Annotated in this window: 62 protein-coding genes, 1 pseudogene and 3 other annotated features (1 of these 66 only partly in view); of the genes and pseudogenes, 9 read left to right on the forward strand and 54 right to left on the reverse strand. The window is 37.0% G+C overall.

Annotation, left to right across the window (positions count from 1 at the left end):
• The 8 genes from DW114_RS10300 to aroD all read right to left on the reverse strand — a co-directional run.
• On the reverse strand, positions 1 to 185 hold the beginning of the coding sequence (locus DW114_RS10300; protein WP_117453668.1) for an ROK family transcriptional regulator. Its footprint begins 784 nt before the window's first position; 185 of the gene's 969 nt are visible here — the first part of the coding sequence; the start codon lies at positions 183 to 185; the stop codon falls past the left edge of the window.
• A gap of 62 nt (positions 186 to 247) precedes the next feature.
• On the reverse strand, positions 248 to 985 hold the full coding sequence (locus DW114_RS10305; RefSeq protein ID WP_117453669.1) for a YebC/PmpR family DNA-binding transcriptional regulator: 738 nt from the start codon (positions 983 to 985) through the stop codon (positions 248 to 250).
• A 116-nt stretch (positions 986 to 1,101) separates the two neighbouring features.
• The gene (locus tag DW114_RS10310) at positions 1,102 to 1,356 is read right to left on the reverse strand and encodes a helix-turn-helix domain-containing protein (protein WP_117453670.1); all 255 of its coding nucleotides are present in this window, start codon (positions 1,354 to 1,356) and stop codon (positions 1,102 to 1,104) included.
• Between the two features lie 52 nt (positions 1,357 to 1,408).
• Positions 1,409 to 3,808, reverse strand: coding sequence for a leucine--tRNA ligase (gene leuS, locus DW114_RS10315; protein ID WP_117453671.1), 2,400 nt, complete (start codon positions 3,806 to 3,808; stop codon positions 1,409 to 1,411).
• Between the two features lie 42 nt (positions 3,809 to 3,850).
• Positions 3,851 to 4,052: a binding site (T-box leader), on the reverse strand.
• Positions 4,053 to 4,094: 42 nt separating this feature from the next.
• Positions 4,095 to 4,337, reverse strand: coding sequence for a hypothetical protein (locus tag DW114_RS10320; protein WP_117453672.1), 243 nt, complete (start codon positions 4,335 to 4,337; stop codon positions 4,095 to 4,097).
• Between the two features lie 437 nt (positions 4,338 to 4,774).
• Entirely contained in the window at positions 4,775 to 6,160 is a 1,386-nt protein-coding gene (gene gltA, locus DW114_RS10325; protein ID WP_117453673.1) for an NADPH-dependent glutamate synthase, read from the reverse strand.
• Entirely contained in the window at positions 6,160 to 7,005 is an 846-nt protein-coding gene (locus tag DW114_RS10330) for a sulfide/dihydroorotate dehydrogenase-like FAD/NAD-binding protein (protein ID WP_117453674.1), read from the reverse strand. The genes gltA and DW114_RS10330 overlap by 1 nt, the downstream gene beginning before the upstream one ends.
• 126 nt (positions 7,006 to 7,131) lie before the next feature.
• The gene (gene aroD / locus DW114_RS10335) at positions 7,132 to 7,905 is read right to left on the reverse strand and encodes a type I 3-dehydroquinate dehydratase (RefSeq protein ID WP_158552226.1); all 774 of its coding nucleotides are present in this window, start codon (positions 7,903 to 7,905) and stop codon (positions 7,132 to 7,134) included.
• Positions 7,906 to 8,241: 336 nt separating this feature from the next.
• Here aroD and DW114_RS10340 point away from each other — a divergent pair, with 336 nt between their 5' ends.
• Genes DW114_RS10340 through DW114_RS21975 form a run of 3 tightly spaced genes read left to right on the forward strand, consistent with a single transcriptional unit; the run spans position 8,242 to position 10,924 of the window.
• Positions 8,242 to 9,495 (forward strand): shikimate kinase, encoded by a 1,254-nt coding sequence (locus DW114_RS10340; protein WP_117453676.1) that lies wholly within the window; start codon positions 8,242 to 8,244, stop codon positions 9,493 to 9,495.
• Between the two features lie 21 nt (positions 9,496 to 9,516).
• Positions 9,517 to 10,533, forward strand: coding sequence for a 3-deoxy-7-phosphoheptulonate synthase (aroF, locus tag DW114_RS10345; protein WP_117453677.1), 1,017 nt, complete (start codon positions 9,517 to 9,519; stop codon positions 10,531 to 10,533).
• The gene (locus DW114_RS21975; protein ID WP_117453678.1) at positions 10,511 to 10,924 is read left to right on the forward strand and encodes a DUF2809 domain-containing protein; all 414 of its coding nucleotides are present in this window, start codon (positions 10,511 to 10,513) and stop codon (positions 10,922 to 10,924) included. Before aroF ends, DW114_RS21975 begins: the two co-directional genes overlap by 23 nt.
• 15 nt (positions 10,925 to 10,939) lie before the next feature.
• Here DW114_RS21975 and DW114_RS10355 read toward each other — a convergent pair whose 3' ends face one another.
• Together DW114_RS10355 and DW114_RS10360 are read right to left on the reverse strand one after the other, a co-directional pair.
• A complete protein-coding gene (locus tag DW114_RS10355) occupies positions 10,940 to 11,773 on the reverse strand; it encodes a DegV family protein (RefSeq protein WP_117453679.1) in 834 nt (277 codons plus the stop codon).
• Between the two features lie 13 nt (positions 11,774 to 11,786).
• Complete coding sequence (locus DW114_RS10360; RefSeq protein WP_117453680.1) at positions 11,787 to 12,470, reverse strand: M48 family metallopeptidase; 684 nt, start codon at positions 12,468 to 12,470, stop codon at positions 11,787 to 11,789.
• A gap of 159 nt (positions 12,471 to 12,629) precedes the next feature.
• Between DW114_RS10360 and DW114_RS10365 the strand changes: the two genes are divergently transcribed.
• The gene (locus tag DW114_RS10365) at positions 12,630 to 13,583 is read left to right on the forward strand and encodes a TIGR01212 family radical SAM protein (protein ID WP_117453681.1); all 954 of its coding nucleotides are present in this window, start codon (positions 12,630 to 12,632) and stop codon (positions 13,581 to 13,583) included.
• Positions 13,584 to 13,632: 49 nt separating this feature from the next.
• Entirely contained in the window at positions 13,633 to 14,286 is a 654-nt protein-coding gene (locus DW114_RS10370; RefSeq protein ID WP_233509562.1) for a gamma-glutamyl-gamma-aminobutyrate hydrolase family protein, read from the forward strand.
• Here DW114_RS10370 and DW114_RS10375 read toward each other — a convergent pair.
• The 5 genes and pseudogenes from DW114_RS10375 to DW114_RS10395 form a co-directional block, all read right to left on the reverse strand.
• A complete protein-coding gene (locus DW114_RS10375) occupies positions 14,259 to 14,825 on the reverse strand; it encodes a YqaA family protein (protein WP_117453683.1) in 567 nt (188 codons plus the stop codon). The two genes, DW114_RS10370 and DW114_RS10375, sit on opposite strands and share 28 nt — an antisense overlap.
• A gap of 36 nt (positions 14,826 to 14,861) precedes the next feature.
• Positions 14,862 to 15,629: an HAD-IIA family hydrolase gene (locus DW114_RS10380; protein WP_117453684.1), complete on the reverse strand. Its 768-nt coding sequence runs from the start codon at positions 15,627 to 15,629 to the stop codon at positions 14,862 to 14,864.
• A 1-nt stretch (position 15,630) separates the two neighbouring features.
• Positions 15,631 to 16,149 (reverse strand): hypothetical protein, encoded by a 519-nt coding sequence (locus DW114_RS10385; RefSeq protein WP_117453685.1) that lies wholly within the window; start codon positions 16,147 to 16,149, stop codon positions 15,631 to 15,633.
• Between the two features lie 122 nt (positions 16,150 to 16,271).
• Positions 16,272 to 18,358 (reverse strand): annotated as a pseudogene (locus tag DW114_RS22180) (sodium-translocating pyrophosphatase).
• A gap of 86 nt (positions 18,359 to 18,444) precedes the next feature.
• A complete protein-coding gene (locus DW114_RS10395) occupies positions 18,445 to 19,596 on the reverse strand; it encodes an MFS transporter (RefSeq protein ID WP_233511362.1) in 1,152 nt (383 codons plus the stop codon).
• Between the two features lie 104 nt (positions 19,597 to 19,700).
• On the opposite strand from DW114_RS10395, the gene DW114_RS10400 reads away from it, so the two are divergent.
• Together DW114_RS10400 and DW114_RS10405 are read left to right on the forward strand one after the other, a co-directional pair.
• A complete protein-coding gene (locus DW114_RS10400) occupies positions 19,701 to 20,285 on the forward strand; it encodes a TetR/AcrR family transcriptional regulator C-terminal domain-containing protein (protein ID WP_117453686.1) in 585 nt (194 codons plus the stop codon).
• Positions 20,286 to 20,633 carry a cupin domain-containing protein gene (locus tag DW114_RS10405; protein WP_117453687.1) on the forward strand — a complete coding sequence of 116 codons (348 nt, stop codon included), beginning with the start codon at positions 20,286 to 20,288 and terminating at the stop codon, positions 20,631 to 20,633.
• Here DW114_RS10405 and DW114_RS10410 read toward each other — a convergent pair.
• The 29 genes from DW114_RS10410 to DW114_RS10550 form a co-directional block, all read right to left on the reverse strand.
• Positions 20,630 to 20,989, reverse strand: coding sequence for a hypothetical protein (locus DW114_RS10410; protein WP_117453688.1), 360 nt, complete (start codon positions 20,987 to 20,989; stop codon positions 20,630 to 20,632). The genes DW114_RS10405 and DW114_RS10410 overlap by 4 nt on opposite strands.
• On the reverse strand, positions 20,986 to 22,290 hold the full coding sequence (locus tag DW114_RS10415; protein WP_117453689.1) for a pyrimidine-nucleoside phosphorylase: 1,305 nt from the start codon (positions 22,288 to 22,290) through the stop codon (positions 20,986 to 20,988). The genes DW114_RS10410 and DW114_RS10415 overlap by 4 nt, the downstream gene beginning before the upstream one ends.
• The gene (locus DW114_RS10420; protein ID WP_117453690.1) at positions 22,278 to 22,766 is read right to left on the reverse strand and encodes a dihydrofolate reductase; all 489 of its coding nucleotides are present in this window, start codon (positions 22,764 to 22,766) and stop codon (positions 22,278 to 22,280) included. Before DW114_RS10420 ends, DW114_RS10415 begins: the two co-directional genes overlap by 13 nt.
• Positions 22,763 to 23,458 carry a pseudouridine synthase gene (locus tag DW114_RS10425; RefSeq protein ID WP_117453691.1) on the reverse strand — a complete coding sequence of 232 codons (696 nt, stop codon included), beginning with the start codon at positions 23,456 to 23,458 and terminating at the stop codon, positions 22,763 to 22,765. Before DW114_RS10425 ends, DW114_RS10420 begins: the two co-directional genes overlap by 4 nt.
• 1 nt (position 23,459) lies before the next feature.
• On the reverse strand, positions 23,460 to 25,166 hold the full coding sequence (locus tag DW114_RS10430; protein WP_117453692.1) for an oligosaccharide flippase family protein: 1,707 nt from the start codon (positions 25,164 to 25,166) through the stop codon (positions 23,460 to 23,462).
• Between the two features lie 19 nt (positions 25,167 to 25,185).
• Positions 25,186 to 25,707 (reverse strand): hypothetical protein, encoded by a 522-nt coding sequence (locus tag DW114_RS10435; RefSeq protein WP_117453693.1) that lies wholly within the window; start codon positions 25,705 to 25,707, stop codon positions 25,186 to 25,188.
• 92 nt (positions 25,708 to 25,799) lie between these two features.
• Complete coding sequence (locus tag DW114_RS10440) at positions 25,800 to 25,964, reverse strand: DUF1540 domain-containing protein (protein WP_117453694.1); 165 nt, start codon at positions 25,962 to 25,964, stop codon at positions 25,800 to 25,802.
• Positions 25,965 to 26,009: 45 nt separating this feature from the next.
• The gene (locus tag DW114_RS10445; protein WP_117453695.1) at positions 26,010 to 26,189 is read right to left on the reverse strand and encodes a sporulation protein Cse60; all 180 of its coding nucleotides are present in this window, start codon (positions 26,187 to 26,189) and stop codon (positions 26,010 to 26,012) included.
• A 28-nt stretch (positions 26,190 to 26,217) separates the two neighbouring features.
• A complete protein-coding gene (dapA, locus tag DW114_RS10450) occupies positions 26,218 to 27,072 on the reverse strand; it encodes a 4-hydroxy-tetrahydrodipicolinate synthase (RefSeq protein ID WP_117453696.1) in 855 nt (284 codons plus the stop codon).
• On the reverse strand, positions 27,073 to 27,651 hold the full coding sequence (locus DW114_RS10455; RefSeq protein WP_117453697.1) for a dipicolinate synthase subunit B: 579 nt from the start codon (positions 27,649 to 27,651) through the stop codon (positions 27,073 to 27,075).
• Complete coding sequence (locus tag DW114_RS10460) at positions 27,648 to 28,412, reverse strand: hypothetical protein (RefSeq protein ID WP_117453698.1); 765 nt, start codon at positions 28,410 to 28,412, stop codon at positions 27,648 to 27,650. Before DW114_RS10460 ends, DW114_RS10455 begins: the two co-directional genes overlap by 4 nt.
• A gap of 76 nt (positions 28,413 to 28,488) precedes the next feature.
• Positions 28,489 to 29,718 (reverse strand): tyrosine--tRNA ligase, encoded by a 1,230-nt coding sequence (gene tyrS / locus DW114_RS10465; protein ID WP_117453742.1) that lies wholly within the window; start codon positions 29,716 to 29,718, stop codon positions 28,489 to 28,491.
• Between the two features lie 45 nt (positions 29,719 to 29,763).
• Positions 29,764 to 29,959, reverse strand: a binding site (T-box leader).
• A 35-nt stretch (positions 29,960 to 29,994) separates the two neighbouring features.
• Positions 29,995 to 30,990, reverse strand: a complete 996-nt coding sequence (locus DW114_RS10470) for a LacI family DNA-binding transcriptional regulator (protein WP_117453699.1) — start codon at positions 30,988 to 30,990, stop codon at positions 29,995 to 29,997.
• Between the two features lie 20 nt (positions 30,991 to 31,010).
• Positions 31,011 to 31,541: a hypothetical protein gene (locus tag DW114_RS10475; RefSeq protein WP_117453700.1), complete on the reverse strand. Its 531-nt coding sequence runs from the start codon at positions 31,539 to 31,541 to the stop codon at positions 31,011 to 31,013.
• Positions 31,541 to 31,927, reverse strand: a complete 387-nt coding sequence (locus tag DW114_RS10480) for a histidine kinase (protein ID WP_117453701.1) — start codon at positions 31,925 to 31,927, stop codon at positions 31,541 to 31,543. The genes DW114_RS10475 and DW114_RS10480 overlap by 1 nt, the downstream gene beginning before the upstream one ends.
• A gap of 49 nt (positions 31,928 to 31,976) precedes the next feature.
• Entirely contained in the window at positions 31,977 to 33,290 is a 1,314-nt protein-coding gene (murC, locus tag DW114_RS10485) for a UDP-N-acetylmuramate--L-alanine ligase (RefSeq protein ID WP_117453702.1), read from the reverse strand.
• Between the two features lie 12 nt (positions 33,291 to 33,302).
• Positions 33,303 to 34,064, reverse strand: coding sequence for an internalin (locus DW114_RS10490; protein WP_117453703.1), 762 nt, complete (start codon positions 34,062 to 34,064; stop codon positions 33,303 to 33,305).
• 14 nt (positions 34,065 to 34,078) lie between these two features.
• A complete protein-coding gene (locus DW114_RS10495; RefSeq protein WP_117453704.1) occupies positions 34,079 to 34,411 on the reverse strand; it encodes a thioredoxin family protein in 333 nt (110 codons plus the stop codon).
• A gap of 94 nt (positions 34,412 to 34,505) precedes the next feature.
• Entirely contained in the window at positions 34,506 to 35,162 is a 657-nt protein-coding gene (trmB, locus tag DW114_RS10500; protein WP_117453705.1) for a tRNA (guanosine(46)-N7)-methyltransferase TrmB, read from the reverse strand.
• 10 nt (positions 35,163 to 35,172) lie between these two features.
• Positions 35,173 to 36,555 carry a dipeptidase PepV gene (pepV, locus tag DW114_RS10505; RefSeq protein WP_117453706.1) on the reverse strand — a complete coding sequence of 461 codons (1,383 nt, stop codon included), beginning with the start codon at positions 36,553 to 36,555 and terminating at the stop codon, positions 35,173 to 35,175.
• Between the two features lie 372 nt (positions 36,556 to 36,927).
• Positions 36,928 to 37,413 (reverse strand): hypothetical protein, encoded by a 486-nt coding sequence (locus DW114_RS10510; protein WP_117453707.1) that lies wholly within the window; start codon positions 37,411 to 37,413, stop codon positions 36,928 to 36,930.
• Between the two features lie 279 nt (positions 37,414 to 37,692).
• The gene (gene pnp, locus DW114_RS10515; protein ID WP_117453708.1) at positions 37,693 to 39,864 is read right to left on the reverse strand and encodes a polyribonucleotide nucleotidyltransferase; all 2,172 of its coding nucleotides are present in this window, start codon (positions 39,862 to 39,864) and stop codon (positions 37,693 to 37,695) included.
• Positions 39,865 to 39,967: 103 nt separating this feature from the next.
• Positions 39,968 to 40,234: a 30S ribosomal protein S15 gene (gene rpsO / locus DW114_RS10520; RefSeq protein ID WP_117453709.1), complete on the reverse strand. Its 267-nt coding sequence runs from the start codon at positions 40,232 to 40,234 to the stop codon at positions 39,968 to 39,970.
• A gap of 130 nt (positions 40,235 to 40,364) precedes the next feature.
• Positions 40,365 to 41,741, reverse strand: a complete 1,377-nt coding sequence (locus DW114_RS10525) for a sodium-dependent transporter (RefSeq protein WP_117453710.1) — start codon at positions 41,739 to 41,741, stop codon at positions 40,365 to 40,367.
• Positions 41,742 to 41,803: 62 nt separating this feature from the next.
• Positions 41,804 to 42,499, reverse strand: coding sequence for a transglycosylase domain-containing protein (locus DW114_RS10530; RefSeq protein ID WP_117453711.1), 696 nt, complete (start codon positions 42,497 to 42,499; stop codon positions 41,804 to 41,806).
• 131 nt (positions 42,500 to 42,630) lie between these two features.
• Complete coding sequence (locus DW114_RS10535) at positions 42,631 to 42,846, reverse strand: YneF family protein (protein ID WP_117453712.1); 216 nt, start codon at positions 42,844 to 42,846, stop codon at positions 42,631 to 42,633.
• 69 nt (positions 42,847 to 42,915) lie between these two features.
• On the reverse strand, positions 42,916 to 43,245 hold the full coding sequence (locus DW114_RS10540; protein ID WP_117453713.1) for a hypothetical protein: 330 nt from the start codon (positions 43,243 to 43,245) through the stop codon (positions 42,916 to 42,918).
• A gap of 154 nt (positions 43,246 to 43,399) precedes the next feature.
• Positions 43,400 to 44,851 carry a 4Fe-4S dicluster domain-containing protein gene (locus DW114_RS10545; protein WP_117453714.1) on the reverse strand — a complete coding sequence of 484 codons (1,452 nt, stop codon included), beginning with the start codon at positions 44,849 to 44,851 and terminating at the stop codon, positions 43,400 to 43,402.
• A gap of 92 nt (positions 44,852 to 44,943) precedes the next feature.
• On the reverse strand, positions 44,944 to 45,819 hold the full coding sequence (locus tag DW114_RS10550) for a DMT family transporter (protein WP_117453715.1): 876 nt from the start codon (positions 45,817 to 45,819) through the stop codon (positions 44,944 to 44,946).
• 202 nt (positions 45,820 to 46,021) lie between these two features.
• Here DW114_RS10550 and DW114_RS10555 point away from each other — a divergent pair, with 202 nt between their 5' ends.
• Complete coding sequence (locus tag DW114_RS10555; RefSeq protein ID WP_117453716.1) at positions 46,022 to 46,594, forward strand: xanthine phosphoribosyltransferase; 573 nt, start codon at positions 46,022 to 46,024, stop codon at positions 46,592 to 46,594.
• A 27-nt stretch (positions 46,595 to 46,621) separates the two neighbouring features.
• Here DW114_RS10555 and DW114_RS10560 read toward each other — a convergent pair whose 3' ends face one another.
• From DW114_RS10560 to DW114_RS10600, 9 genes are read right to left on the reverse strand one after another with little or no spacing between them, the layout of a single operon-like run.
• Positions 46,622 to 47,224 (reverse strand): TlpA family protein disulfide reductase, encoded by a 603-nt coding sequence (locus tag DW114_RS10560; protein ID WP_117453717.1) that lies wholly within the window; start codon positions 47,222 to 47,224, stop codon positions 46,622 to 46,624.
• Positions 47,225 to 47,264: 40 nt separating this feature from the next.
• Complete coding sequence (argF, locus tag DW114_RS10565) at positions 47,265 to 48,173, reverse strand: ornithine carbamoyltransferase (RefSeq protein WP_117453718.1); 909 nt, start codon at positions 48,171 to 48,173, stop codon at positions 47,265 to 47,267.
• Positions 48,174 to 48,205: 32 nt separating this feature from the next.
• On the reverse strand, positions 48,206 to 49,375 hold the full coding sequence (locus tag DW114_RS10570) for an aspartate aminotransferase family protein (protein ID WP_117453719.1): 1,170 nt from the start codon (positions 49,373 to 49,375) through the stop codon (positions 48,206 to 48,208).
• A gap of 2 nt (positions 49,376 to 49,377) precedes the next feature.
• Complete coding sequence (argB, locus tag DW114_RS10575; protein WP_117453720.1) at positions 49,378 to 50,244, reverse strand: acetylglutamate kinase; 867 nt, start codon at positions 50,242 to 50,244, stop codon at positions 49,378 to 49,380.
• 19 nt (positions 50,245 to 50,263) lie between these two features.
• Positions 50,264 to 51,481, reverse strand: coding sequence for a bifunctional glutamate N-acetyltransferase/amino-acid acetyltransferase ArgJ (gene argJ / locus DW114_RS10580; RefSeq protein ID WP_117453721.1), 1,218 nt, complete (start codon positions 51,479 to 51,481; stop codon positions 50,264 to 50,266).
• A 17-nt stretch (positions 51,482 to 51,498) separates the two neighbouring features.
• A complete protein-coding gene (argC, locus tag DW114_RS10585) occupies positions 51,499 to 52,539 on the reverse strand; it encodes an N-acetyl-gamma-glutamyl-phosphate reductase (protein ID WP_117453722.1) in 1,041 nt (346 codons plus the stop codon).
• Between the two features lies 1 nt (position 52,540).
• Positions 52,541 to 53,917, reverse strand: a complete 1,377-nt coding sequence (gene argH / locus DW114_RS10590; protein WP_117453723.1) for an argininosuccinate lyase — start codon at positions 53,915 to 53,917, stop codon at positions 52,541 to 52,543.
• 31 nt (positions 53,918 to 53,948) lie between these two features.
• Positions 53,949 to 54,389: a GNAT family N-acetyltransferase gene (locus DW114_RS10595; RefSeq protein ID WP_117453724.1), complete on the reverse strand. Its 441-nt coding sequence runs from the start codon at positions 54,387 to 54,389 to the stop codon at positions 53,949 to 53,951.
• A gap of 9 nt (positions 54,390 to 54,398) precedes the next feature.
• Positions 54,399 to 55,622 carry an argininosuccinate synthase gene (locus DW114_RS10600; protein WP_117453725.1) on the reverse strand — a complete coding sequence of 408 codons (1,224 nt, stop codon included), beginning with the start codon at positions 55,620 to 55,622 and terminating at the stop codon, positions 54,399 to 54,401.
• Positions 55,623 to 55,714: 92 nt separating this feature from the next.
• Positions 55,715 to 55,931: a binding site (T-box leader), on the reverse strand.
• A 160-nt stretch (positions 55,932 to 56,091) separates the two neighbouring features.
• On the opposite strand from DW114_RS10600, the gene DW114_RS10605 reads away from it, so the two are divergent.
• Positions 56,092 to 57,291, forward strand: a complete 1,200-nt coding sequence (locus DW114_RS10605) for an ATP-grasp domain-containing protein (RefSeq protein WP_117453726.1) — start codon at positions 56,092 to 56,094, stop codon at positions 57,289 to 57,291.
• A 78-nt stretch (positions 57,292 to 57,369) separates the two neighbouring features.
• Here the strand turns inward: DW114_RS10605 and DW114_RS10610 are convergent, their stop codons facing one another.
• Positions 57,370 to 57,627, reverse strand: a complete 258-nt coding sequence (locus DW114_RS10610; RefSeq protein WP_117453727.1) for a glutaredoxin family protein — start codon at positions 57,625 to 57,627, stop codon at positions 57,370 to 57,372.
• Positions 57,628 to 57,671 lie beyond the last annotated feature (44 nt).

Consider the following 57,671-nt stretch of genomic DNA (forward strand, 5'->3'; position numbering starts at 1 on the left):
TTGGCATTTCTACCTTTGGAAGATGTATTCAACATCTGTTTTTCAACATATCCCCGTGATTCCATTTCTTCTAAGATCTGTTTTACAACAGGAGATGAAAGATTGCTTTCCCTTACCAGCTCAACCATCGTCGCATGATGATACTTTGTGATTGCCTGAAAAACCAGCATTTGATTATTTCCCATTATGCTCACATCCTTTTTCCTTGTGATATAGGAAAACGAGCATTTCTGCCCGTTTCATTTCATTATTCTGCAGGATCGTTAATATTTCCACAGTTGTGATATACCTGCTGTACATCATCTACTTCATTCAACAGGTTGATCAAACGCTGGAACAATTTTAAATCTTCTCCTTCTAATGTAACATATTCATTAGGAAGCATAGTATCTTCCAATACGTCAAATGTTACATCAGGAATCAATGCTTCAATTGCGTCCTTTGCTTTATTCAAATCTGTTGGTTCCACAGTGATATTCATCTGTCCATCTTCAACTTCGATATCCTTTAATTCAACTTCTGCCATAATCAAAGCATCCATCATCGCTTCTTCATCTTCGTATGCGATAGATAACAAACCAACGTGTTCATAGTTGAAAGATACACATCCTGCAACACCTAATTTTGCGTGTGATTTATTGAAACAAGCACGTAAATCAGCGATTGTTCTGTTTGCATTATCTGTCAAACAGTCAATGATTACAGTTGCGGCTCCACCAGAACCGAACCCTTCATATGTAGCTGGTGAATAGTTTTCTGTTGTTCCACCTTTTGCTTTATCAATTGCTCTTTTGATAACATCTGCAGGTACCTGATTTGCTTTTGCACGTTCGATTACTTTTTTCAAAGATGCATTCATTTCTGGATCAGGCACACCGGCTTTCGCTGCCATCAGAATTTCTTTACCATATCTTGAATATAATTTTGCCTTTACTGCTGCGGTTTTTGCCATAGAAGCGGCACGTACTTCAAAATGTCTACCCATTTTAATCACCTTCCAAATTTCCTTAGTTAGTATAGCATAAAAAACAAGGGGCTTGCAACAGAAACCGCATGAAACCACCGTATTTTTCCAATATCTTATATTACAGGCATGATTTTTTACAACTTTTCTTTTCTATGAATAGCCGGTTTTTGTTCCCAATTAGGTTTTTCACCCCAAATCACACTGATCAGCGGCACTTGTAATGCCTTGGAAATATTCGTTAATTCTTTGCTGTTTAATTTTTTTACCCCTGCTTCATATTCTATGATTGCCTTTGATTCAAGATTAGCTGCTTTCGCAAATTCATCAATTGTCATCTTTTTTTCTTCTCGCATCATTTTGATGAATGCCCCGATTTTCTTTGCATCCATGATATCTTCATCCTTTTAGAAAAAGGTGTGATGAATCACCACACCTTATATATTAATTTGCTACGATATTAACAACTCTGCCTTTTACGACAATAATTTTTCTAATGGTTTTGCCTTCAATCTGTGCTTTTACTGTTTCCATCTGCATTGCAGTTTCTTTGATGACATCTTCACTGCTATCTTTTGCGGTTTTAAATTTACCACGCAGCTTGCCATTTACCTGAACGATGATTTCTACTTCATCTTCTACCAGTTTAGATTCATCATATGTTGGCCAAGGTTCATACGTAATCGTTGTATCTTTATGGAATACCTTCTGCCAGATTTCTTCTCCTAAGTGAGGTGCGAAGCATGCAAAGCATTTTAAAAAGCCAATAGCATATTCTTTGTAAATGCTGTCCACTTTATAGCATTCATTGATAAAGATCATCATCTGGGAAATTGCTGTATTCAGATTTAATGTTTCTACATCTCTTGTGACCTTTTTAATTGTCGCATGATATACACGATCTAATTTACCATCATTGGTATCTGTGAATTTATCATATTCTGTATATAAACGCCATACACGATCTAACCATCTTCTAGCACCATCCAAGCCAGTTGTACTCCAAGGAAGTGCAGCTTCAAGTGGTCCCATAAACATTTCATATACACGTAGTGCATCTGCACCATGGCTTTCTACGATTTCATCAGGATTTACAACATTGCCTCTTGATTTGGACATTTTTTCATTGTTTTCACCCAAGATCATACCTTGGTGGAACAACTTCTGGAATGGTTCCTTTGTAGGGACTACACCACAGTCATATAATACCTTATGCCAGAATCTAGCATACAATAAGTGAAGTACGGCATGCTCTGCACCACCTACATATAAATCAACTGGCAGCCAGTGTTTTAATAACTCTGGATCAGCGATTGCATCATTGTTTTTAGGATCGATATAACGTAAATAATACCAGCAGCTTCCAGCCCATTGTGGCATAGTGTTGGTTTCACGTTTTCCTTTAACACCATCAATTTCCACATTGATGAAATCCAAACAGTGTGCAAGTGGTGATTCTCCGTGTTCATTTGGCTTAAAGTTTTTTGTTTCAGGTAATTCAAGTGGTAATTCATCGATATCAACTGTACGCATTGTACCATCTTCCATATGAATGATAGGAATTGGTTCTCCCCAATAACGCTGACGTGAGAATAACCAATCTCTTAATTTATAGGTTGTTTTTGCACATCCACATTTGTGTTCTTCCAGCCATTTGATCATGGTATCGATTGCTTCTTGTTTACCCATACCATTTAAGAATTCAGAATTGATATGTACACCATCTTCTGTGAATGCTTCTTCTTCGATATTGCCACCCTCTAATACTGGAATGATATCAATACCAAATTTCTTAGCAAATTCATAGTCACGTGTATCATGTGCAGGAACAGCCATAATTGCACCTGTTCCATAAGATGCTAATACATAATCAGAAATCCAGATTGGAACTTCTTTTCCATTTACCGGGTTGATGGCATAAGCACCTGTAAATACACCCGTCTTTTCTTTGTTTAATTCTGTACGTTCCAAATCAGACTTGCTGGCACAAGTTTTCTTATATTCATCAATTGCCTGTTTCTGTTCAGGTGTACAGATTTCATCTACATAAGGATGTTCTGGTGCCATAACACAATACGTAGCCCCAAACAATGTATCACAACGTGTTGTAAATACTGTGAATTCTTTGTTGGTATCTTTGATTTTAAAGATAACGTTGGCACCCTGTGATTTTCCAATCCAGTTGATCTGCATTTCTTTTGTGGATTGTGGCCAGTCACATAATTCCAAATCTTCCAGTAAACGTTCTGCATATTCCGTGATTTTTAATACCCACTGACGCATTGGTTTACGAATTACCGGATATCCTCCACGCTCACTTTTACCGTCAATTACTTCTTCATTGGCAAGTACAGTTCCAAGTTCTGGACACCAGTTAACAGGAATTTCATCTACATAAGCCAAACCTTTGTTGTATAACTGAATAAAAATCCACTGTGTCCATTTATAGTAAGATGGATCTGTAGTAGAGATTTCACGATCCCAGTCATAAGAAAAACCTAATGATTGGATCTGTTCACGGAAATGATCTACATTTTTCTTTGTGAACTGAGCAGGATGATTTCCTGTCTGAATTGCGAATTGTTCTGCAGGTAGACCAAATGCATCCCATCCCATTGGATGTAATACATTAAAGCCTTGCATACGTTTCATACGTGCAATGATATCTGTAGCAGTATATCCTTCCGGGTGTCCTACATGCAGACCATTGCCGCTTGGATATGGGAACATATCCAGTACATAGTACTTAGGTTTGCTGAAGTCATGGGTATCACAAGCAAATGTCTTGTTTTCCAGCCAGAACTTCTGCCATTTCTTTTCAATTTCAACATGATTGAATGCCATACTAATTCTCTCCTTTACATTCATAAAAAAAACGTCCTTGTATCTAAGGACGTTGTATTAACGCGGTACCACCTTAGTTCATCTTTCACAAAAGAAAAATGCCCTTCATTTCTTCTTAACGCGAAGTAAGACGGATATTGCTATCGGCTCCATAACGAGTTCCCCGTTTCCATGTACAGCTTTCCACCATCCAGCTGCTCTCTAAAACACTTTCGCAGGTACTACTTTATTTCATCGCCTTTACTTGTTTAGTATAACGAAATGCACATATATTTGTCAATGGATTTTAAACAAAAAACAGTAAATATCCCATAATCAATGTGACAGCAATGGTAAAGATGATTGGCTTTTCTACATCCTCATGCATATTTCTCATCATTAAGATCTGGGTAAAACTAACACCGGCATAAACAAGCAAAGCACCTGTTTTTGCGATAAACATTAGTCCTGGGAATACCAAAGACAGCAGAAAGAAGAACAGGATGCCTGCTACTCCATAGATAATCAATTTTCTGTATTTCTTTTTCATGTTATCACCATTAGTAGGATATCATGTATTTTTTAATTTTACAATCACCAGTTTTTATTTTCACATGAAATCACATTGGTTTTTTGATGTAAAAAGAACGTGACAGGAATCACGTTCTTCTCACTAGGTTATCGAAAGGAAATCGATATGAATAAATTCAGAAAGCTTATGCAATCTAACAATTAAAGGAAGGAATGTAAAGAATGCACAATCTTTCTTCTTATCATAATAGAGCCAATATTATGATATCAGAAATAAGGTACTTATTTCTGTAAATATAATAACATTTTTGTTGCCAACTGTAAACCCTTCCATTGAATTTTCAGTGATTTTCTTATAACAAATTTCGCAAGATTCCTAAAATATAATGATATATGTATATTTTTGTTTTTCTGTGAAACCAAAAAAAAGCCAGCATTCCTGCTAGGCTTTCTATGTTATTTATTCTGGATATATTCATCAATTGCTTTCGCTGCTGTTTTACCTGCACCCATAGCTAAGATAACCGTTGCGGCACCTGTTACAGCATCCCCGCCGGCAAATACGCCATCACGTGTAGTCGCTCCGTTTTCATTTGCAATCAGACAGCCTTTACGATTTGTTTCCAAGCCTTCTGTAGTAGAGCGGATCAATGGATTAGGACTTGTTCCAATTGCCATGATCATACAGTCTACATCTAATACAAAGTTGCTGTCTTTGATTTCAACTGGACGACGTCTGCCGCTTTCATCAGGTTCTCCAAGCTCCATCTTCACACATTCCATACCTTTAACCCAGCCATTTTCATCGCCAAGTACACGTACAGGATTTGTCAACAGATTAAAGACAATACCTTCCTCCATCGCATGTTCTACTTCTTCTTTACGTGCAGGAAGTTCTTCCATACTACGACGGTAAACAATTGTTACTTCTTTTACGCCTAAACGTTTTGCACAACGTGCAGCATCCATAGCAACATTACCACCACCAACAATCACAGCACGTTTTGGATGCTGAATTGGTGTATCACTGCCTTCTTTATAAGCCTTCATCAGGTTACAACGTGTTAAGAATTCATTTGCGGAATATACACCTTTCAGGTTTTCACCAGGCATATTCATAAAGTTAGGAAGACCTGCACCACTACCGATAAATACAGCTTCATAACCTGCATCAAATAAATCATCCACAGATTCACTGCGTCCGATTACCATGTTTGTTTCAATATCTACACCCATGTTCTTTAAGCCTTCGATTTCATTTTGTACGATTGCTTTTGGTAAACGGAATTCAGGAATACCATACATCAATACACCACCTGCAACATGTAATGCTTCAAATACAGATACATGATAACCTTTTTTTGCTAAGTCACCAGCACAGGTAAGCCCTGCAGGACCTGCCCCAACAACAGCTACTTTATGACCATTGCTTTCTGGTTTCACAATTTCTTCTTTTACATTTTCACGATGCCAGTCCGCAACAAATCGTTCCAAACGTCCAATCGCTACTGCTTCCCCTTTTACGCCACGCACACATTTACTCTCGCATTGTGTTTCCTGAGGACATACACGTCCACAAACAGCAGGCAAAGAGCTTGTTTGGTGAATGATCTGGTAAGCTTTTTCAAATTCACCCAGTTTTACCTGTTCGATAAAATCAGGAATATTGACAGATACTGGACATCCACTGATACAAGGTTTTGTAGGACAATGCAGACAGCGTTCTGCTTCCTCCATCGCCATTTCTTTTGTATATCCAAGTGTAACTTCATCAAAGTTATTTCTTCTTACTTCTCCATCCTGTACAGGCATTTCTACCTTTTTCAAAGACATATTAGGCATTATTGTGCATCTCCTTTCTTCAACAGATTACATGTAGCTTCTCTTTCTCTTGCTTCAAAGTCACGATATGTTGCTCCACGACTCATTGCTTCATCGAAGTCTACTTCATGACCGTCAAAGTCAGGTCCATCTACACAGGCGAATTTTGTCTTTCCGCCAACGGTTAAACGACATCCTCCACACATTCCTGTACCATCGATCATAATTGGATTCATAGATACAGTCGTCTTGATATTGTATTTCTTTGTCAACTGGCAAACAAATTTCATCATGATTAATGGTCCAATCGCGATAACTTCATCAAATGTTTCACCTTGATTAATCAAATCTTCCAACACGTTTGTCACAAGTCCTTTGGTACCTGTACTTCCATCATCGCTGACAAGATATGCATGATCACTGACATTCTTGAGTTCATCTTCTAAAATCACAAGGTCTTTATTTCTAAAGCCAGTGATAACAGTTACTTCAGCACCATTTTCGTGCAATGCTTTTGCTGTAGGATACGCAATGGCACATCCTACACCTCCACCAATAACGCAGACCTTTTTTAAACCTTCAATATTAGATGGTTTTCCTAAAGGACCTACAAAGTCCTGGATGTAGTCATTTTCATTTAATTCATTCAACAGCATGGTTGTCTTTCCAACAATCTGGAATATGATTGTGATTGTACCGTTTTCTCTATCATAATCAGCAATCGTCAATGGAATACGTTCTCCATTTTCATTAACACGCAAAATAATAAACTGACCAGCTAATGCTTTCTTTGCAACCGCTGGAGCTTCTACGACCATTTTTGTAACCGTAGGATTCAAAATTTCTTTCTTAATAATCTTGTACATGGTTTCTCCTCTCTATAGCTCTACATTTTGTAAACCGTTACAATTTTCCTATTACTATTTTACTATGTTCACTAAGTGAATACAATAGTAATATACCACAAACCCATCATTTAGTAAACCGATTTACTAAATATCATCTGACATTAGATTTTGATGGATCATCTGTAAAACTTTTTGAAGCTCTTCATATGGAATCTGCCCTGGTGCACTTTGTCCATGCATTGTAGCAAATGTGATGGATGAACCAAAAATCTCTCCACTGATTCTTGACAATAATCCTTGTTTGCCCATGGATATCGTCACTAATGCCTGCTTTGGCACTCTGGATTTCATCTGTTGTGTCACTTCTAACAGTGTTAACAGATCTTCTTCATTTTTTGGCATAACCGCAATCTTTAAAATATCTGCTTCCATTCGTTTCATGGTCATCAATCGTGTCATTAATTCTTCTTTCCCCGGTGTTCGATGAAAGTCATGATTACTCATAATCACATGAACGCCATAGATATGCGCAGTCGCAATCAATTCTTTTAATCTTAGTTTATCCATGAACAATTCTAAATCAATCATATCCAGGTGTCTGCTTTTAATCAAAGCTTTATTCATATCAAAATAAAGATTATCATCGAATGCAATCGGATTGCCGCCTTCTCTACCTGTTCGAAAGGTACATAACAAAAGTGTATCTGCTAAATGCTTTTTCAGCGTTTCCGCAAAAGAAACCACACGCTTTATGTCAAATACATTTTCATAATGATCCATTCTCCATTCTGCGATATCCACATGCTTTGCGGCAATTTCATCAGCTTCTTTTATCAGCTGTTCTTCATTTGCACTGCACATAGGTACACAGATTTTCGGTATGCCATCACCAATCGTAAGATTTTTGATTTTCAACATACAACATGCCCCTTTCACTAGAACATTATAGTCGAAATTTGTCAATTCGTCTATTCTTTTTGATAGATTTTTCATTTTTTGTTACATTGTTTTCATAAAAATTACATAAAAACACTTGCTTTTTTTCAATAGATACGGTATGCTAGAGGCAATTGGAGTGGTATTTATGATGAAACAAACATCTTCTAAATTTTATTTTTACTTTAGATAGCCCTGATAAAGCCATGTAACAAATGGTTATTTTGTATTTATCAGGGCGTAACAAAGCATCGAGGCAAATGACCATGATGCTTTTCTTTTTATATCATGATACTTTCCGAAAAAAGGGGTGAAGTTATGAAATATGGACTGATTGGAGAACATTTATCGCACAGTTTTTCCAAAGAAATCCACGAAAAGCTGGCAGATTACACATATGATTTATGTCCGTTAACAAAAGAAGAATTTCCAGTATTCATGAAGCAGCATGATTTCAAGGCAATCAACGTGACGATTCCTTATAAGATTGATTGTATGGCTTATCTTGATGAAATTGATGAAAAAGCGCAGGCTATTGGCAGTGTGAATACGATTGTCAACCGGGATGGCAGATTATATGGGTATAACACCGATTATGATGGATTCGCTTATATGTTAAAACGCCATGGTGTTCCCATCCAAGGTCAAAAGGTATTGATGATTGGCGATGGTGGTGCCGCTAAAGCAATCACAAAAGTTTTAAAAGATTTCCATGCAAAAGAAATTTTAAAGGTACGCCGTTCAAAAAGTGCAAATACCATCAGTTATGATGAAGTCTATCAGCAGCATATGGATGCAGATATCATCATTAATACATCTCCAAGTGGGATGTATCCCCATGATGATGATTGCCCACTTGATTTAACTGCCTTCAAAGATTTAAAATATGTGGTGGATATTATCTATAATCCACTTCGTACCTCCCTTTGTGTACAGGCAAACAATCAGAATGTACCTTCCATTGGTGGTCTAGAAATGCTGATAGCGCAGGCAAAAGTTGCTGTTGAACACTTTTTATCAACAAGCATAGAAAATCATGCTATTCACGAAATATATCGTGATATGATGAAGGAAATGACATCCATTGTATTGATTGGAATGCCAAGCAGCGGTAAATCCAGCATTGGCAGACAATTAGCAGAAGATCTGCATAAAGAATTCTATGATGTAGATACACAAATAGAACAGATTGCTAAAAAATCAATCAAAGACATTTTCCAGGATGAAGGTGAAGCATACTTCCGTGATTTGGAAACCAAAGTAATCTTGCAGCTGTCACAGAAAAAGCAGGCTGTGATTGCAACAGGTGGCGGCAGCATTTTAAGAAAACAGAACGTTAATGCTTTAAAGCGAAATGGTATGCTTTGTTATATCAGACGGGATATCGACAAACTTTTAGTAGACGATGCACGTCCTTTATCAAAGAGTAAAGCTGCCATACAGGAAATGCTGGATATAAGAGCGCCGTTATATGAAGCAGCTGCAGATATCTGTATCGACAACAATAACGATCTTGGTACTGTCATAGAAATGATCAAACAAATGTTTGATGCATATTGTCAAAAATTATAAAGAAAGAAGAGGGATAAACTTATGATTATTACATTAAAGAAGGATGCACCTAAGGAAGAGGTCAATAAGCTTGTAAAAAGCTTTGAAAACAAAGGCTTATCTGTTACCATGATTTATGGTGACAACTACAATGTCTTTGGGTTGGTCGGTGATACCAGCAAGGTGGATGAAAAGCTGGTAAAAGCACATCCATTTGTAGAAAATGTAACACGTATTGCGGCACCATATAAAAAAGCCAACCGTTTATTTCACCCGGCTGATACGATTGTTGATGTTGCCGGCATCAAAATCGGTGGCAATGAAAAAATCGTTGTGATTGGCGGGCCTTGCTCCGTAGAAGGTGATACGCAGATTATGGAAATCGCAAAAGCTGTCAAAGAAGCCGGTGGCGATATGTTAAGAGGTGGCGCGTATAAACCAAGAACCAGCCCTTATGCATTCCAGGGTATGGGCACAGAAGGTGTCAACTGTATGGTTCACGCAAGAGAAACCTATGGACTTCCTATCGTTAGTGAACTCATGAGCGCTGATAAACTGGATGAATTCATTGAAAACGTAGATTTAATTCAGATTGGTGCCCGTAATATGCAAAACTTTGATCTGTTAAAAGCAGTTGGTAAGACCAATAAGCCAGTCCTTTTAAAACGTGGGCTTGCCAACACAATTGAAGAATGGATCATGGCTGCGGAATACATCATGTCAGAAGGAAATGAAAATGTTATCTTCTGTGAACGTGGTATCCGTACATTTGAAACATATACAAGAAACACTTTGGATTTAAGTGTTGTGCCAATCATCAAAGAGAAAACGCATTTACCAATCATCATTGATCCAAGTCATGCGACTGGTGACTGGAAACTTGTTGAGAGTGCTTCCCTTGCCGCTATCGCTGCAGGTGCTGATGGTTTGATTATTGAAGTACACAATGATCCGGAAAACGCATGGAGTGATGGTGCCCAGTCATTGAAACCAGAACGTTTTGCGGAAGTTATTCGTAAAGGCAGAAAAATTGCCAATGTTATTGGCAGAGAGATGTAATACCAAAAGAAACAGAGGATGGATATCTGTATGGATCATCCTCTGTATTCTTTTAGGCCTATTATCAAGAAGTAGTCTTCCCCTTCCCACCTTCTTTCATGCATATGGTGGAGATACATTATGGGCATCCATGTTTTACTTTATCTTTTTATGGCTCTTGCCAGATAGAAAAGCATCTTTCATTTTGATTGTCACTATCATATTTTCCTTTATGATTGAGTTTTCTCAAATGATTGATGTAGCATGGTTAAATGCTTTACGTCAAACACCTTTATGCCTATTATTAGGTCAGGGCTTTTTGATGAGTGATTTACTTTGTTATATAGTTGGTGCTGTTTTGGCTTTTGTTCTCGATCAATATGTCATATTTAAAAAGAATCAACGCATTTAAACGTTGATTCTTTCTTTATTTTTTTATTGTCTGGATAGCAATACATCCAGGTCCACCCTGTGTGATAAAGGCAGGAGATAGTTCTAATAACTGAATTTCTGTATCATGGAAAACAGCTTTGATCTGTTCCATGATTTTTTTTGCATCTGCCAAAGCATCCGCATGAGATACATAAATCATATAATCATGATTGACTCCCATTTCTTTAAACTTCTCCATTATTTCAGATACGGCCTTGCTTAATGTCCGTTTGATCGTATATTTATCTAATCGTTTACCATCATCTACCTGCTGCATAACAGGTTTTAATTTCAAAAGTCCACCAATACTTGCAGCTGCTGGTTTTAAACGGCCTCCACGTTTTAAAAACGAGAAGTCTTGTGGAATCAGAAAAGACTGCATATGTGCAATACTTTCTTCCAGTTTCTCAATAATCACCTGAATAGGTTCTTGCGCATCACGTAAATGTACTGCTTTTTCCACAAGATAACGATGTGGTCCACATAATGTTTTAGAATTTAAAACATGAATTCTTTCTTTTTCTGGCATTTGTTCACGAGCCATCGTTGCTGTTTCATAGGTTCCAGATAAACCATCTGCCATACAGATGCTTAATACATCATTCCCCTGTGCACGTTCAAATGCTTCAATGACATCTCCAATCGGAGGTTGTGAAGAAGATGGCACATGTCCATTCTTTACACTTTCTAAAAATTCGTTTGTGTCAAAGCATAAATCACGCAAATGGTGATCATCTACGCTTACACATAGTGGCAATACATCAATGTTCATACGTTTTCCTTCTTCAATTGTAAATAAGGCTGACGTATCTGTAATAATCTTAATCATAGGCTGCTCTCTTTCATCCAACTAATTTCATACGCTCTTTATAATCTGGCATATAATTTTCTATAATGTGATAAAATGCTTTGGAATGGTTTGGCTGTATAAAGTGTACAAACTCATGCAATACCACATATTCAATAAACTCAAATGGATAATGAATCAACTTCTTGTTTAATGTAATACTGTTCTTTGCCGGTGTACAGCTTCCCCAACGGCTTTTCATATCCCTGATTTTAATCTGTGGGAATGGTAACTGATAATCATGCAGAGATTTATGTGTCATCATTGCAACATCGGTATATACATCCTTGCACAGTTTATCTAAAAACTGTCTGATGACTTTATCTATATCGCTGCCTTCCTTCATCTGTACATACAGATACTGGTTGTCATAGCTTACATGATTGTATTTTCCCTTGCTTTTCTTGATCTTTAAATCGTTTCCAAACAATAGGATATGCGTATCGCTGATCATGGTTTTCGCATTCTGTTCCATCACCGACTTTTGATGTTCAATAATCCATGAGATCTTGCTACTCACAAAATCATCAATCTTTTCCATCGGTATAAAAGGATTCGCACTTACCACAACTTCTCCCTTTGGAGATATACGCATATTTATATTTTTTACCTGTTTGATAACCAGTGTATAGGTAATCGGATATTTTTTACACTGGATGACTTTCTTTTCTATACTCATATCAACAACATCCTCAATCTCTATATGCGTGTCTATTATTATCGCATAATTTGTCGAAAAAAGGAATAAGTTTTTCTATTGAAAATCATATATTTTGCTTACAATCATTTACATTTAGTTTTCTATTCATTTTATGATAAAATACATCTGGTGATGAATATGAAAAAAGTAAATCCTTTCCCTTTCAGTGATGACAACAAGCGTTATCATACATGGAATTATTATTTAAAGCATCAATATCATGAAAAAGTATTTAAAGTAGCATTAAACGCAAATTTCTCCTGCCCTAACCGTGATGGAACTTGCGGCGTTGGTGGATGCAGCTTTTGTGGTTCTCTTGGTTCTGGAGAATATGCTGGGGATATTCATGAAGATCTATTTGCGCAGTTTGAAGAGCGTAAGGCAATGATGAAACGCAAATGGCCTGATGGCAGTGCCATCGCTTATTTTCAAGCATATACAAATACATATGCGAAACTAGACACCTTAAAGAAAACCTTTGATCCCTTTGTGAATCGTGAAGATGTAGTAGCCTTAAGCATTGCGACACGTTGCGATTGTTTAGAAGATGATAAGATTACATATCTTCAATCTTTAACGAAACAAAAAGATATCTGGATAGAATTGGGATTACAAAGCATACATGATGAAACAGCAAAACGAGTAAACCGTGGGCATGATTATCAGACTTTCTTAGACTGTATCCAACGTTTAAAGCATACGGATTTAAAAATCTGTGTACACATCATTAATTCCCTGCCTTATGAAAGCAAGGAAATGATGTTAGATACTGTACGTGCAATCGCAGATCTGCCCATTCATGCCATAAAGATACATATGTTACACATTATGGAAGATACCCAGATGGCTAAAGAGTATAAAGAGCATCCATTCCCTATTCTAACAAAAGAGGAATATATTGATATTGTGGTATCTCAATTAGAGCTTCTTCCTCCTGAAATCATCATTCAGCGATTAACGGGTGATGGTGTAAAGGATAAATTGATTGCACCTGATTGGACATTAAAAAAGGTTGTTGTTTTAAATGATATTGATAAAGAAATGGTACGCCGCAATACGTGGCAGGGCAAGCATTATACAAAATCTGTATAATGCTTTTTTCACGTTTTATTCATGAATGCATATCTTAAACATAGGGGTGATGCATTTGAAATGTGCAGGAATCATAGGTCGTTTAGAGGATTTTGAGGATCAAAAGAAATGGTTTGTGAATGCGTCTTATGTAAAAGCGATAGAAGCACTTGGATGGAGTATTTATCCTATTGTATCCAACACATCCTTGATTCATGCATTAACAATATGTGATTGTTTGATCATACCTGGTGGATATGATGTACAGGGGTATTATGTACAAGAAGAAAAAAGAGCGGAATGTACGTATTATGCTTCCATGATGGATCATTTTGATTTTATCGTACTAGACGCCTTTGTGAAACAGAAAAAACCAATTCTTGGTATTTGTCGTGGTATACAAATCATTAATTTATATTTTCATGGTTCTTTATTAACACATATGAATGAGAAAACGCATGCGAAAAATCATATGCATTCTATTTATTTTGCCAGTGGCAGTGTTTTGACACAGTTATATCAAACACCATGCATCGTCAACAGTTATCATCATCAAGTGATTGGCAAATTAGGGGATGATTTACAATCCCTTGGATATAGTGAAGAAATGTATGTAGAAGCCATTGCACATAAAAAGCTGCCTATCTTAGGTGTACAATGGCATCCGGAAAAGATGGATGATGATCAGATCTTACCTTATTTTTTTGATATTCTTTGTGCCTGAAGTTTTCTTCTAGTTTTCACCCATTCATATATCATCCAAACCAGAATCAAGATGGAAATCCATATGCCAAAGCGATCAACATTGATTATGGTATGAAGACGGTTTAAACAATACGTAACCAACAAACTTCTCAATAATCTAGCAATACCGTCACTTAATGTGAATTTTAAAAATGGCATATGCGTAAAGCCGGCAAGATAAGCTAAAAGAAAATCAGGAAGCGGTGTTATGCCACCGATAAAAACCGCAATGACACCATAACGCTCCATCAATGCTTCCCCTTTTTCAATATCCTCTTTGGCAGCGATATTTTTTAATACTGATGAACCAATACGCCAAGCCAGCAGATAACCAATAGCACCTCCGATACAGGTGCCTGCCGCACCAATCATAGAATACCATATCCATTTTTGTGGACTCTTTAAGCACAATGGCACAAGTAGTACTTCTAAAGATGGAAGTGGCAGAAATGCCTTTAAAATTGAATACAGGAATAATCCTGCATCTTCAAATATAAGAAAAAAATTCTGAATGTTCATGAAATCTCCTCATTTCATGATATGCTTCAGAATTTTTTATATGAGTTCTTTTAAATTATGTACGATGATATCTGGCTGGATATCCATGCGTTTTGCGTCATGTTCATCATGAACGCCACTGGTCACAAAAATCGTTTCCACCTGATTTTGTATACCAAACAAAATATCTGTTTCCAGATTATCTCCAATCATCACACAATGACTTGCGTCAACATGGGCAAAGCTTAACGCTTCTTTCATCATTGCTTCATTCGGTTTCCCAATGATCAAGCCTTCAGATTCACTGGCATATTGAAACATTGCGACGATTGCCCCATTACCAATTCGATAACCATCTCCATGTGGAAGTCTTCGATCAGCATTTGTGCCTATCAAAGTGGCACCTTTTTGTATCAGATTAAATGCTTTACAATACTGTTCATAGCTTGCATGTACATCTAAACCAATAAATACATGATCCGCTTCCTGTTCATCAATTATAAATCCCTGTTCAAGAAGGGCTTCCTTCATTCCTTCCTGTCCAATATAATATGCTTTATTGCCTTTTAAATAACGTTTCGCATATGCAGCAGAAGCCATGGCACTGGTAAAGAAAGCTTCATCACGTATACCATGAAATCCCATACGTTCCATCTTTTCACGATTTTGAGCATGCGTACGCATCGCATTATTGGTAATGAAATAATAAGGGATATCCTGTGCAATTAGATAATCAATAAATTCAATCGCACCATCAATTAATTCATCCCCGCGATACATTGTCCCATCTAAATCAATAAAACAGGTTTTATCCTTCCAGGACATATTAGATACTCCTCATATACATGCCCTGATAATGATCAAGGTATGCTTCTTCTTCAAATTCGTTTTCTTTCATGATCTCCATAAACAGATACATACATAATGCATAAATACTGCCAAAAACACCATTTGAGAAATTCACGGTACAGCTATTCTCCTCAATCGTAAATTCTGCGACCTGCATCTGACGATCAAAGATGATAACACTGCGTTTTGCGGCATGTCTGCCTCCATAAATATGATACGTTACATCATGATAAATCATATCGAATCCGTTTTTACTTTTACGCAGTTCCCCAATTTTTTCTTCCTGTTCATACATTGTGAATTCATGTGATTTCAATACTGGCAAAATATGATACCATTTTTTGATTTGATAAAAACTTAGTACTACATCTTCATATGGATTTTTTAATAAGATATTGATCAAGTTACCTTCCTTTTCCTGTACAATGGTATAAATCAAATGTCCGTTTTCCTGTACCTGATATGTATCATCCTGCTTGACAAGTGTAAACAGCATATGTAGCTCCTCCTTTTAAAAAAGCTCTTGGTAAGTATCAAGAGCTTCATGTATGAGTATATTGTTCATCATACGTCTTTCTTACAGAAACATTATAAGGAAATTTGTATGATTTTGCAAGGTTATTTAAATAGGAAACTTAATAGTGGTTCCATTTCCATTAAGACTGGAGCTAAAATCAAAGAAATGACAGACATCAATTTGATCAGGATATCCATTGTCGGACCCGCTGTATCTTTGAATGGATCCCCTACAGTATCTCCGGTAACTGCAGCTTTATGTGCTTCACTGCCTTTTCCACCATGGTGTCCACTTTCGATATACTTCTTTGCATTATCCCAAGCACCACCAGCATTGGCCATAAATACAGCTAACATAATGGCAGACATCAATGCCCCTACAAGTAGACCACCTAATCCCTTCGTACCTAATAAGATTCCACAAAGAATTGGTGATATTACAGCAATACATCCAGGCAGGATCATTTCTTTCAAGGCTGCCTGTGTGGAGATATCTACGCATTTTGCATAATCTGGTTTGCTGGTTCCTTTCATGATGCCAGGATCTGCTTTAAACTGTCTTCTTACTTCATCAATCATCTGATTTGCAGCTTTTCCAACTGATTTGATGGTTAAGGAGGTAAAGAAGAATGGCAGCATTGCACCAATTAACAATGCGACAATCACTCCTGGTTCTAACAGAGATATGACTTCAAGCTGCGCAACCTGTGCATAGGCAACAATCATCGCCAATGCAGTAAATGCTGCTGAACCAATACAGAAACCTTTTCCAACAGCAGCTGTTGTATTTCCTACGGAATCCAATCGATCGGTAATTTCTCTAACTGCTGGCTCCATATCTGCCATTTCCGCAATACCACCTGCATTATCAGCGATAGGTCCATATGCATCTACGGATACTGTGATTCCTGTTGTGGACAACATGCCAACTGCACCTAAAGCAATACCATACATGCCAAAGAACATATAGCTGGCAGCGATACCTGCCGCTAACAGCAGAATCGTTAAAGCTGTGGACTGCATCCCGATACTAAATCCGGAATAATATTTGTCGCATGTCCAGTCAGACTTTGTGATGCGATTTCCTGTACATGTTTATATTCATCACTTGTATAATATTCTGCGATTTTACCAATGATGACCCCTACTACCAAGCCACTTAAAATGGAATAGAATGGATAAGCACTTTTAAATACCATTTGTGATAATAACAAAGAGCCAACTAGTACGACAAGTGTTGCGACATATGTGGCAATACTTAATGCCTTTTGTGGATTCTGCCATTCTTTCATACGCACAAATACCTGTGCCGCAATGGATGCGATGATTCCTAATGCACAAACCATAATTGGAAATACACTTCCAGCGATGCCTACCGATTTACCTGATACAGTAAGTACGATACCAAGGGAAATTGCGGATACGATTGCGCCAACATAGGATTCACACAAATCACTTCCCATACCTGCGATATCTCCTACATTATCTCCTACATTATCTGCGATAACTGCAGGATTTCTTGGATCATCTTCAGGGATGCCGCTTTCGACTTTACCAACCAGATCGGCGCCAACATCTGCCGCTTTGGTATAAATACCACCGCCAACTCTGGCAAACAAAGCAATCATGGAGCAGCCTAAGCTGTATCCTGATACCACATGTGCAGATAATGCATAATTATGGGAAAACAGATAAAATCCTAAAAATAGAACCGTTAATCCCAATAAGCCAAACCCTACAACACATAAACCAAGTACGCTTCCTCCACTAAATGCAATACGTAAAGCTTTTGGCATGCCTTTATCATGTGCTGCCTGAGATACTCTGGCATTTGCTTTGGTTGCGGCCTGCATACCACAGAAACCAGCAACTCCACTGCATAATGTTCCAATAATAAAACAGAACGCTGCTCCCATTCCCACACCATCTACATTTTGTAAAGCCGGTATAAAGCCAAGGGATGCCAGCAATACTGCAATCACGATCACAAAGATAATGATGACACGGTATTCTCTGCCTAAAAATGCCATTGCTCCCTCATGAATAAATCCTGAAAGCTTGTCTAACATACGCATGTGAATTTTTTCTCTTTTGATATTTTGAAAAAGAAAAAAAGCATACACCAGCGCTAGACACGCAAGCAAGATTGCAGCCATTAAAAAATAGACTGCATTTTCGTCGTTTATCATATTATTTCTCCTCCATTGTAAGCGATTACACTTCTTACTGAATATTATAGCACTTTCAAAAGGAAAAGCAATATTTTATGAATACTTTACGATATTTTTTGATCAATCTTTTTATAATAGAAAATTAACAATAAAGGTACAATGGAGAATATTGCCACTAAATATAAAGTCATATCATAGCCAATGCTGCTTGCCAGAAAACTGGTAATCAATGGTGTAATCAAGCCGCTAAAGCCAATAAAAACAGCCATTGCAAACATCTGGGCACTGCTTGCCACCTTTTCCCCGCTTACTTCTTTAATCAACAGTTTGCTTGTCAACATGATAATTGGTAATGTCACAATCTGAAGACCTGCAGTCCCTATGATCAGCCATGGCGAATGAAAAAAGCCATACAGGAAAAATTTCACTGCATACATGACTGTGCCAAACCACAATAATGTAAAAGGTTTAAATCTCTTTAGTATTTTTGCGGATATCAAAAACAAAGGCGCTTCCATAAAAGACTGTAATGCCCATTTGATTCCTATCTGGGTACTGTTTGCGTGAATATCCAGCATCTTATCAATAACAACATATTGATCTGCTGTTCCAATCATATAAATAAATAGATATATACATACCAGCAGAAGATAGCGTTTATTCTTAAAAAATCCTTTGATATCTTCCATACGCATAGCTCTGCCGTTTTTCTTTGCATCACTGCTTGTTTTTATCAAATATAATAAAACAATAGATATGATAGAAAAACTAATCAATAACGATATATATGAAAAATGGGATACTAGATAGCCTGCGATGGGAGAACCAATGGTTAGTCCCAATGCCCCGAAACAACGTAGCACACCATAATGTTCACTGTCCAATTCCAACATCCATGTTTCATCTAATCCCATAATGACTTTCACCATACCACCCATAAAAGATACTGTAAAGATATGGTAATAAAATACGCGCTGTTGATATAAAAACATCGCAAAACTTGCGGCGATCAAAATGACATACGCCAATAAGAAAAAACGGCGAATTTTTTGAAAACGATCGCAGAGATAACCAAACAAGAACTGTCCAATGATGGATACAATTGCATTTCCTGCTAAAATCCAGCCACGTTCTACCACGCTGTAGCCTAACTTCGTTAAATATGGTATCATTTGTGTATTTACCATGGATATTGCCGCAAAAACAAAAAAGTTTAATGCGTATAATTTCCATTTCATATGTTTTTCTATGATCATCACATCCCGTCTTAGTATGTCTATGATCAAAAAAAATATGCACAGGCTTTCTTATAAAAACAAATTCGTGTATAATGTAGGCAAACATCAGGAGGTGTTTTCTTATGTCAGATACGATACAAACAAAGGAAATATTAGCTGAAACGTTAAAACTTTTAACAAATAAAAAAAGCTTTGCGAAAATCACAATCGCTGATATCACTAAAACAAGTGGATTTAACCGACAGACTTTCTATTATCATTTCCGTGATAAATATGAATTGTTGGAGTGGATTTATCGCCATGATGCACAACAGATATTTGATCATCATATCAGTTTTGAAAACTGGCATCGCTATATGGCTGCCTTATTAACGCATATCAAACAGGATAAGACGTTTTATCAGAATACGATCAGTTGTGATGATACAGTATTTAAGGAATTCATCTTTTCCATGACAAAATCAATATTTTTTCTTGCCATAGATGCACTTGACCTGCATCATCAGATATCTGAAAATGACAAGAATTTCTATAGTGAGTTTTTCAGTTTTGGCATTGCCGGTGTCATTGGCAACTGGGTAAAGACAGATATGAAAGAAACCCCAGAAAAGGTTGCCAGCAATTTGAAAAGTCTAGCGCAGGATAGTGAAAAGCTGGCTTATGAGCGCTATCGTGAGTCTTATAAAATTATGAAGGAGGAAGCATAGATGAAACAAAAAGTAGAAGATTATTTTGAACGGTGCGGTGGTAAAGGATGGATGCATATTGAACGTTTACTGGTTCCTGAAGAATTAGGGCCTCATGTAAAGATGTATGCCAAAGTTACCATTGATCCTCATAGTTCATTAGGCTACCATGAACATCATGGAGATGGTGAAAGCTATTATATCCTGGAGGGAGAAGCAATTTATCAGGATCATGATAAAAAACGTATATTAAAACCAGGAGATGTGACTTTTACAGCAGATGGTTTTGGTCATGGCATTGAAAATCCTAAAGATACACCGCTTGTCTTTATGGCGCTTATCATTAATAACGACGAAAGGCTGGATTAACCAGCCTTTTTTTGAAAACATAATAGAAACCCAGGCAGCATAAATACGATATATGGCAAGCCATATAATGAGTACAGTGGATAACGAATGATCCCGGGCACAAATTTAATTGCGTGAAATAGAAACGTATCCATCGTCAGGATAGTATATTCTAAAAGAATGATTACCCCCAGCCAGTATAGGATCGTTGTTTCTTTTTTGATGCGTGTTTGAAAACAGGCATATCCAAGATATGCAAAGGCAAAGACAAGTGTCAAATATTTGATGATCAGTAACACAGGCTTCATCACATGCATAATAGACAAGCTAATGCTGATGATAAAGCATATGCTGGAAATGAAGAATGCTTTTTTCATTCTTTTATTACCTTATAAATCAAATCATGTTTTTCTACTGGTGTTTTTGTAAAGTGATAGGAAGCATAAAAATCATCAAGCCAATGAGGAGGCAATGTGTGATTGATGTGTACATAGGCGAGAATATCGCCTTTTTTTACATAATCGCCATCTTTTTTCTGAAGTACGATGCCAACGGATGGATCAATGATATCTTCTTTTACCTGACGACCTGCGCCAAGCTGCATGGCAAGGGTACCTAGTGATAATGCATGAACGGCTTCTACATAGCCTTCTTCCCTGCTTTTGATTTCTAATACTTCTTTTGCCTGTGGCAAGGTTTCAGGATGTTTGATCATCTGAATATCTCCATGCTGTGCTTCTACCATATCTATTAGTTTTTGTAAAGCAGAGCCATTATGAACAGCTGTTTCAAGCATTGTTCTGGCTTCAGTTTCATTTTCTACTTTTTTTGCCTGCATCAGCATGATGCTTCCTGCCTTTAAACAAAGCTCATAAAAATCCTTTGGGCCTTCTCCTTTTAAAGTCGCAATGGCTTCTTTCACTTCTAATGCATTACCGATTGCATTGCCTAAGGGCTCATTCATATTGGAAATCATTGCCCGTACATCTTTATGAAAATGTTTTCCAATGGAAATCATGGTTTTCGCAAGCTTTTCAGCATCCTCCTTTGTCTGCATAAAAGCTCCTTCCCCAAATTTAACATCCAGTAAAATCGTATCCGCACCACATGCTAATTTTTTTGACATGATGCTAGAGGCAATTAAGGGAATCGAATTCACTGTCGCAGTCACATCACGTAATGCATATAACTTTTTATCAGCCGGCACAAGATTCCCGCTTTGACCAACAATTGCCAATCCAATGGAATCGATTTGATGTTTAAAGCTTTCCATATCCATATTGATTTGAAAGCCTTTGATACTTTCTACTTTATCAAGTGTTCCACCTGTGTGTCCAAGACCTCTGCCACTCATTTTCGCAATCTTAACACCACAAGCCGCCACCATTGGCGCAAGGGCTAAACTCGTCTTGTCCCCGACCCCGCCGGTAGAATGTTTATCACATTTGATGCCGGCAATATCTGATAGATCCATGACTTCCCCGCTATACAGCATTTCTTCTGTCAGCCATGCTGTTTCCTGTTCGTTCATGCCATTAAAACAGATTGCCATCAATAATGCAGATACCTGGTAATCTGGTATTTTATCCTGCACATAGGACGTGATAAATTCATGAATCTCTCCTTTTGATAAAGGATGATTTTCTTTCTTTTTTTCAATGATATCTACAAATCGCATGAAACATCCTTCTTTCTTTGAAAATAATACCATGTAAATGATGCATATTCGATACGCTCCATACAGATAAAGTCTGATTCATCATAAGAAGGAAAGCTTGTATCTGATGGATAAATGCCTTTGATGATGGATATATAGATACGATGCGCATATGGCAAGGAAAGCTGATAGATTTCTCTTCCTCCACATACCATCAATTCTTCTTTACTGTGTTGATAGTACTGAAGAATAGCGGTAACATCTTTCACAATTTGAACCTGTTCATAAGGATACTCATGTTTTGTTCTAGAGGCAATAAGCATTTTTCTTTCAGGCAGAGGACGTCCTATGGATTCCCATGTTTTTCTACCCATCAATATTGTATGATGAAGTGTTAATTGTTGAAACAGATATAATTCTTCAGGTATATGCCATGGCATATGTCCTTGAAAGCCGATATGGGCTTGTTCATCCATGGCGACAATGCAGGTGATCATGCATATAATTCAGCGATTTCTTCATCACTTAAAAAACGCCATTCTCCCTCTTGTAATGCTTCATCTAACACAAGGCTGCCCATACGCACACGTTTTAACTGTAATACCTCATTATTCACCGCATGCAGCATGCGTTTTACCTGATGATATTTCCCTTCAGAAATAATCAGATGAATCTTGCATTGCTCTATAACCTGTACATGTGCTTTTTTGATTGGTTCATCATCTAAAAGAATCGTGCCATTTTCTAACGTTTCAATATCCTGTGCAGATAAAGGGTGATCGATGATCACTTCATATTCTTTCTCCACATGTTTTTTAGGAGATAACAATTCATGAGAGAGTGCACCATCATTGCAGATCAACAGCAATCCTGTGGTGTCAATATCTAATCGTCCTACCGGAAACATATCTTTTGGCAAATGGATATCAATGATATCTAATACTGTTTCATGCATGCCATCTTTGGTACTGGATACAACATCCTGTGGTTTATTTAACATGATATAATAATATTTTTGATAGGAAACTTCTTCCCCATCTAAACAGATCACATCCTGAAGCTCATCGATATGACAATCATCTTTCTTACAGACTTCTCCATTAATTGTGACAAAGCCTTTGCGTATCATTTGTTTTACTTCTTTACGAGTCCCGGCGCCAGCGTGGGATAGGAATTTATCTAATCGCATATTAACCTCTTCTTCTTGAAATTAGCTTGGATATATTAAAATGAAACAATGTTTGTGGCAATTGGAAAATACCTGTAAGTGCCAGATAAACAGCCATTGCGAAAATACCGGATATACCCATTTGCACAACACCCATTAATCTTCCCCTGCCATAGCCTTTTAATCCAATTAATTCACACAACCATGCCATCAAGAACATGCCCGCACAACCTAAAATGATGATCAACAGCTTATGGAACGTATATTTCCAATTCACATGATACTGACTAGCCAGTGAATACATTCCCGCAATCATATAACCACCCATGGCAACCATAGTAGATAATACAAGACCAGAGTATCCAAAGACCTTTAACATCGGATAAGACAAGGCAAATTTTACCGCAACCATAACCACCTGGAAACGAATACATAAACGACGCTGACCAACCGCCATCATCAATGCAGTCACAACCGGGTTGATTGTGGAGATCAATGCTTCAATAGAGAACCACTTCAGTATCTGTGCACACGTATCTAAATCTGCCGGATTGGCAGGTGGAAACAAGATATCATATAATGGTTTTGCGTACAGGAATAAACAAAAACTGATTGGTACCCCAATATATAAAACGATATCAAAACAATCACGAATATTTTTACGAATCTGTTTATAATCCTGACGGGCAAGTGCTGATGTGATATGTGGAATGATGGCACTAGAAAATCCTGGTGCCAGTATCATTGGAATGGACATCAGTTTTAAGACTCCGTAATTGATACAGCCTGTGATTAAAACGATTTCTTCACTGGTATTGCCATGTGCTTCTAGTCCGCTTTTTAGAAAAACTGTATTCACAATGGTATCACTATATCCAAGAACTGCGGAGAAAAGATATGGCATAGCGATCATGATTAATTCCTGCATGATTGCTTTTTTATCCGTAACACCCTGATCCTCCTGGGCCTTCGCTTTTTTACGCATCTGTGGCATGATTTTTCGATCATACAGTTTTAAATGCATAAAGGCAAGGATTGCGGCAACGCTGGTGGATAACACACCAAAATAGACACTCCATACATGTCCATAGTTAAACATATAAATCGCAACAGCACTTAAAATCAAAAGGAATGCGACACGTGCAATCTGTTCAAGCACTTGGGATAATGCATATACTTCCATTTCTTTTAAGCCCTGATAAAAACCACGAGTAGCACTTAATACTGGCACAAAGAATAACGCAAAGCTGATCAAAATCAATACCAGACGCATCGTGGATAAGTCTGCCGATGTAGATACGATTTGAACCGCAGGTTCTAATATTCCCGATGCCTGTGATACACCGATATCTGATGCCGGTAACACTAGCTTGGCAAGTGGTGAAGAAAATACAATGACTAACAGCATGGCAAATGCGCCAAAGCAGATCATGACAAGGGTTGCTAATTTTCTTACCAATAAAGATGTACGATAATCTCCCTTACTTGTATACTTTGCAATTAATGTTGCCACTGCAAAGGGAAAACCCGCTGTAAATATATTCAGCAGGTAACTGTAAATATTGTAGGCAACCCCATACATTGCCACATTGGCTTCATTTCCAAGCAATGTATTAAAGGGTACGGCGTAAAATAAACCAATGAATTTTGCAACAAAGATACCGGCAGATGATATCAGTGCCCCAGCAATCATGGATTGCTTCTTATTGGAATTTTTTTGTTTATTCATGTCTTCAAAACCTTTCTACTTATCCTTCATTTTCGCTTTTTTCAGCATAACTGCAATTGAAGAATACACTGTATTTATTTGCTCTGGTACTATCTTTCCATGATACCATTACATTTAGTGTAAATTGTTTATCTTTAGAAATTCCATTTAAGCCAATTCCCTTCCAATAATCTAGATTTGGATTAGACTGATATGGAATCAAATTAAAGCTTTCTGAAATATCTTTTCCCAGAATTCCGATACAGGGATAAACATTTGTATTAGAATCATTTGCCTGATTGACCGCAATCGCCTGAATATCATACATGGCAACACGGGGATTGTCAATCTGTACTTCATATTCATAAGAACCATCATCCAGCTTTTGCTGAACCAATCTATAGTCAAAAGGAATACTTTTGGTTTCAATTCCTTTGTTATTGATTACGGCATTGATAAATGTTTCATAGTTTTTCATACTTTCTTCTTCCTGTTTACTGCGTTTATTACAGCCACTTAAAAGCAGCAGCATACACAGGATCAATGGAAAAACTTTACGCATAACATCACCTCTGCCTTACATTATATCAAATATCTAAAAATTAAACAATGAAACTGGAATATGTGACAAAAATAAAACGGCCAATTGGCCGCTTATTTACCGCATTTACAACGAAATGAGTTACATTCAGTTTCATGACAGTGATTTGGTTCTACACAATTGTCACAGCAAACGCTGATAGTTTCAGCTTCACAATGGTTATCCTTCTGATAAACACAGGAATGTACGTTGCATAAGATTTCTGTTTTTTTCTGCATCTGATCACACCTCCAACAAGCTTAGTATGTGAGCGATTCATGGGATTATGCCTCATATAGCAGTAAAGCGCTAAAACAATAAATTTGTCCATCATCGCAATCACAGACCGCCACAGAGAAGCGGATATCAATAAGCTGAATGTCTTCCTGTTCCATCAAAAATGCATTGATACTATCACTTAAATCATCTTCATGCTCCTCATCAAACACCTTTACCTGTTTCATATGATCACCAGCAACAGGATATCATGTTTTATTCTTCTTCGTTGTCGAAATAAGAAGATAACAATAGTTCTTTTTCCCGATTGATTGCACACATGGGTAAACGCAATATATTTTCACATTCTTTTTTACGTGATAATAAATATTTCACCGGTGCTGGGGATGCGTCACAAAAGGTCAAAGAAGCTTCTTTGTATAACTCTTTGCATAATCGATTGTCTTTTCTGCCTTCCTTAATAAAACGCTGCAGCTTCTCCATATTGAAATGTCCCATAACGGATATTAATCCATCCATGCCAATATCAAAGCCTTCATCAAAATAGCCATCCTCTCCGCTGTAGATTCTGAATAATGGGAATTCTTTTTTTAATTTCACGACCGTATCTAAGTCATGACTTGCCTGTTTCAGTCCTACGATATTTTTATGTTCATAGACAAGCTTACGAATCGTATCATATTGTAACTCTACACCACAGCGGCCTGGAACATTATACAACATGATATTGGAATCAATCGCAGAAGCAATTGCATGATAATGTTCATATAGTCCTCGCTGGGAAGGCTTGTTGTAGTAAGGTGTTACCACAAGAACACCGTCAATCGCATACTTTTGTGCTTTGCGAATCAAACGAATTGTATCACGTGTACAGTTTCTGCCACAGCCAAACCACACTTCACAATTCCCCTGTACAATCGATAAAACATGCTGTAAGACTGCATAGCGTTCTGCCTCTCTTAAAGTTGGTGTTTCGGCTGTTGTTCCACAGACAATAAAACCATCACATCCTTCTCTCATCAATCGTTTGACGATTTTTGTCAATGCATCATAATCCACTTCATTTTCTTTCGTAAATGGTGTAATCAAAGCGACCATTACTTTCTGCATCTAATCACCCCCGTAAAGTATTGGTTGGATCTGGCGGTCTTCTAAAGCCATGTCAGCAGTTTTTTCTAACAGATTCCACTTACTGACGATACTTCTTTCTTTTTCAAATGGTGCATCCTGAGCAAATGGAATCACAAAGAAATGTTTCAAATTGATCAGTGTAAAGATATTTTTTGCGCTGATGCTTAAGCCATCGTTGCTGGCTATGCCAAATACAATATTGCGATTATTTCTAAGCATTGCCTTTGCCGCAAGTGTTACCGGATGATCATATATTCCAAGCACCATCTTTGCGGCAACTGTCGCACTCATTGGCGCAATGATCATGATATCATAAGCATTGGATGGTCCAACCTTTTCCGCCTCTACTATTGTATGAATGACTGGCTTATGACTTGCCTTTTCCAGACGTGAAATAAAATCTTCATGTTGAAAGAAACGGGTATTACAGGTAAATACATTCTCACTGACAACTGCCTGTACATCGTTTTCTTCGCATAATTTTTCGAATTCTTTTAAAACTGCGGCATGATTACAGAATGAGCCGCAAATTCCAAATAAAATATGCTGATTTTTCATTTTATCAATTTCCCCCTGACATAATCGGCAATGATTTTCCCAGCACTTTCTGCACAGAACCTTCCTGGCAGATTTCCTTCTTTTTGATATGGAATACCTAGTTCCTTTGCACATTGCTTATCCACAACATCTGGTGTAGCGATATCAATGATCAAAGGTGCATTTTTCCATGAACGCATCAAGTCTGCATCCATAAGTTTCTCAATGGATGTGTTGATAATGACATCTCCACATTGTTTCCAATGCTTTGTGGTCATAAATGTATCATCTTCTATACAATCCCTGCGAATCACACGCACCTTTACATCCAGACTTTTTAACATACGATAAATCGCTTTCCCGCAATGTCCATAACCGATGATATCAATCTGGATATCATATAAACTTTTCGCAAGCGATGTAATCAAAAGATGCAGGATACCCTCTGCCGTCAATATGGCGTTTTCATCAATCACAGTCGTATCCTTCATATAATAGTATTTTTTCATAGGTAGTGCTGAGATATAAGAAGTTTCCATTCCTGAAAATATAATCATATCTTTTTGAATCTGCCAAAACATGGAAGGTACATGAACCAAAGAATCATACAGCTTCATATATCCTTCATCATCAATTCCTTTTACTGGTAAAATAATCGCATCCAGACGGGGCAATGTTAAAAAGTCACTATCCTCATCAATTGCGATGATTTCCATTTCCATATGCAGACTTTTACATACGTAACGCATTCTATCGTCACTGCAAACAACAGCAGTTATCATAACTATCTCTCCTCGTTATATCATATGTAAAAAATAGAAAATGGTCCCTAATTAAAAAGCAGGAATCTTTCGATTCCTACTGTTCAATTACAAAATAATTACGTTTTCCTTTTTTGATCAAGGTATGATTTTCACTGATCGCATTTGCACTGCTTACCACAAATGCAACATCCTGAATCTTTTCGCCATTGATCTGGATAGATCCCTGATTGATCCATTCTCTGGCTTCACGTTTACTGCTGGCAATACCTGCCGCAACCAGTGCGTCTGGCAAAGGCATGTTGTCATCTATAGATTTTGCTTCCATACCATGTAACGCATCTTTGATTTCATTTGCTTCTAAATCTTTGATATTGCCTCTGAATAATGCATTCGTGATTTTTAATGCTTTCTGATATTCATCTTCTCCATGTAAGTATGTGACAACTTCTCTGGCAAGTGCTTTTTGTGCTTCACGTTTATGTGGTTCTTTATTTAGACTATCTTCTAATGCATCAATTTCTTCTTTGCCTAAGAATGTCAGTTTCTTTAAGTAATCAATTACTTTGGCATCTTCAGAATTTACCAGAAACTGATACATTTCATAAGAACTTGTTTTTGATTTATCCAGCCATACAGTACCTGTTTCACTCTTTCCAAATTTTGTACCATCTGCTTTTGTGATCAAAGGCATTGTCATACCATAGCATTCTACATCTGCACCATGTTTTTTACGAATCAATTCCAAACCACTGGTAATGTTTCCCCACTGATCCTGTCCACCTAACTGTAAAGTACATCCTTTTGCTTCATAAAGGTGTAAGAAATCCATTGCCTGAAGAATCATATAAGAGAATTCAGTATAGCTGATACCACTTTCCAGTCTTCTCTTTACTGTTTCTTTATTGATCATGTAATTGATATTGAAGTATTTTCCAATATCACGCAAAAAATCAATTACACTTAAATCTTTTGTCCAGTCCAGATTATTTACCATTTCAAAGCCAAACAGTTCTTTGATCTGTGCACTTAGACAATCATAGTTGTGTTGTAATACTTCTTTCGTTAACATATTACGTTCCCCAGTTGCCTTTGGATCACCAATAAATCCTGTAGCGCCACCTACCAGCATCAATGGGTGATGTCCATGAGCAGCTAAACGTTTAGCGCATAATAAAGATGAGTAATGTCCAATATGTAAAGAATCCCCTGTAGGGTCTGTACCTATATAGAATGTCATTCCTCCGGCGTTTAATTTTTCTTCCAGATCAGGACTTGTCACATCATTGATCAGTCCTCTCCATTTCAATTCATCAAATAATTTCATTTCCATGTTCATAATTTCCTTTCTTCCATAAAAAAACGTCCTTGATCCAAGGACGCAATAACTACGTGGTACCACCTTAGTTCGCTTTTACAAGCGCACTTTCATCTCTTAACGTGAGAATACGGCTTTACTTTGCATAAAGCAGCTCCAAGGTGTATTTCACAGTTTTCTGTATGCATTCTCACCAGCCATGCACTCTCTATAACATTTCACTGTGCTCTTTTCTTTTCATAGCCTTTGTATTTAAGTATATGTATTTTATTTCGTTTGTCAATCTTATTTTGTAGATTTACGAGGTGTAAAGATATAGCTTAATTCAATTTCTTTATCCATAACTTCGTTTTCTTCTGTCAGCATCTTTGTCAACAAACGCATGGCGACAGCACCTAAGTCATAATCAGGAATCTTGAATCCTGAAATCTGAGGACGTGCCATTGCATTATATTTACTATCTAAGATACAAACTAATTCCATATCATCAGGAATACTCAAACCAGCTTCTTTTGCTGTATTTAATACAGCCATTGCCTGTGAATCACGATATGTGATGATAACATCATGGTGAATATTTCCACTCATATATTCTTTCAGGAATAAATAAGAAGAACGGTATTCTTTTGGAATTGCAATATAATTTTCAAACTTCATACCAGAATCAGCAAACGCTCTTTCCAGACCATCTTTTAATTGTTTGATCATCGCTGGATTCTTACGGTCTTCTACAAGTGCAAGATCTGTCTTTCCTGCTTTGATGCATTTCATTGCATAATCATATACCAGTTTTGCATAATCAACATAAACAGAACCTACTGTATCATCAGACATCTTATTGCCAATAACAACGATTGGAATCTGATAGTTTGTCAGCTGTTTCAATTCATCTTTATTCAGTTTATCATTGAAGATCACAACGCCATCCACACGTGATTTAATGATATTTTCAATGATATCATTCATTTCACTAATACCTTCTGTTGTTGTATGTAGCATAATGTTATATTTATAAATTTTTGCTACATCAATTAAACCATTGATGATTTGTCCAGTATAAAAATAGCTGGCTTCTGGAACGATCAATGCAATGGTTGTAGTCTTCTGTAATGCCAGACCCTGTGCAATTGCATTTGGCTTATAACCTAATTTTTCAATTGCCTCCTGTACCTTTACTCGTGTATCCTCACGTACTACTTCACTTCCGTTAATAACACGAGATACCGTTGCCAATGATACATCTGCTTCTTTTGCGACATCATAAATTGTAATTCTTTTCATAACAGTTATCCCTTCTGACCTTATTCGTCACTATCATCGGTGTCCAGCACCTTTTTTAAGCCATTAAATGCATGTGTTGCCGCTTTTAATGTGCCTTTTTTCAACTTGTTGACATTTCGTTTTACACGTTCGTCATTTTTTACACTTGTAATCGTGTCACTGATAGAGTCCATTGCTTTCGATACATGCTCATTCTCCATGATCGTATGAAGCCCATCACTAACACCATCCATTACTTTCTCACCAGCAGATACGACTTTTTCTTTGGCATTTTGTACATCCTCACGTTTCACAAACGCTTCTGTTTTTGTCTTGCCTTTTTCAAGCACATCCGCAGTGTCTTCTTTTAATTTTTTCAACCTTGCACTAATCTCTTCACTATCAACATTCTCAGAAAGCCAATCACGAAAGTCCTGATATAAACGACTCACTTCCTTTTTGGTATCATCCAGAAAGCTTTGATCACCATCTACATCATCTTCCATTTGAATAATGGTATATTTTGCTTCTTTTTCCATAGAATCTACTTCTTTTTCGCAGTCGTTTTCCATCATTCTTCTCCTTCCATATCGCTTCTGACAGCGGTTGTTGTATCTTCTTTTTTACTTTTTTGCAAAGCCCACTCTTTAATGGCGCCAAGATTTTCGATAATCGCCACCAATGCACTGCGCACAGCTGTTTTGCTGGCTTCATGTACAGTATCGATGGTATCGCTTAGCTCATTTAACGTGTTTAATGGTTTTTCGAGGGTTTCCAGTTCCTTATTTGCTGTATCCAGCGTTTTCGTCATACTGATAACTGCCTCATTCGCAGATTTTAAAAGAATGATCAGGTGTCTTACAAATATGATAAGAAACACCAATACGATAAAACCTAAGATTGGCAGACATTTTCCTGCCACAACACTTAACAAATTCAGTAACTGATCTAATTCCATAGGAACACCTCTCTCAATATATTACAACAATCTGTAACCATTTTCAACATTATTGAAAACTTTTTACAACATTTTTTAACTTATAAATATCCTTGCTGCTCATAAACAAGTAAACAGCAGGTCCACGTGATGCCAGCATCTTAGCTGCTTCTTCATCTTCTTTGATGACTTTTGCTTTGCTGCTAAGCTTAGCAAGATCATCAATCGTGATATCAATACCTTCCTCTTTTGCAGCATTTTCCGGGAAGTGGCAAAGATAAACTTCATCTGCTGCATCCAGTTCTTTCGCAAAACGATCCATAAAATAATAGATACGTGAATAGCGATCAGGTTTAAACAATGCGATAATTTTCTTGCCAGGATATTTGATTTTCGCTGCTTCGATCATATATTTCACAGCTGTTGGATGATGCGCATAATCATCAATATAGATATTACCATGGTTTTCTTCAATCGTAAAACGACGTTTTACACCTGGAAAGCTCTCTAATCCATTCTGTAGTACTTCAGCACGCAAGCCTTCCATAATACCTAATGCGATGACACCAAGGCTGTTCCATAATAAAGGTTTCCCAACAAACGGAAGTTTAAAACTGCCAAACAGATTTTTTTTGTATAACACATCAAAAGACATGCCATCTTCACCCTGCACAATATTGACAGCCTGCACATCATTATCGTCATGCAGACCATAATACAGATGCGCTGTGTTTACATTTAAACTTCTTGTACTTTCATCATCACCAAAGATGACAACGCCTTTTTTCACCTGATTAGCGAATGTTTCAAAAGCGTTACAATAATCTGCCATATCTTTATAATAATCTACATGGTCTAATTCAATATTGGTAATGATGGCATATTGTGGTTCATATGCCAGGAAATGGCGCTGATATTCACAGGATTCCAAAACAAAATACTTACTGTTTTCCGGCATTTCTCCTGTTCCATCACCGATCAGATAACCAGTAGGCGCAACAAGTGACATCACATGGGAAAGCATTCCTGTTGTGGTAGTTTTTCCATGGGTACCCGCTACAGATACACTGGTATATTCTTGTACCAGTTGTCCTAAAAATTCATGATACCAGTACACTGTTGCTTTGTTTTCAGCCTTTAGTTCTAAAGCTCTTTTTACTTCTGGGTTATCCTCATGGAATGCATTTCCAATAATGATTGTAGAGCCTTCCACAATATTTTTTTCATCGAATCCAGTGATTTGAATACCACGTTCTTCTAATGGTTTCTGTGTAAAGATATATTTTTCTATATCTGAACCGTTTACTTCATCTCCTCGATCATTTACGATTTCCGCAAGAGAAGCCATACCGCTTCCTTTAATACCTATAAAATGATACAGCATTTCATTCACCCCTTATTCTTCTTCCTTTAGCTTATATGTTTCTTTATCTGCTTCATGAACGGGTGTAGATTCCCCAAACAGGGAGATCTGCATCAGATCTTCTTCACTATCATTTTTTATATCATCAACCAGGATTTCATCAAGTGTCACATTATTGATTTCTTCAATCTCATCCATGCGTTTGATTTCAACATCATCACTTGGTGTTTCAACTGGTGTCTGTTTCGCCTTTTCTTTCGCGGCAATTTCTTCTTTTGCCTCTTCTTCAAATTCTTCTAATTCACTAACACCATAATATGGTGAAATAATCGTTCCTAATGGATTAGGCTTTTTCTTCACAGAGGAAGATTTCTTCAAGATATCAACGCTTTGTTTTCTCTTGATTTCTTTTTTCTTCTTTTCTTCTTCTTTTGCGCCAAAGATTGGTGATATCACTGGTGTAAACTCAAATTCTTTCTTTTCGTTTTTCTGTAAGACAGGACGCTGTTGTACGATTGTCTTTTTTTCTTTTACTTCAGGTTTTACCTGAGGAGCATCATCTTCCAGATCTATACTTACAAACTTTTTCTTTTCTTCCTTTGTCTTTACTTTATCAGTTCGCTCAAAGGTACGTTCTTCTTCATAAGTATACAAATCTTCCCTTACAGGTTCCTGTTTTATTGTTTTTTCTTTTTTTGGTTCTTTAAATTCTATATTTTCCAATTCATCTTCTACGATGATATCTGCATCAGATTCATCAAATAACAGATTCACAAACTTCTTAAAAACACCCATTCTTTTATGCCTCCTTATTTATCTAATGCTTTCAAAAAGGCATCAATTTCATCTTTTGTTTTTCTTAGTTTAGACACGAAGCGTCCAGTTTCTACACCATCTTTTACACCTACAAAGCTTGGGATTCCCATAATCATCTGATCCTGAGCAATTTCCATACACTGATCTCTGTCCACATAGTAGAAATGATAATCAGGATATGCTTTTACTAAATCAGGCATAAAACCCTTTATAAATTGACAGTCTGGACACCAGTCAGCACTGAAGGTGAACACCTGTACGCCTTTTTCATGATACGCTTTTTCAAATTCTTCCATTGAAGTGATTTCATTCATATATTCTTTCATGATCACACGCAGCCTTTCTTACCGAGATTTCTACTCACTTTATTTATTATATCATCATTTTATGAAAAATAATTTCTTTATTTCATAAATTATCTTAATTTTCATTTTTGATAGGATACTTCTTCCAGACAGCACGATAAATTGGTTGTCCTTTTTCCATGAATTTGCGTTCATATTCACTGATTGCATCCTCATCATGTTCATTTCTTCTGAAATCTACACTGAAATCATGTAAAAACCAGCCGCACTTTTGAAATTCAATAACAGAATATTCAAATAAAGAACTATTGTCTGTTTTCATTTGAATTTCTCCATCATCATTTAATATATCTGCATATTGGCGGATAAATTTTTCATTTGATAAGCGTTTTTTATGTGCACGTTTTTTTGGCCATGGATCAGAAAAGTTTAGATGAATCACATCTACTTCTCCTTTTTCAAACCAATCGCTGATGTTTTCTGCATCATCATTGATAAATGCAACATTGCTCATCGCTTCTTCTAATTTTGTATATTTACGAACAGCGAGTGCAGCAACATTATTGTTTTTTTCAATACCGATCCAGCCATTTTCTGGTTGTTTCTGACTCATTAAAATCCAATAATCGCCCTTTCCTGTACCAATTTCTACATGCAGGACCTCTTTATTTAATAGCTGTTTCCATTTCCCAGCATACGTGCTTGGTTCTTTGATTACTACTTCCTGTTCCTTTAAAAAGTCTTCTGCCCAAGGCAGTTTACGCATTCTCATAAGTACCTCACTATTTCGCTAATTTTTCTAATGCTTCTGCATAGATTGCAGTTGCGCATAATAAATCATCGACGCGGATTCCTTCATCTTTTTGATGACATCCGCCAACAAACATTCCTTCTGGCTGTGTACGGTTTGGAAATTCAGGACCAAATGCCACAAAGTTAGGGAATTTCTTTGCGTAGGTACCTCCGCCAATGGTCATATTTGGTGTTGTTTCATCCTTGCTGTATTTACGATACACATTACTCAATGTAGTTACCAGTTCACTGTTAGGATCTACATATAATGGCTTTGTATCTTTTTCTAATGTGATATCTAAAGCATAGTTGATTGCTTTTGCTTTCTTATGGAAACCAGCCATCACGATATCAGCATTTGTTTCTAATGGATAACGAATATCAATCGTGATTTCTACATGTCCGTTTTCAATATTCACAATACCGGTATTCATTGTTAGAAAGCCCATGGTTGCACTTTCCATAAAGATATCCACTGGTTTTCCCTGCCAGTCGTGTAACATTTCATATGTATCCGCTGCAAATTTATCATGAAAACAATTTCCTACAAAGTTTAACAAATGAAGTGCTGCATTATTTCCAAGATATGGCATTGCGGCATGGGCAAATGCTCCTTCAATCATCAGTTCAGCTTTTTCACCAGTATATGCTACACTACCTTTTAAACCATTTGATTTCAAATAGAAATCAAACATATCTGTGGCACGATCATTCCATTCTTTTACAACACAGCTCGCTTTGCCAATAACGATATTCATACGTTCTCCAGCATGCATAGATTCGATTACCGTTTCAGTATCTCCACTTATTTGCACATGTAGACCGCCTTTTTCACCATAAATTACTGGAAATTCCGCATCTGGTGTAAATCCAATGGTAGGTACTTCTGCATGTTTCACATAGTAATTCATACAATCCATGCCACTTTCTTCATCACATCCAAGAATCAGCATGATTTTTTTATTCAGTTTCACATGATTATCTTTTAACATTTTTAACGCATAGAATCCACTCATGGCAGGTCCTTTATCATCTAATACCCCACGACCAAATAGATATCCGTTTTCTTCAACCATAGCAAAAGGATCTTTACTCCATCCTTCACCAACAGGTACTACATCAAGGTGTGCAAGCATACCAACACTTTCTTCACCTTCTCCATATGTAATAACGCCGGCATAGCCATCGATATTTTTTACTGTAAAACCTTCTTTTTCACCAAGAGCCAGCATGTGGTCTAATGCCTTGCGGCATCCTTCTCCAAATGGTGCACCTTCTTTAGGTGTATCTTTTATACTAGGAATCGCAATGATACCTTTTACATCTTCTATTAAATCTTCTTTATACTTTTTTACTTCTTCTAACCAATCCATTTCGTTCACCTCGCCTACTATTTTACCATAGCTTTCTCAACTTACCTATGCTTTTTTACATTTTTTTCAGAAATTATTTCTATAAAATCGTAAAAATTAATATCTCACAATGATTAGATTTTATTTTCAGTATATATATGAGAAAAAATGCTTTTACATATGAATGAAATTACTTTTTATAGGATTTCTTATTACTGCGATTTTCATAAGAATATGCTAACAAAAAACGAAGGCTTTGTTTATAATAATTCATATGTTTTCAGATACATAAAGGGGAAACTCTCGCTTCCTCTAATCGTAATGATATAAATCCATCAAAATTTTATAAAGCCATCTAGGATAATCTATCAGATACTGAATAATCATAAAACATCATCTATCATGAAAGAAATTTAATACATCATTTAACTTTATTGAAGTTGTTTCGTTATTTTGTGCTTGTGTTAAGCTATATACACCCTGTGTCGCATTAACAAAACTTGGATAGCCAGAAGGATATGTTACAACTAAAAACAAATAAGTATCCCCTTCTTCTATCGGGGTATATTCATCCAATACATAATTAACTTCATCAGATTCTCCGCCAAGGCGTTTTACTTCAATTTTATTATTTTTGATTTCTCCCTTATATACTTTATCTGTTTGGATGGTATAAATTGTATAAGGCATGGATGAACTTTCCCCATGATAGCCAGTTAATTCATTCTCCTCTTCGTTAGCAACATTCATACATTCATATCTAACATCCACAATTTTTCCAGTAAAAGCTAAATCACTCGCATTTACAACATCTTCTACGTGATCATATTGAGGATAATCTACATGTAAATAAGTAACTTCTTTCGGCTCTTTTTTCATAGAAATATACAGCAAACTAATTACTATTAAAACACATATAATGCTTAGTAATACATATGATTTATTCTACTTCATCGTGCATTCTTCCTTTCTTTGCGATTTTTATCTCGTATTACACATGAACATGATTTTGATTTCTATGAAAGATATGTTGATAGGCAGCTACTCTTTATTCAATTTTATAATACAATAATTTTTCAATATTTACAATGCAGTGAATTTTTAAAAGTTATAAAAAAAGGAAGACATTTTTCAATATCCTCCTACTTATCCAAAGATTTATGCTTCAGAAGCTGGTGCTTCTTCTGCTTTTTCTTCCGGTTTCTTTTCTTCTTTTTTAGGTTTTGGTAGCAATGCTTTTGCGCTGACATTTACACGTCCACGATCATCGATTTCCATAACCTTAACTTTTACTGTATCTCCGATATTTAATACATCTTCCACTTTTTCTACACGTTCATGTGCAATCTTGGAAATATGTAATAATCCATCTGTACCAGGGAACAGATTTACGAATGCACCAAATTTTTCAATTCTGACAACTTTTGCATCATATATATCTCCAACTTTCGCAACACGTACGATATCACGAATCATATCTGCTGCTTTGTTGATGGAAGCACGGTCCATATGGTAGATGACTACTTTTCCATCATCATCAATATCAATCTTCACATCATTGCTGTCTGCGATGATCTGGTTGATAACTTTACCATTCTGTCCAATAACTTCACGAATTTTTTCAGGATCGATATACAGGATTTCAATCTTAGGTGCATAAGTGCCAACATCTTCTCTTGGTTTTTCAATTGCCTGCATCATATTTTCAAGAATCTGTGCACGTGCAATTTTTGCCTGTGCCAATGCTTCTTTGAATACTGCTTCTGTAATACCAGTTACTTTGATATCCATCTGTAATGCTGTGATACCTTCACTTGTACCGGCAACCTTAAAGTCCATATCACCGAAGTGATCTTCCATACCCTGAATATCTGTCAATACAGTATAAGCACCTGTTTCTTCATTCATGATCAGACCCATTGCGATACCAGCAACTGGTGCTTTAATTGGAACACCGGCAGCCATTAAAGACATTGTGCCTGCACAGATAGATGCCTGAGAACTAGAACCATTGGATTCTAATACTTCTGCGACTGTACGAATTGTATATGGGAATTCTTCTTCACTTGGAAGAACCTGAGAAAGTGCTCTTTCTCCCAATGCTCCATGTCCGATTTCACGACGTCCTGGATTTCCCATACGTCCTGTTTCACCAACAGAATATGGAGGGAAATTGTAATGATGCATGAAACGTTTACTATCTACTTCTGTGACGTCATCAATAATCTGATTGTCGTTCATTGGTCCAAGTGTAGTTACACTTAATACCTGTGTTTCTCCACGTGTAAATAATGCACTACCATGCACACGTGGTAATATATCTACCTGAGAATCCAAAGGACGGATTTCATCAATCTTACGTCCATCTGGACGAATCTTATCTTCAATGATCAGTCGACGAACTTCATCAGCTTCAATACCATGACAGATTTCTTTTACCTGTTTAATTGCTTTGTTCATCTCTGCTTCACTTGCATATTCTTTTGCTTCAAACATTGCAACAGCAGCTTCTGTTAACTCATCGATTTTGCCATAACGTTCCAGTTTCTTTTCAATAGAAACAGCTTCACGAATTGCTGTTTCAAAATTAGCACGTACTTCTGAATCAATCGCTTCATCCACTGTGTACAATTTTACTTCCATTTTTTCTTTACCGACTGCTGCAGCAATTTCTTCCTGGAAAGCAACCAGTTGTTTGATATGTTCATGTCCAAACATGATGGCGCCAAGCATTGCTTCTTCACTAACTTCTTTTGCTCCAGCTTCTACCATGTTTACAGCATATTTTGTTCCAGCTACGGTTAAGTGAATATCACTTTTTTCCTGTTGCTCTGGTGTAGGATTGATTACATATTCTCCATCAATTCTACCTACAACAACACCGGCGATTGGTCCATTGAATGGGATATCAGACACACATAGTGCTAAAGATGCACCAAACATTGCTGTCATTTCCGGAGAACATTCCTGTTCTACAGATAATACCGTATTTACAACCTGTACCTCATTACGGAAGCCTTCCGCAAATAATGGACGGATTGGACGGTCAATCATACGAGCAGTCAATGTCGCATGTTCACTTGGTCTTCCTTCTCTTCTTAAGAAACCACCAGGAATCTTACCTACTGAATATAACTTTTCTTCAAATGAAACAGTCAATGGGAAAAAGTCAATCCCTTCTTTTGCCTGTTTGCTGGCGGTAGCCGTAGATAATACAACGGTATCGTTATATCTTACTAAAACTGACCCTCCGGCCTGTTTTGCCACTTCACCTGTTTCTACTGTGATCCCACGACCACAGAAATCTAAACGAAATACTTGTTTAGCCACTATCTTCACCTCTTATTTTTTCATCTTTTTAATGATATCATACTTTTTTAAGGAAAGAAACAAAAATAAAAACAAAAAAAGCTCTTTCGAGCTTTTTCATGACTTATTTACGTAATCCTAAACGAGTAATCAGTTCTTTGTAACGGTTTAAGTCTTTTTTCTTCAGGTAAGCCAAAAGATTTCTACGACGTCCAACCATTTTCATCAAACCTCTTTGAGAATGATAATCGTGTTTGTGTTCTTTGAAGTGTTCTGTTAACTGGTTGATTCTTGCAGTTAATACAGCAATCTGTACTTCTGGAGAACCAGTGTCACCTTCAAAGCGTGCGTATTCTTTCATGATCGCCTGTTTTTCTGATTTTAATAACATAATGTTTTCCTCCTATTTTGATAGATGTTCTATACTGAGTGAACCGTCGAGGAATCTCGGTGGACTAAGTATAAAACCTTTATGATTATAGCATGTCTTCTGTATATAAAGCAAGTGCTTTTTTACACTTTTACGCAAACAGCTTTTCCCATAAACCAAATAGGAAAATAAATACAACAATTAATGGCAGAATATAGCTAACATAATATCTTGTCTTTTCAGGAAAGCGCAACCCTTCTCCAGCATTTGCCTCATTGATAAAAGCCTTCCAGCCCCAGCCATAACGTCTTGTGCAAAAAAACAAGAATACGATAGAACCAATCGGCATAATCACGTTGCTGACCATAAAATCTAACAAATCAAGCACAGCACTGCCTTCTCCAAATGGCTGAAAGCCAGATAACACACTGAAGCCCAAGGCACAAGGGATGCTGCCCGCAATAATAATCAACAGATTGATAAGCACGCTTTTTCTTCTTGTGAATCCAAATAAATCTATCCCAAATGAAATGATATTTTCAAATACAGCAATGATGGTAGATAATGCCGCAAAGTTCATAAAAATGAAAAATAAAGATCCCCAGATACGGCCATTACTCATGGCATTAAAGATATTGGGTAGTGTCACAAATACAAGACCAGGACCACTTCCTGCATCAACGCCGAAAGACATACAGGCTGGAAAGATGATAAAGCCTGCCATGATTGCCACAAAGGTATCCAGAATCATGATATTTAAGGATTCCCCACTCAATGAGCGTTTTTTATCAATATAGCTGCCAAAAATTGCCATACCACCCATCCCAATGCTAAGGGTAAAAAATGCCTGTCCCATTGCTGTGTAGACTGCATTAAAGATACCATTTTTCATCAACTGTTCAAAATCAGGGATCAAATAGAATTTGATACCTTCCATGGCACCAGGTAAACTTAAAGATTTTAAAACAAGAACAATCATAACACCAAGCAATAGACTCATCATGACCTTGGTAATTTTTTCTACCCCGTTTTGTAATCCAAGAACACACACAAAGCATCCAATGCATACCACAAGGATCATCCAGAATACAGATGCCGCAGGATTTTGCTGCAGGTCCACAAAGGTTTGTGTTACAGCCTGTGTACTCATACCATTAAATTCCCCACTTGCCATCTTCACAAAATATGCCAGCATCCATCCAGAGATGGTTGTATAAAACATGACCAAAAGATAATTTCCCAACATGGCCATATAGGAAAATAGATGCCATTTTTTACCTTTTGGTTCCAATACCTGAAAGCTTTTTGCGACGCTTTGACGACTTGCTCTTCCTACTGAAAATTCCATTACCATAATTGGCAATCCTAAAATAATCAGAAAGAACAGGTACACCAGAACAAAAGCGCCTCCCCCATATTTACCTGTTACATAAGGGAAACGCCATATATTTCCAAGTCCAATAGCACATCCAGCCGATAAGAAAATAAAGCCGATGCGTGATGATAGTTTTTCTCTTTTCTGTTCCATAACTTCTCCTTTTACACGTATGTATAATTGTAAAAGAAGCATATGTTTCTGTCAACAAAAACTTAGTATTTACTGATGATTGTATCCATATCCTGTTGTGAGATATGTTTTTCACGTACCATGGCAGATAATACCATTTTCTGTCTTTTTCTTGCGGCATCCTCATGATTGCTCAGCTGATAGTTGCTTGGTGATTGTGGCAATCCAGCCAAAAGACTTGCTTCATCCAATGTCAACTGATCTGGTGTTTTCCCAAAATACCCCATGCTTGCCTGATAGATACCCATGTGATTATCCCCATAATTGATAACATTTACATAAAGTTCTAAAATTTCCTCTTTTGACAGCTCAGCTTCCAGATCATACGCTAAAAAGATTTCACTCATTTTACGAAGATATGATGGCTGATAATCGAAATATAGATTTTTTGCGAGCTGCTGTGTAATCGTAGAGCCTCCACCAACAATACCGCTGGCAAAGATGTTGTTCACAAGTGCACGAGCCAAAGAACGATAATCAACACCTTTATGCTGATAAAAGCGATGATCTTCAATGGAGATTGTTGCCTGAATCAGTGTTGGACTGATATCTTTTGTTTTCACATAGTCAGGCTTTTCTCGTATTTCTTTCACCTTTTCTTCAATGGATACATCCGATACAGCTTTCTTATAATTGACATATCCTACACCCACAAACAGGATACCTAATGTTAACAGTGCTACCAGAAACAGCAGCAGGATTCTTTTTATAATTTTCATCTTATCACCATTCCTGTGACCATTATAACATAATTTTTTTCAAAATAAGTAATCTTACACAAGTGTTATACAACAAGCCTTTATCTTACAAAAATGTAAAAGAAAACACGAATGATACACTCGTGTTTTTTTTAACGGTTTGAGTTAACTGATTTCATAATCTGCTTAATCTGGGCTTCACTAGGCTTTCTTCCCATCTGCAGGAACATTGCGCGAATCATCTTCTCATTAATTGGTGGGTTTTCCTTCAATTCTTTCTCAAATTTCTTTCTTGTGAAATAAAATCCTAAAAAACCTCCTACTACTAAACCAAGAAGCACATACATAATAGAAGTTAAAAAATTCATCTTCTGATTCCTCCTAACGCTGTATACATTTTACTATTTTTATGCGCACTTTACAACACTTTTTTGCTTTTATTCGCTAACTTCCATGATATGGCAGGGATAGATACGCATCAATAGTTCTAAAAACGGGTTCTTTAATGTATCTGCGTATACAATTCCATTTTGTAAATGGATACGACATGCACATTTTGGATGCATTTGTAATAATAAATCGTCCCCTTCTTCATAGACCGGTTCTTCAAAAAAGGATAAAGCACTGTTTCTGATTTCATCTTTTTTTATTTGATCCAACATCATGGAACGTTGTGTATACGATAGTGTATTGACTTTATTCATGATATCCGGATGTTTCGAAAAGGTTGGAAAAAACTTTGAATGTACTGCATAAAATGTTACCATCTTCATCACCTAAGATAGAGTATATGCTCATAATATCGCAGAATATGTCGAAATTACGATGATTTTACATTCTCATTTGAATCCATATAGAGTTTATGAATCAATATTGCTATCCTCTATAAAACAAGGGAGAAAACTTGTTCTCCCTTAATTTTTATCTGTGTAAATCAATATCTGAGAAATCAAATGTTTCTAATGTAGAAGCAATTGTTTTATCTTTGATTGCTACATTTTCTTTTGCCATACGAGCTTTTGCTTTTGGTGCACTTTCAATAGTTGCAGGACCACAAATACATCCACCAGTACATGCCATGCCTTCTAAGATATCTGCATTGAAGCGATTGACCTTCATCATCAGCAGTGCTTTCTTACATTCTAAGCTTCCATCTGCATATTGTGCAACAAGTGTTTCTTCATCGCCACATTCTCCAGCTGCCTGTGCAACTGCTTTGGATACACCGCCTCCAATAGAGAAGTTACGTGCATAAAGACTTGCTGTATCGCTTTCTCTTGGTGTTACATTTTCAGCGGAAATATTCTTAGATACAAACATTGCACCTAATTCTTCAAATGTTAAGCAATAATCTACTTCTGTATCTAAAGTTTCCTGTTTTTTCGCAACACATGGTCCGATAAATACAACTTTTGCTTCTGGGTGGTTATGTTTTAAATATCTTGTAATTGCCACCATTGGACTTACCATGTGAGATACGTTTGCTTCATATACTGTTGGGAAGTGCTGTTTTGCCATATTGACAAAAGCAGGACAACATGACGTTGTGATCTTCTTTCCTTCTTTTTTATGTGCGATAGCATCTTGTTTTTCATACCATGCAACAGCATCGGCACCGATTGCTGCTTCGTATACTTCTTCAAAGCCTAACATACGGATACTTTCCATAATCTGTGGAAGTGTCGCATTGTCAAACTGTCCCTGAATAGCAGGCGCAAAGATGGCGTACATTTTTGTACCTTTATTCAATTCATCAATCACTGGTACCATCCAGCTCATATCTTCAATTGCCCCAAATGGACATTTTGCCTGACATGCGCCACAGTTGATACATTTTTCTTCATCGATGACTGCATAATTGTGTTCATCCATACTGATTGCATCTACTGGACAGCTCTTCATACATGGACGCTGTGTTTCAACGATTGCATTAAATGGACATGCATTCTTACATGCGCCACATTCTTTACATTTGTCATAATCGATAAATGCGCGGTCATTTCCCATCTTGATCGCATCAAATTTACATGCGGATAAACATGCTTTTGCCATACATTTACGGCAGTTGTCTGTTACCTGAATCTTGTGGATACTACATCCATCACAAGCTGCTTCTAACACACGAACAATCTGACGTTCGTTGTTGTTTTCTACTGGTACCGGTGGCTTGCCCATCGCCATACGTGTACGTTCACGGATAATTTCCTTTTCCTTATAGATACAGCAGCGGAAATCTGCATGTTTGCCCGGAATCAACAGATTTGCTACCTCATCGCATACGTCTTCATTCAGTTTACCTTCAAATGCGCGCTTACTAACTTCTTTTAGTACATCGAATTTAAACTGTCTGGCTTCGTGATCAAATAATGACATAATTTCCTCCTCTTTTCTTACACAACCCTAACTTGTGTATTTTTTAGCAAGTCAATTATAGCATAGAAAATTATACAAAAAAAGCAACATTTCTAAATTTGCTGCTTTTTTATAGTTTTCTTTGGCTGATATTCTATATAAAGGATACTGGCGAATATGAAAACGGCGCCAATGATCATTTGCACAGACATGACTTCATGTAAAATAAGGAAAGAAAAGATTGACGCAAACAAGGCTTCCATGGATAAAATCAGACTTGCCGTATTTGCTGTCGTAAATTTTTGGGCATAGGTCTGAATCAAATATGCCAGCAACGTTGATACAAAAATCAAATATGCGATATTGCCGATTGCACTGGCATTCCAGCTTGCTGGTGGTGCCTCAAAGCACAGGGCACAAATCGTAGATAGGATTCCTGCTGTTAACATCTGCATTGCTGTCATGGCAATGGCATCTATATGGGCACTGTATCGTTCCAATGCAATGATATGCAAAGCAAAAAACAACGCACAGATCAAGGATAACAAATCCCCATAAGTCAACATCATTGCCTCTTTTTTTAACGTTAAAAGTGCTATACCAAACAAGCACACGATAGAAGCAATGATTTCCTTGCGATTAGGTTTACGTTTCCATAAGAGCCATAATAAATAAGGTACAAACACCACGTTGGTGGCTGTAAGAAATGCATTCTTGCTTGGCGTAGAATATTGTAAACCAAAGGTCTGAAAAGCAAATGCGAAAAATAAAAATACACCAGCTATGATTCCATGCTTTATATCTTTTCTGTTTAATCGTTTTAATTTAGGAAAACTGATCATAATGGGTAGGATACTGGCACCCATAAAACGAATCATCATCACATAAAATGGAGAAACACTATCTAATGCCTCTGCTGTTGCGATAAACCCGCCACCCCATATGATGGTTACCGATACCAGCATCAAATTGGCATACATCTTTTTCATATAAAAATACACCTCACATGGGTTTAATGATACAAAACATTTTCTTATTTTGCAAGTAATCCAGCCCTTTTCCATGCTGTTTTGTAACACTTTTGGGCCTTTTTTCCAAATTCTTTTGAAATATCTTACTTCCCTCTTGTGCCGTTTTAAAATTATGGTAAAATAAACAAGTCAATAAAAACTAGCATGAGGTGAACAAAAAATGAAAGAGTTAGAAAGATATATACTGGAACATGGCGAAGCCCTTGGTGAGGATATCTTAAAGGTAGATGCTTTTTTGAATCATCAGATTGATCCAATGTTTATGATGGAGCTGGCAAAGGATTTAAAAGAGCATTTCAAAGATAAAAACATCAATAAGATCGTTACCATTGAAACAAGCGGGATTGCCCCTTCTGTTTTCTTAGGTTATTTATTAAACGTACCAGTTGTATATTTTAAGAAAAGTACCAGCAAGATTTTAAAAGATGCATTATATCAGACAAAGATCCATTCATTCACAAAGGATATTGATTATCAGATCAGCTGTTCAAAAAAATATCTGAATGAAAATGATCATGTCTTACTGATTGATGATTTTATGGCCAATGGAGAAGCATGTCTTGGTGCGATTGATTTGATCAAACAGGCAAATGCTACTGTGGAAGGCATTGGCATCGTCATTGAAAAAGCATTTCAGGATGGTCGTGCAAAAGTGGAAGCACAGGGCTATCAGGTATATGCACAGGCAAGAATTTCATCATTACATGATGGAGAAATTACATTTTGTGAATAAAATGAAAACTCAGCTGTGACTGAGTTTTTATTTTAGCTTTTGAAACATATCTTCATAAATGCTCTGTAAATCTTTTTTCTCCTGCTCATTCATCTTACGTTCATGAGCATCATGTCCATCGACTGTACCAACATGTCCTGCGACCACTTTGCCATCTTTTATGACTAACACAAATGGTACATAAATTTGATATTCTCCCTCATCATCCTGATTCATATAAGTGCTGGCATAAGAAATTAGTTCTTTTTTCTGATCAGGCGTATAAATCAATTCAGAATCATCATCTCTAGTTCTTACATAAGCAATCGATTGATTATGCTTTTTAGCTATATCATTTAATACAGGAATTGCCTCTATACACCATGGACATTTTGGATATCCCAAATAAAAGATACCGCTTTTCTTTTCTTTAATTGCTGTTAATAAGTGTGCCATGTCACTTTCTTCAAACATACTGTTTTTGGTATCAAAGTTTTCATATCCACTCATATCTGCCTTTTCCCCAAAGCCACAACCCTTGGAATCATCACAATATGCGGCATTGTGATCTTCTGGCTGTTTACTATTTGATGTAGAAGTAGAGCATCCACATAATAAAATCAATAATACACAAAGAAATGCTTTTTTCATACGTCACCTGCTTTCCTTACATATGTGAAAAGGTGAGTTATTACTCACCTAATAAACGAACCAATACTGCTTTTTGAGCATGCAGACGATTTTCTGCTTCATCAAAGATTTCATCTGCGTGTGCTTCAAATACTTTCTCTGTGATTTCTTCTTCACGATGGGCTGGTAAACAGTGCTGTACCATCGCATCAGGTTTTGCGACTTCCATAACGGCATCATTGATTTGATATTTGCCGCCAAAGATTTTCTTTCTTGTTTCTGCTTCGCCTTCTTCACCCATACTGGCCCATACATCTGTCACAAGCACATCTGCATCCTTCGCAGCTTCTAACACATCCTGTGTCAAGATAAAACGTCCGGTTGCTTTGGCACGCTCTACAATTTTTTCATCTGGTAAATATTCTAATGGGCATGCACATGCGACTTCCATACCTGCTAAAATACCACCATTGATCAATGAATTCGCCATATTATTGCCTGCGCCGATAAAGCACATCTTTAAACCTTCCAGTTTTCCTTTATGTTCACGAATTGTCTGTAGATCCGCAAGCACCTGACATGGATGCACATAATCAGTTAATCCATTGATAATAGGAATACTTCCATATTCAGCCAATTCTTCCAAATCACTTTGTTTATAGGTACGAATCATAATACCATCCAGATAACGGCTTAATACACGGGCGGTATCTTTGATTGGTTCTCCTCTGCCTAACTGCATATCATTGGCATTTAAATAGATTCCCTGACCACCTAATTGTTTCATACCAACTTCAAATGAAACACGTGTTCTTGTGGATGATTTCGTAAAAATCATGCCCAGTACCTTATTTTTCAGATATGGGGTAAATACGCCTTCTTTTACTTCTTTTTTTAATTGATCTGCCAGATCCAGCAAGTCATATAATTCTTCTTTTGTTAAATCTGCCAGCGTCAGTAAATGTTTCATTTACGCTCCTCCTTTGGTTTCTTTCTTTTATATTACCATGCCTTTAATACTTCTTCCAGTATATCACAAGCTTTTTCTAATTGTTCATCTGTAATAATGAGTGGTGGCAGCATTCTTACTTTATCCTTTGCGGTCAAAAGCAATAAGCCTGAATCAATACATGCACGTACAACATCTATGGCACTTATACCATCTAATACGATACCACGCATCAATCCCAAACCATTTACACCAATGACATGTGGCATTTGTAAAGCACGTTTCTTGATATATTCCCCTTTGCGTTTTACTTCATCAAATAATTCCTGATTCATATGGGATAAAACAACGTTAGCCCCAGCACATGCGACAGGATTTCCACCAAACGTTGTGCCATGATCCCCAGGACCAAAAACATCTTTTACTTTATCATTCAACAATACACCGCCAATTGGCAATCCATTGCCTAAGCCTTTGGCTGTTGTGACGATATCCGGCTGGATATCAAATTGTTCATATGCATATAAACTGCCACATCTTCCTATTCCAGTCTGTACCTCATCAATGATGAGTAAAATATCATTTTGTTGACAGATTTCTGCGACTTCCTTTACGAAGTCATAATCTAATGGCAAAACGCCGCCTTCTCCCTGTATCAGCTCCATCATGATGGCACAGGTGTTTTTATTGATTTTTGATTTGACATCTTCAATATCATTGGCATTTGCATGAACAAAGCCTGGTGTAAAGGGATCAAAATGCTGATGGAAATGATCCTGACCTGTAGCTGAGAGGGTCGTGATCGTACGTCCATGGAAAGAATTTACAAGTGTCAATATTTCATAGTTTTTTTGTCCATATTTATCACTGGCATACTTTCTGGCAACCTTAATTGCACCTTCATTTGCCTCTGCCCCACTGTTCGCAAAAAACATTTTAGAAAAATGTGTCATATTACACAATTTTTCTGCGACCTGTGTATCAGGTTTTGAGTAATATAAGTTAGATACATGTTGCAGGCTAGTAGCCTGTTCACATACTGCCTTTACCCATTCCTCATTGCCAAATCCCAGGCAATTTACACCAATACCGGCTGTCATATCAATATATTCTTTTTCATTTTCATCATACAACAATGCACCAGAGCCATGTGTCAGTACAATATCAAATCTACCATAGGTGTGTGCAATATATGCATTATCATTCGCTTTTATCTGACTCATGTCTATCCCTCTTTCTTTTCAAACATCGTTCCAATACCTTCTTCAGATAATATTTCAATCAATAAGGAGTGTGGAACACGTCCATCAATGATAACGGCTTTCTTTACGGAATGGGTGATTGCTGTTTCACAACATTCCACTTTTGGAATCATACCGCCACTGATGATACCGGCATCCTTTAAATAATGGATGTCTTCTACATAAATCTTTTGAATCAAAGATGTTTCATCTTTTGGATCACGTAGTACTCCTGGAATATCGCTGACTAAAATCATATTTTCTGCGCCCAAACAACCTGCCACACTGGCAGCTGCAGTATCCGCATTGATATTATAAGAATGCCCATTTGTATCACATCCTACACTTGCGACAACCGGGATATAACCTTTTTCAATTACATCTAATATTAATTGTGGATTGACGCCAGTAATCGCACCAACATAGCCTAAATCATCTCCAGGAAGTTTTTTCGCTGTGATCACATTTGCGTCCATACCACAGATGCCGACTGCTTTCGCACCTTTTTGATTGATCAAAGATACTAAGTCTTTATTGGTTTTCCCTGCCAGTACCATCTGAACAATATCCATGGTTTCATCATCTGTATAACGAAGTCCGTTCACAAATTTTGATTCTTTTCCAATCTTGCCAAGCATCTTATTGATTTCAGGACCTCCACCATGTACCAATACAACATGGATACCGATTTCTGAAAGTAATACGATGTCTGTAATCACATTTTGTTTCAGTTCTTCATTTTTCATAGCATTGCCGCCATACTTTACCACAACAATCTTTCCACTGTATTTTTGTATGAATGGAAGTGCCTTGCTTAAGATCTCCGCTTTCTGTATTGCATCAATTTTCATATCGTTTTCCCTCTTTCTTTTACGTACGATAATCTCCATTGATTTTTACATAATCATACGTTAAATCACAACCCCATGCTGTTGCATATCCTTCACCCTGATGCATATCGATGAGTATATCGATTTCATCTTCTTCTAACACATTAGCGGCATGGTCTTCATCAAAACCACAGCCACTGCCATTTACACAAACCGGAAGTTCTCCAGCTTCACTGGACAATGTTACATCGATTTTATCTACATCAAAGATTGCATCCGTATAGCCGATTGCACATAAAATTCTTCCCCAGTTGGCATCTTTCCCAAACATTGCTGCTTTGAATAATGAACTGGTGATAACACTTTTCGCAACTTTTTTTGCACAAGTAATATCTGGTGCCTGTTGTACAATACATGTCAACAGCTTGCTTGCACCTTCTCCATCTTTTGCAATGTTTCTTGAAATATCTACACAGATATCCATTAAAGCAGCTTTGAAAGCTTCATATGCTTCATTTTTTTCATCAATTACTTTATTTTTCGCCATACCATTGGCCATGATACACAACATATCATTGGTGGAAGTATCTCCATCCACACTTACCATATTAAAGGTATCATTGACAACTTCATGAACCACTTCATCTAACAATTCAGATGTGATTGCCACATCACTTGTTAAAAAGGCTAACATCGTTGCCATATTGGGATGGATCATGCCACTGCCTTTCGCCATACCACCAATACGGCATGTGACACCATCAATCATAAATTCTGTACAGAATTCTTTCTTGAAAGTATCCGTTGTCATAATGCCTTCACAAGCATCACTTCCCTTTTGATCAGAGATACCTGCGCATAATTCATCCATATGCTGAACAAATGGATCCATGCTCATCGGTTCTCCAATGACACCCGTACTTGCGACAATAATATCCTCTGCTTTAATACCAAGTGCTTTCGCACAAAGTTCACTCATGCCGTTGGCGATTTCTACCCCATTGGCATTACAAGTATTGGCATTTCCACTGTTACAGATCATCGCCTGTGCAAGTCCATCTTTTAAATGTTCTTTGGTCACAAAGATGGGTGCCCCTTTGACCTTGTTTTGTGTATACGTAGCGGCAGCATTTGCCACGACTTCACTATAGATAACACTTAAATCTTTCTTTGTTTTATTTTTACGGATACCACAATGAATTCCATTGGCTTTAAACCCTTTTGGAAAACAGATACCGTTCTTCCTATATTGACTCATAATTTCCCATTCCTTTCCTAGAAGGATGGCGCTACCATCTTTAACCCCATACCTTCATCTAAATCAAACAGGATATTCATATTCTGAATTGCCTGTCCTGCCGCACCTTTTACCATATTATCTATGGCAGATACAATAATTGCCCGATTGCTTCTTTCATCCAAATGGATGGATACATCGCAATAATTTGAATATTTGATATACTTTAAGTCTGCCGTTTTTCCTAAAGGAAGGACACGGACAAACTGTTCATTTGCGTAAAATTGTTCATATAAGACATGAAGCTCTTCCACCTTCATCGTTTCTTTTAAATCCACATACATCGTAGAAATGATTCCACGATTGATTGGAAGTAAATGTGGAGTAAAATTGATCAATACATCCTCATCGCACAATCTAGATAATGTTTGTTCAATCTCTGGTGTATGACGATGAGATGCGATTTTATAAGGCGCAAAAGATTCATTACAACGTGGAAAATGCGTCGCTTCACTTAAACTTTTTCCTGAACCTGTTGTACCGCTTTTTGAATCAATGATGATATGCTTGCAATCCGCAAGTTTTGCTTTCATGATTGGCGCTAAGCCAAGTGCCACACTTGTTGGATAACAGCCTGGATTCCCAATGATTTTTTTCCCTTTGATATCATCTCGGAATAATTCAGGCAATCCATAAACACTTTCCTTATGCAACGCAGGATCATGATAATCCAATCCATACCACATCGCATAATCTTCTTCTTTATCCAAACGAAAGTCCGCCCCTAAATCGATAAATATTTTATCGGCATCAAAACATTTACGTGCTAGTTTTTCACTTAAACCATGAGGAAGTGAGGCAAATACGACATCACTTGCCGCAATGACACTGTCTTCATCCTGAAATACCATATCACATATTTGATAAAAGCCAGGATATAAATCACTAATCTTTTGTCCGGTATATGATTTAGAACTGATGCCACTTACTTCCACCATAGGATGATTCCATAATAAACGAACCAATTCTGCTCCAGCATAGCCACTTGCTCCAATTACTCCTGCCTGTATCTTCTTCATCTTACATTTCTCCCAACTTTGTTTTTACCTGTTCGATGTGTGCCTTCACAGTTTGCGGTGCCGGTCCTCCCTTGACCACACGCATATTGACACATGTATCCAGGCTGATTGCTTCAAATATATCTTCTTCAAACAGCTCATTTACCTGTTTGTATTCTTCTAAACTTAATGTTTCCAATGTTTGATTATGATCTTGACAATAGCTGACTAGCGCACCGATACAGCGATAGGCATCACGAAACGGCATACCTTTCTTCGTTAGATAATCCGCACAATCTGTCGCATTGATAAATCCTTTACTAGCTGCATTACGCATATTATCTTTTAAGATACGTGATGTTTCCAGCATTGGTGTAAAGGTTGTTAAACACAAATTCACAGTATCGATTGCATCAAACAAAGCTTCTTTATCTTCCTGCATATCTTTATTGTATGCCAAAGGAATCCCCTTCATCATCGTTAATAAAGTTGTTAGATTCCCATATACACGTCCAGTTTTACCACGAATCAATTCCGCTACATCTGGATTTTTCTTCTGTGGCATAATAGAACTGCCAGTCGCAAATGCATCATCCAATTCCATAAATTTATATTCCCAAGAACACCATAAAATGATTTCTTCACTGAATCTTGATAAATGCATCATGACCATAGACAAATCACTTGCCGTTTCAATACAGAAATCACGATCACTGACACCATCCAGTGAATTCATGGATACAGATTGAAAGCCAAGTTCTTCACATACCATATCACGATTAATGGGATAGGTTGTTGTCGCAAGTGCGCCACTGCCAAGTGGTAGTACTTCCACTCGTTTCTTTGCTTCTTTTAATCGCTCAATATCACGTAGAAACATTTCCGCATAAGCCATGATATGGTGCGCAAATGTAATTGGCTGCGCTCTTTGTAGATGGGTGTATCCTGGCATGATCGTTTCTGTATGTTCACTTGCTTTATCAACAATCACCTGAATCAGATCTTTAATATTTTCAATCACTTCATCAATAGCATCACTTGTATATAAACGTGTATCAAGTGCTACCTGATCATTACGTGAACGTGCTGTATGAAGACGTTTTCCAGCATCATGAATACGCTTTGTTAATTCACTTTCCATAAACATATGAATATCTTCTGCCATAGGATCAATCAATAACGTTCCATCTTCAATATCCTTTTTGATGCTTAACAGACCTTCTTCAATTGCCTGTGCATCCTCCATAGAAATAATTCCCTGTTTTCCCAACATATGTGCATGGGCAATACTACCTTTGATATCCTGTGCATACATACGATGATCAACGGAAATACTGGAATTAAAATCATTCAATCTTTGATCTGCGGCCTTCTTAAATCTTGCGTCCCATAAACTCATGCTGTGCTCCTCCTTTATTTTGATTAGTGGATCAGGTATCTAATCTGACCAGATCCACCAAAGCTTTATTTCGATAATTTAAATCTTCCCGGATATAAAATCCCTGTTGCTGCCAGAAACCATTTCCGGTTTCGTTCGTTTTAAAAACGACCAATGCTACTTTATTTATTCCTTCATTTCTCAAAGCATCACAAGCATGTTTTGTTAATGAAGAAGCGATTCCTTGATGACGATATGATGTAGCAACTGCAGTATGATAGATAAAACCTCTTCTACCATCATGTCCACTCATGATCACACCAACGATTTTTTCGTTATCTTTTGCGATGAAACAAGTATTGGGATTTCTTAATAAGAAAGTTTTTATTCCTTCATAAGAATCATCTACATCATTTAATCCCATCCCCGGAGTAGATATCCATAACTGATATACACCTTCATAGTCATCCATACACATCTTTGTGATTGTCATTAAAAGCTCCTATTTTTTAGTTTTCGCATCCATCTGGGCTTTTACCTTGATAGGTAGACCATATAGATTAATGAAGCCTGCAGAATCATTTTGATCATAAGAGTCATCTTCTCCAAAACTTGCGATTTGTTCAGAGTATAAAGTATAAGGACTATTCATACCTGCAGGAATGATATTTCCTTTATAAAGTTTTAATTTTACTTCTCCAGTTACAGTTTCACTTGTTTTATCCACAAATGCACTTAATGCTTCTCTTAATGGTGTAAACCATTGTCCATCATACAACAGTTCACCAAATTTCTGAGCAACGCCTTGTTTGTAGTGCTGTGTTGCTTTATCCAGACAGATGGTTTCTAACAGCTCATGTGCCTTATAAAGAATTGTTCCACCTGGAGTTTCATATACACCACGTGATTTCATACCAACAAGTCTGTTTTCTACCATATCGATAATACCGATACCATTAGCACCACCGATTTCATTTAATTTTTTCACCATGGCCTGTCCGCCAAGTTTTTCACCATTTAATGCCACAGGAATACCTTTTTCAAATGTTAATGTAATATAAGTTGGTGTATCTGGTGCTTTTTCAGGTGTAACACCCATTTCTAAAATCTTATCATACATTGGTTCATTCATAGGATCTTCTAAATCCAATCCTTCGTGGCTTAAGTGCCATAAGTTCTTATCTTTAGAGTAGTTAGTTTCTCTGTTGATTTTTAATGGAATGTTGTGACTTTCTGCATAATCGATTTCTTCATCTCTTGATTTGATATCCCATTCACGCCATGGTGCGATGATTGGCATATCAGGAGCAAATGCTTTGATTGCTAATTCAAAACGTACCTGGTCATTTCCTTTCCCTGTACATCCATGACAGATGGCATCTGCACCTTCTTTTAATGCGATTTCCACAAGTTTTTGACCAATCAAAGGTCTTGCGAATGCTGTACCTAACAGATAAACACCTTCATAAACTGCATTGGCTTTCATACATGGATAGATATAATCTTCAACGAATTCATCTTTTAAATCTAGAATATACAGCTTGCTGGCACCTGTTGCAATCGCTTTTTCTTCCAGACCATCTAATTCTGATTCCTGTCCAACATCGGCAGATACTGCTACAACTTCACAGTTGTTGTAGTTTTCTTTCAGCCAAGGAATGATAATTGATGTATCAAGTCCTCCAGAATATGCAAGTATTACTTTCTTAATGTCTTCTTTTTTCATGTTCTTCAACCTCTTTCTTTCTCTTTTTTTGTTTATCAAACATCTTTCAGTTTCATGAGTGGTGATATAAAAAACGCCCCTGGATAAATATATCCAGAGACGTATAGTTGCTTCACCTTACGCGGTACCACTCTAGTTGCCATGTTTTCATGACCTCTTTTTCATAACGCTGAAACATGCGTCCTGTGATACTTGTTTCCCACAGGCTCTCCAGAGTGCGTTTCTTCCTAAGCTTCCCTTCAGGCTTTCACCAATCCCCGACTCGCTTTGCTTTCCATTTAGGAATACTCTCTCTTTCCACGATTTATGGTTACATCATACTCCTTTGAAAATGACTTGTCAACACAAAATTACATTATTTTCATAATTTCTGTAAATTATTTCAAAACAATTTGTTTCATTGTTTCAGCAGAAAGACTTTGACATTCAATTTTGGTTCGCTTACAATCTTAGTAAGGAGGTGCTTTCTATGAATTTTATTTTTATATCCCCTAATTTTCCTGAAAGCTACTGGCTGTTTTGTCAGGGATTAAAAAACAACGGCGTAAATGTACTTGCCATTGGCGATACCGCTTATGCCAATCTGACAACCAATCTGAAAAACTCGATCAATGACTATTATCAAGTTTCCTCACTGGAAAATTATGATGAAGTCATGCGCGGTGTTGCCTGTTTCATTCATAAACATGGAAGAATCGACTGGATTGAATCTAACAATGAATACTGGCTTTCCCTGGATGCACGATTACGTAAAGATTTTAATATACAGCATGGAATTACGATCGATCATATTGATGAATACCAAAGCAAAATCAAAATGAAAGAATATTATGCGAAAGCTGGAATCAAGACTGCCCGTTATGAAATGGCAAGTGATGAAGCCCATGCCATCGCATTTGCGAATATGGTAGGTTATCCAATCATTATCAAACCCAATGTCGGTGTTGGTGCCAATCACACGTATAAGTTAAAGAATGAAGATGAAATCAAGGCATTCTTTGCTCATCCGATGAATGAACCATATCTGATGGAAGAATATATCAAAGGTATCTGTTTCTCATTTGATGGCATCGCCAACAGTCAAAAAGATATCCTGTTTATGACATCACATCAATATACCGAAAGTATCATGGATGCAGTCAATGAACATAAAAGCATTGGATGCTATTCTTATAAGACGATTCCTGATGATATTCTGGATGCTGGTACACGTGCAGTAAAGGCATTTGATACAAGAAATCGTTTCTTCCACTTTGAGTTCTTCCGTTTATTAGAAGATCAGCCAAACGTAGGAAAACAAGGCGATATCATTGGCTTGGAGGTTAATATGCGACCACCAGGAGGATTTTTACCTGACATGATCAATTATGCTAATGATGTAAATGTTTACCAGCTATGGGCAGATATGATCGTACATGATGCAATCCACTATCACTTTGAGCGTAAATATTCCAGCTGCTTTATCGGGCGAAGAGATCAAATAGCATATGCACACAGCATTGAAGATATCAAAGCTGCCTATAACGCAAATATTTTAATGATACAAAGATTACCTGAAGCGTTGGCTTCTGCAATGGGCGATGAAGTCATCGTTGCTCGTTTCCCTAGCGAAAAAGATGTATTATTATTCCTGCATTATGCAGAAGAAACAAAAGCAGATATCGAATAGATTTCTGCTTTCACAGATCGTAAAAAGAGATTTCAAAAATGATTTACAGATAATCATTTTTTGAAATCTCTTGTTTTATTATAAAGCAGCATCAAATACAGCTTTAATTTTATCTTTTGTGGCTGCGCCTTCATGTTTTTTGATACCATCCACAAAATACGTTGGCACATACCAGTAATCCAATGTATCAGCCAGTTGTGGCTGTTCACTTTCTTCAATATATGTAATATTTATATTCTGATAAACCGGCTGCTCCTGTTTCAATTCCTCCATCCAGTTCATTGCCTGTTTACAATATGGACAGCCTTTTAAATACATCATGGTAATCTTTTTCATATCCTTATCACCTCACACATACACTATAGCATACCCCAAACTTT

The sequence above is a fragment of the Absiella sp. AM09-50 genome, assembly GCF_003433845.1.
Classification (GTDB): Bacteria; Bacillota_I; Bacilli_A; order Erysipelotrichales; family Erysipelotrichaceae; genus Hoskinsella; species Hoskinsella hominis.

Excerpts from the sequence above, each read along its gene's own strand:
- DW114_RS10305 (WP_117453669.1), bottom strand. The coding sequence starts at position 985 with ATGGGTAGACATTTTGAAGTACGTGCCGCTTCTATGGCAAAAACCGCA.
- DW114_RS10310 (WP_117453670.1), bottom strand. The coding sequence starts at position 1,356 with ATGGATGCAAAGAAAATCGGGGCATTCATCAAAATGATGCGAGAAGAA.
- leuS (WP_117453671.1), bottom strand. The coding sequence starts at position 3,808 with ATGGCATTCAATCATGTTGAAATTGAAAAGAAATGGCAGAAGTTCTGG.
- DW114_RS10320 (WP_117453672.1), bottom strand. The coding sequence starts at position 4,337 with ATGAAAAAGAAATACAGAAAATTGATTATCTATGGAGTAGCAGGCATC.
- gltA (WP_117453673.1), bottom strand. The coding sequence starts at position 6,160 with ATGCCTAATATGTCTTTGAAAAAGGTAGAAATGCCTGTACAGGATGGA.
- DW114_RS10330 (WP_117453674.1), bottom strand. The coding sequence starts at position 7,005 with ATGTACAAGATTATTAAGAAAGAAATTTTGAATCCTACGGTTACAAAA.
- aroD (WP_158552226.1), bottom strand. The coding sequence starts at position 7,905 with ATGTTGAAAATCAAAAATCTTACGATTGGTGATGGCATACCGAAAATC.
- DW114_RS10340 (WP_117453676.1), top strand. The coding sequence starts at position 8,242 with ATGAAATATGGACTGATTGGAGAACATTTATCGCACAGTTTTTCCAAA.
- aroF (WP_117453677.1), top strand. The coding sequence starts at position 9,517 with ATGATTATTACATTAAAGAAGGATGCACCTAAGGAAGAGGTCAATAAG.
- DW114_RS21975 (WP_117453678.1), top strand. The coding sequence starts at position 10,511 with ATGTTATTGGCAGAGAGATGTAATACCAAAAGAAACAGAGGATGGATA.
- DW114_RS10355 (WP_117453679.1), bottom strand. The coding sequence starts at position 11,773 with ATGATTAAGATTATTACAGATACGTCAGCCTTATTTACAATTGAAGAA.
- DW114_RS10360 (WP_117453680.1), bottom strand. The coding sequence starts at position 12,470 with ATGAGTATAGAAAAGAAAGTCATCCAGTGTAAAAAATATCCGATTACC.
- DW114_RS10365 (WP_117453681.1), top strand. The coding sequence starts at position 12,630 with ATGAAAAAAGTAAATCCTTTCCCTTTCAGTGATGACAACAAGCGTTAT.
- DW114_RS10370 (WP_233509562.1), top strand. The coding sequence starts at position 13,633 with ATGCATTTGAAATGTGCAGGAATCATAGGTCGTTTAGAGGATTTTGAG.
- DW114_RS10375 (WP_117453683.1), bottom strand. The coding sequence starts at position 14,825 with ATGAACATTCAGAATTTTTTTCTTATATTTGAAGATGCAGGATTATTC.
- DW114_RS10380 (WP_117453684.1), bottom strand. The coding sequence starts at position 15,629 with ATGTCCTGGAAGGATAAAACCTGTTTTATTGATTTAGATGGGACAATG.
- DW114_RS10385 (WP_117453685.1), bottom strand. The coding sequence starts at position 16,149 with ATGCTGTTTACACTTGTCAAGCAGGATGATACATATCAGGTACAGGAA.
- DW114_RS10395 (WP_233511362.1), bottom strand. The coding sequence starts at position 19,596 with ATGATCATAGAAAAACATATGAAATGGAAATTATACGCATTAAACTTT.
- DW114_RS10400 (WP_117453686.1), top strand. The coding sequence starts at position 19,701 with ATGTCAGATACGATACAAACAAAGGAAATATTAGCTGAAACGTTAAAA.
- DW114_RS10405 (WP_117453687.1), top strand. The coding sequence starts at position 20,286 with ATGAAACAAAAAGTAGAAGATTATTTTGAACGGTGCGGTGGTAAAGGA.
- DW114_RS10410 (WP_117453688.1), bottom strand. The coding sequence starts at position 20,989 with ATGAAAAAAGCATTCTTCATTTCCAGCATATGCTTTATCATCAGCATT.
- DW114_RS10415 (WP_117453689.1), bottom strand. The coding sequence starts at position 22,290 with ATGCGATTTGTAGATATCATTGAAAAAAAGAAAGAAAATCATCCTTTA.
- DW114_RS10420 (WP_117453690.1), bottom strand. The coding sequence starts at position 22,766 with ATGATCACCTGCATTGTCGCCATGGATGAACAAGCCCATATCGGCTTT.
- DW114_RS10425 (WP_117453691.1), bottom strand. The coding sequence starts at position 23,458 with ATGCGATTAGATAAATTCCTATCCCACGCTGGCGCCGGGACTCGTAAA.
- DW114_RS10430 (WP_117453692.1), bottom strand. The coding sequence starts at position 25,166 with ATGAATAAACAAAAAAATTCCAATAAGAAGCAATCCATGATTGCTGGG.
- DW114_RS10435 (WP_117453693.1), bottom strand. The coding sequence starts at position 25,707 with ATGCGTAAAGTTTTTCCATTGATCCTGTGTATGCTGCTGCTTTTAAGT.
- DW114_RS10440 (WP_117453694.1), bottom strand. The coding sequence starts at position 25,964 with ATGCAGAAAAAAACAGAAATCTTATGCAACGTACATTCCTGTGTTTAT.
- DW114_RS10445 (WP_117453695.1), bottom strand. The coding sequence starts at position 26,189 with ATGAAACAGGTAAAGGTGTTTGATGAGGAGCATGAAGATGATTTAAGT.
- dapA (WP_117453696.1), bottom strand. The coding sequence starts at position 27,072 with ATGCAGAAAGTAATGGTCGCTTTGATTACACCATTTACGAAAGAAAAT.
- DW114_RS10455 (WP_117453697.1), bottom strand. The coding sequence starts at position 27,651 with ATGAAAAATCAGCATATTTTATTTGGAATTTGCGGCTCATTCTGTAAT.
- DW114_RS10460 (WP_117453698.1), bottom strand. The coding sequence starts at position 28,412 with ATGATAACTGCTGTTGTTTGCAGTGACGATAGAATGCGTTACGTATGT.
- tyrS (WP_117453742.1), bottom strand. The coding sequence starts at position 29,718 with ATGAAATTATTTGATGAATTGAAATGGAGAGGACTGATCAATGATGTG.
- DW114_RS10470 (WP_117453699.1), bottom strand. The coding sequence starts at position 30,990 with ATGAAAAGAATTACAATTTATGATGTCGCAAAAGAAGCAGATGTATCA.
- DW114_RS10475 (WP_117453700.1), bottom strand. The coding sequence starts at position 31,541 with ATGGAAAACGACTGCGAAAAAGAAGTAGATTCTATGGAAAAAGAAGCA.
- DW114_RS10480 (WP_117453701.1), bottom strand. The coding sequence starts at position 31,927 with ATGGAATTAGATCAGTTACTGAATTTGTTAAGTGTTGTGGCAGGAAAA.
- murC (WP_117453702.1), bottom strand. The coding sequence starts at position 33,290 with ATGCTGTATCATTTTATAGGTATTAAAGGAAGCGGTATGGCTTCTCTT.
- DW114_RS10490 (WP_117453703.1), bottom strand. The coding sequence starts at position 34,064 with ATGGGTGTTTTTAAGAAGTTTGTGAATCTGTTATTTGATGAATCTGAT.
- DW114_RS10495 (WP_117453704.1), bottom strand. The coding sequence starts at position 34,411 with ATGAAAGAATATATGAATGAAATCACTTCAATGGAAGAATTTGAAAAA.
- trmB (WP_117453705.1), bottom strand. The coding sequence starts at position 35,162 with ATGAGAATGCGTAAACTGCCTTGGGCAGAAGACTTTTTAAAGGAACAG.
- pepV (WP_117453706.1), bottom strand. The coding sequence starts at position 36,555 with ATGGATTGGTTAGAAGAAGTAAAAAAGTATAAAGAAGATTTAATAGAA.
- DW114_RS10510 (WP_117453707.1), bottom strand. The coding sequence starts at position 37,413 with ATGAAAAAAGAGCCGAAAGAAGTTACTTATTTACATGTAGATTATCCT.
- rpsO (WP_117453709.1), bottom strand. The coding sequence starts at position 40,234 with ATGTTATTAAAATCAGAAAAACAGGCGATCATGAAAGAATACGCACGC.
- DW114_RS10525 (WP_117453710.1), bottom strand. The coding sequence starts at position 41,741 with ATGGAACAGAAAAGAGAAAAACTATCATCACGCATCGGCTTTATTTTC.
- DW114_RS10530 (WP_117453711.1), bottom strand. The coding sequence starts at position 42,499 with ATGAAAATTATAAAAAGAATCCTGCTGCTGTTTCTGGTAGCACTGTTA.
- DW114_RS10535 (WP_117453712.1), bottom strand. The coding sequence starts at position 42,846 with ATGAATTTTTTAACTTCTATTATGTATGTGCTTCTTGGTTTAGTAGTA.
- DW114_RS10540 (WP_117453713.1), bottom strand. The coding sequence starts at position 43,245 with ATGGTAACATTTTATGCAGTACATTCAAAGTTTTTTCCAACCTTTTCG.
- DW114_RS10545 (WP_117453714.1), bottom strand. The coding sequence starts at position 44,851 with ATGTCATTATTTGATCACGAAGCCAGACAGTTTAAATTCGATGTACTA.
- DW114_RS10550 (WP_117453715.1), bottom strand. The coding sequence starts at position 45,819 with ATGAAAAAGATGTATGCCAATTTGATGCTGGTATCGGTAACCATCATA.
- DW114_RS10555 (WP_117453716.1), top strand. The coding sequence starts at position 46,022 with ATGAAAGAGTTAGAAAGATATATACTGGAACATGGCGAAGCCCTTGGT.
- DW114_RS10560 (WP_117453717.1), bottom strand. The coding sequence starts at position 47,224 with ATGAAAAAAGCATTTCTTTGTGTATTATTGATTTTATTATGTGGATGC.
- argF (WP_117453718.1), bottom strand. The coding sequence starts at position 48,173 with ATGAAACATTTACTGACGCTGGCAGATTTAACAAAAGAAGAATTATAT.
- DW114_RS10570 (WP_117453719.1), bottom strand. The coding sequence starts at position 49,375 with ATGAGTCAGATAAAAGCGAATGATAATGCATATATTGCACACACCTAT.
- argB (WP_117453720.1), bottom strand. The coding sequence starts at position 50,244 with ATGAAAATTGATGCAATACAGAAAGCGGAGATCTTAAGCAAGGCACTT.
- argJ (WP_117453721.1), bottom strand. The coding sequence starts at position 51,481 with ATGAGTCAATATAGGAAGAACGGTATCTGTTTTCCAAAAGGGTTTAAA.
- argC (WP_117453722.1), bottom strand. The coding sequence starts at position 52,539 with ATGAAGAAGATACAGGCAGGAGTAATTGGAGCAAGTGGCTATGCTGGA.
- argH (WP_117453723.1), bottom strand. The coding sequence starts at position 53,917 with ATGAGTTTATGGGACGCAAGATTTAAGAAGGCCGCAGATCAAAGATTG.
- DW114_RS10595 (WP_117453724.1), bottom strand. The coding sequence starts at position 54,389 with ATGACAATCACAAAGATGTGTATGGATGACTATGAAGGTGTATATCAG.
- DW114_RS10600 (WP_117453725.1), bottom strand. The coding sequence starts at position 55,622 with ATGAAAAAAGAAGACATTAAGAAAGTAATACTTGCATATTCTGGAGGA.
- DW114_RS10605 (WP_117453726.1), top strand. The coding sequence starts at position 56,092 with ATGAATTTTATTTTTATATCCCCTAATTTTCCTGAAAGCTACTGGCTG.
- DW114_RS10610 (WP_117453727.1), bottom strand. The coding sequence starts at position 57,627 with ATGAAAAAGATTACCATGATGTATTTAAAAGGCTGTCCATATTGTAAA.